The 57671-nt window shown below is 64.8% G+C and carries 30 protein-coding genes (1 of these 30 running past the window's edge); 15 read left to right on the top strand and 15 right to left on the bottom strand.

Features of this window, described 5'->3' with window-relative positions; translation table 11 throughout:
- Both ABXH26_RS18695 and ruvX read left to right on the top strand, forming a co-directional pair.
- Nucleotides 1–852, top strand: the 3' portion of a protein-coding gene (locus ABXH26_RS18695; protein ID WP_353568627.1) for a mannose-1-phosphate guanylyltransferase. Its footprint begins 222 nt before the window's first position; 852 of the gene's 1074 nt are visible here — the last part of the coding sequence; its start codon lies beyond the left edge, outside the window; it ends in the stop codon at nucleotides 850–852.
- An 81-nt stretch (nucleotides 853–933) separates the two neighbouring features.
- A complete protein-coding gene (ruvX, locus tag ABXH26_RS18690; protein WP_353568626.1) occupies nucleotides 934–1359 on the top strand; it encodes a Holliday junction resolvase RuvX in 426 nt (141 codons plus the stop codon).
- A gap of 27 nt (nucleotides 1360–1386) precedes the next feature.
- Here ruvX and ABXH26_RS18685 read toward each other — a convergent pair whose 3' ends face one another.
- The 4 genes from ABXH26_RS18685 to ABXH26_RS18670 all read right to left on the bottom strand — a co-directional run bounded on the left by ABXH26_RS18685 (nucleotide 1387) and on the right by ABXH26_RS18670 (nucleotide 19368).
- A complete protein-coding gene (locus tag ABXH26_RS18685) occupies nucleotides 1387–16671 on the bottom strand; it encodes a choice-of-anchor D domain-containing protein (protein WP_353568637.1) in 15285 nt (5094 codons plus the stop codon).
- A 385-nt stretch (nucleotides 16672–17056) separates the two neighbouring features.
- Nucleotides 17057–17698 carry a hypothetical protein gene (locus tag ABXH26_RS18680; protein WP_353568625.1) on the bottom strand — a complete coding sequence of 214 codons (642 nt, stop codon included), beginning with the start codon at nucleotides 17696–17698 and terminating at the stop codon, nucleotides 17057–17059.
- Between the two features lie 54 nt (nucleotides 17699–17752).
- Entirely contained in the window at nucleotides 17753–18514 is a 762-nt protein-coding gene (locus ABXH26_RS18675) for a helix-turn-helix transcriptional regulator (protein WP_353568624.1), read from the bottom strand.
- Nucleotides 18515–18534: 20 nt separating this feature from the next.
- The gene (locus ABXH26_RS18670; protein ID WP_353568623.1) at nucleotides 18535–19368 is read right to left on the bottom strand and encodes a helix-turn-helix transcriptional regulator; all 834 of its coding nucleotides are present in this window, start codon (nucleotides 19366–19368) and stop codon (nucleotides 18535–18537) included.
- A gap of 186 nt (nucleotides 19369–19554) precedes the next feature.
- Between ABXH26_RS18670 and ABXH26_RS18665 the strand changes: the two genes are divergently transcribed.
- Nucleotides 19555–19707 carry a hypothetical protein gene (locus tag ABXH26_RS18665; RefSeq protein WP_353568622.1) on the top strand — a complete coding sequence of 51 codons (153 nt, stop codon included), beginning with the start codon at nucleotides 19555–19557 and terminating at the stop codon, nucleotides 19705–19707.
- A gap of 238 nt (nucleotides 19708–19945) precedes the next feature.
- Here ABXH26_RS18665 and ABXH26_RS18660 read toward each other — a convergent pair whose 3' ends face one another.
- Entirely contained in the window at nucleotides 19946–23662 is a 3717-nt protein-coding gene (locus tag ABXH26_RS18660; protein ID WP_353568621.1) for a glycoside hydrolase family 2 TIM barrel-domain containing protein, read from the bottom strand.
- Between the two features lie 166 nt (nucleotides 23663–23828).
- Between ABXH26_RS18660 and hflX the strand changes: the two genes are divergently transcribed.
- Complete coding sequence (hflX, locus tag ABXH26_RS18655) at nucleotides 23829–25130, top strand: GTPase HflX (protein WP_353568620.1); 1302 nt, start codon at nucleotides 23829–23831, stop codon at nucleotides 25128–25130.
- 166 nt (nucleotides 25131–25296) lie between these two features.
- Here the strand turns inward: hflX and ABXH26_RS18650 are convergent, their stop codons facing one another.
- Nucleotides 25297–26478 (bottom strand): ISAs1 family transposase, encoded by a 1182-nt coding sequence (locus tag ABXH26_RS18650; RefSeq protein WP_353568619.1) that lies wholly within the window; start codon nucleotides 26476–26478, stop codon nucleotides 25297–25299.
- Between the two features lie 460 nt (nucleotides 26479–26938).
- Here ABXH26_RS18650 and ABXH26_RS18645 point away from each other — a divergent pair, with 460 nt between their 5' ends.
- The 3 genes from ABXH26_RS18645 to ABXH26_RS18635 all read left to right on the top strand — a co-directional run bounded on the left by ABXH26_RS18645 (nucleotide 26939) and on the right by ABXH26_RS18635 (nucleotide 31961).
- Nucleotides 26939–27466 carry a sigma-70 family RNA polymerase sigma factor gene (locus ABXH26_RS18645; RefSeq protein ID WP_353568618.1) on the top strand — a complete coding sequence of 176 codons (528 nt, stop codon included), beginning with the start codon at nucleotides 26939–26941 and terminating at the stop codon, nucleotides 27464–27466.
- Complete coding sequence (locus tag ABXH26_RS18640; protein ID WP_353568617.1) at nucleotides 27463–28935, top strand: FecR domain-containing protein; 1473 nt, start codon at nucleotides 27463–27465, stop codon at nucleotides 28933–28935. The genes ABXH26_RS18645 and ABXH26_RS18640 overlap by 4 nt, the downstream gene beginning before the upstream one ends.
- 80 nt (nucleotides 28936–29015) lie before the next feature.
- The gene (locus ABXH26_RS18635) at nucleotides 29016–31961 is read left to right on the top strand and encodes an autotransporter-associated beta strand repeat-containing protein (protein ID WP_353568616.1); all 2946 of its coding nucleotides are present in this window, start codon (nucleotides 29016–29018) and stop codon (nucleotides 31959–31961) included.
- Between the two features lie 76 nt (nucleotides 31962–32037).
- On the opposite strand, the gene ABXH26_RS18630 is transcribed toward ABXH26_RS18635, so the two are convergent.
- The gene (locus tag ABXH26_RS18630; protein ID WP_353568615.1) at nucleotides 32038–36618 is read right to left on the bottom strand and encodes a CotH kinase family protein; all 4581 of its coding nucleotides are present in this window, start codon (nucleotides 36616–36618) and stop codon (nucleotides 32038–32040) included.
- A gap of 322 nt (nucleotides 36619–36940) precedes the next feature.
- On the opposite strand from ABXH26_RS18630, the gene lpxK reads away from it, so the two are divergent.
- Both lpxK and ABXH26_RS18620 read left to right on the top strand, forming a co-directional pair.
- A complete protein-coding gene (gene lpxK, locus ABXH26_RS18625; protein WP_353568614.1) occupies nucleotides 36941–38152 on the top strand; it encodes a tetraacyldisaccharide 4'-kinase in 1212 nt (403 codons plus the stop codon).
- Between the two features lie 52 nt (nucleotides 38153–38204).
- Nucleotides 38205–38927 carry a Bax inhibitor-1/YccA family protein gene (locus ABXH26_RS18620; RefSeq protein ID WP_353568613.1) on the top strand — a complete coding sequence of 241 codons (723 nt, stop codon included), beginning with the start codon at nucleotides 38205–38207 and terminating at the stop codon, nucleotides 38925–38927.
- Here the strand turns inward: ABXH26_RS18620 and ABXH26_RS18615 are convergent, their stop codons facing one another.
- Together ABXH26_RS18615 and ABXH26_RS18610 are read right to left on the bottom strand one after the other, a co-directional pair.
- Nucleotides 38928–42416, bottom strand: a complete 3489-nt coding sequence (locus tag ABXH26_RS18615; RefSeq protein ID WP_353568612.1) for a PPi-type phosphoenolpyruvate carboxykinase family protein — start codon at nucleotides 42414–42416, stop codon at nucleotides 38928–38930. It lies immediately after the preceding gene.
- 82 nt (nucleotides 42417–42498) lie between these two features.
- A complete protein-coding gene (locus ABXH26_RS18610) occupies nucleotides 42499–43359 on the bottom strand; it encodes a uracil-DNA glycosylase (protein WP_353568611.1) in 861 nt (286 codons plus the stop codon).
- A gap of 117 nt (nucleotides 43360–43476) precedes the next feature.
- Here ABXH26_RS18610 and ABXH26_RS18605 point away from each other — a divergent pair, with 117 nt between their 5' ends.
- On the top strand, nucleotides 43477–44127 hold the full coding sequence (locus ABXH26_RS18605; protein WP_353568610.1) for a hypothetical protein: 651 nt from the start codon (nucleotides 43477–43479) through the stop codon (nucleotides 44125–44127).
- A gap of 159 nt (nucleotides 44128–44286) precedes the next feature.
- Here ABXH26_RS18605 and ABXH26_RS18600 read toward each other — a convergent pair whose 3' ends face one another.
- On the bottom strand, nucleotides 44287–45171 hold the full coding sequence (locus tag ABXH26_RS18600; protein WP_353568609.1) for a tyrosine recombinase: 885 nt from the start codon (nucleotides 45169–45171) through the stop codon (nucleotides 44287–44289).
- A gap of 76 nt (nucleotides 45172–45247) precedes the next feature.
- Here ABXH26_RS18600 and ABXH26_RS18595 point away from each other — a divergent pair, with 76 nt between their 5' ends.
- The 4 genes from ABXH26_RS18595 to ABXH26_RS18580 all read left to right on the top strand — a co-directional run bounded on the left by ABXH26_RS18595 (nucleotide 45248) and on the right by ABXH26_RS18580 (nucleotide 49781).
- A complete protein-coding gene (locus tag ABXH26_RS18595; protein ID WP_353568608.1) occupies nucleotides 45248–46180 on the top strand; it encodes a diacylglycerol/lipid kinase family protein in 933 nt (310 codons plus the stop codon).
- A gap of 9 nt (nucleotides 46181–46189) precedes the next feature.
- Nucleotides 46190–46999: a metallophosphoesterase family protein gene (locus ABXH26_RS18590; protein ID WP_353568607.1), complete on the top strand. Its 810-nt coding sequence runs from the start codon at nucleotides 46190–46192 to the stop codon at nucleotides 46997–46999.
- 570 nt (nucleotides 47000–47569) lie between these two features.
- On the top strand, nucleotides 47570–48451 hold the full coding sequence (locus tag ABXH26_RS18585) for a glycoside hydrolase family 43 protein (RefSeq protein WP_353568606.1): 882 nt from the start codon (nucleotides 47570–47572) through the stop codon (nucleotides 48449–48451).
- 184 nt (nucleotides 48452–48635) lie between these two features.
- Nucleotides 48636–49781 (top strand): hypothetical protein, encoded by a 1146-nt coding sequence (locus ABXH26_RS18580; RefSeq protein WP_353568605.1) that lies wholly within the window; start codon nucleotides 48636–48638, stop codon nucleotides 49779–49781.
- Between the two features lie 29 nt (nucleotides 49782–49810).
- Here ABXH26_RS18580 and ABXH26_RS18575 read toward each other — a convergent pair whose 3' ends face one another.
- The 5 genes from ABXH26_RS18575 to ABXH26_RS18555 all read right to left on the bottom strand — a co-directional run bounded on the left by ABXH26_RS18575 (nucleotide 49811) and on the right by ABXH26_RS18555 (nucleotide 54975).
- Nucleotides 49811–50476 carry a hypothetical protein gene (locus ABXH26_RS18575; protein ID WP_353568604.1) on the bottom strand — a complete coding sequence of 222 codons (666 nt, stop codon included), beginning with the start codon at nucleotides 50474–50476 and terminating at the stop codon, nucleotides 49811–49813.
- 298 nt (nucleotides 50477–50774) lie between these two features.
- The gene (locus tag ABXH26_RS18570; RefSeq protein ID WP_353568603.1) at nucleotides 50775–51572 is read right to left on the bottom strand and encodes a hypothetical protein; all 798 of its coding nucleotides are present in this window, start codon (nucleotides 51570–51572) and stop codon (nucleotides 50775–50777) included.
- Nucleotides 51573–51809: 237 nt separating this feature from the next.
- The gene (locus ABXH26_RS18565) at nucleotides 51810–51953 is read right to left on the bottom strand and encodes a hypothetical protein (protein WP_353568602.1); all 144 of its coding nucleotides are present in this window, start codon (nucleotides 51951–51953) and stop codon (nucleotides 51810–51812) included.
- Nucleotides 51954–52264: 311 nt separating this feature from the next.
- On the bottom strand, nucleotides 52265–53971 hold the full coding sequence (locus ABXH26_RS18560; protein WP_353568601.1) for a GH39 family glycosyl hydrolase: 1707 nt from the start codon (nucleotides 53969–53971) through the stop codon (nucleotides 52265–52267).
- Between the two features lie 74 nt (nucleotides 53972–54045).
- A complete protein-coding gene (locus ABXH26_RS18555; protein WP_353568600.1) occupies nucleotides 54046–54975 on the bottom strand; it encodes a S8 family serine peptidase in 930 nt (309 codons plus the stop codon).
- Nucleotides 54976–55123: 148 nt separating this feature from the next.
- Between ABXH26_RS18555 and ABXH26_RS18550 the strand changes: the two genes are divergently transcribed.
- Nucleotides 55124–57671, top strand: a 2548-nt coding sequence (locus ABXH26_RS18550; RefSeq protein WP_353568599.1) for a LamG-like jellyroll fold domain-containing protein, incomplete at its 3' end; no start/stop codon positions are given.

The raw sequence follows: 57671 nt of genomic DNA, 5'->3' as shown, positions 1-57671 counted from the left end.
CCTGCTGAGAACATTTTCGCCGAGCCCGCCAAGCGCGACACCGCCCCGGCCGTGGCCCTCGGCATCGGCCTCGTCGCCGCGCGCGATCCCAATGCCACCATGCTCGTCCTGCCCGCCGACCAGCTGATCCAAGACACCGCCGCCTACCACGCGGTCATGCGCGATGCCATCGCCACCGCCGAAAAGTCCGACGGCCTGGTCACCATCGGCATCAAGCCCACCTGGCCATGCCCGTCCTACGGCTACATCGAGCGCGGCCAGCGGGCCTCCATCCCCGGCCTGAGCTGCGAGCACCCGCCGGCCGAGGTCGTCCGCTTCCGCGAAAAACCCAGCACCGAGCTGGCCGAAAAGTTCCTCGCCCAAGGCGGCTTCTGCTGGAACGCCGGGATGTTCGTGTGGTCGCTCCCGAACGTGATTCGCGAGCTTTCCACCCACGCGCCGGAACTCGCCCACTTCGTCTCCGAACTGCGCGCCTCGAAGAACCTCGCCGCCACCATCGGGGCCCAGTTTCCGAAGCTCCACCCGATCTCCATCGACTACGCCCTCATGGAAAAGGCGCGCCGCGTCCTCAACATCGAAGCCACCTTCGACTGGGACGACGTCGGCTCCTGGATCTCGGTTGCCAAGTACCTCGACACCGTCGGCAACAACAACCAGACCAACACCGACATCGCCGAAATCGACTCCGAGAACAACATCGTCTTCAACGCCCGCCAAGGCACCAAGATCGCCCTTCTCGGCGTCGATGACCTGATCGTGGTCCAAACCGGCGACGCCCTCCTGATCGCCAACCGCCACCAGGCCGACGCGATCAAAAAGCTCTCCTCCAAGCTCCCACCGGAGCTGCTCTGAAGAAGTAGCGGGTAGCAAGTAGCACGTAGCCAGGGAATCCCCCGCTACTTGCTACTCGCTACTCGCTTCCGGCTACCCGCCATGCACCCCGCCCTCGGACTCGATTACGGTGACGCCCGCATCGGCGTCGCCGCCACCGATCCGCTCGGCATCCTCGCCCATCCGGTCGAGACCATCGAACTTGCTACGACGAATACCGTAGAACGGATCGCGGAAATCTGCTCCGCCCGGGGCGTCGCCACGCTCGTCGTCGGCCTGCCGCTCAACCTCGATGGCGAGGAAGGTCCCGCCGCGGAAAAGGCGCGCGCGTTCGCAGCCAAGATTTCCGCCCGGCTCCCCGACCTGCCGCTGGTGTTCGTTGATGAATCCCACACCACCGTCGATGCCTCCGCCAAACTGCGCGAGGCCGGACGCAACGCCAAGCGCCAGAAGTCGGTGATCGACCAAGCCGCCGCCGTCGAGATCCTCAACCGCTGGCTCGAAACCACCCTTCCGCCACTTCCCTGACCTCTGCTTTCGACGTCAGAAAATGACTCATTCCCCACTGTTTCCAGTGACTCTGACGAACAGCCGGGGCTGAAGCCTGATCGGAAGGCGCGAAAGGTAACTCACCTGGCGCATTCCTCCGCTCACCGACTCGTCCTCAACCTGCCTCAAGTCCACCTTGTCCGAGAAGCTGAGATCGGCAGCCGCATCGACACGAATCGACACGCCCGCCGAATCCTCCGGCTGGAGAACCGTCCACAAGGCAAAATGATCCGAAGGATCAACGTCGCCATCCCCGGTTTTCTGGATCACTTCCTGTCCTCCGATGACGATGGACTGCACCAACAGTGGCCGCTCTCCCTTTCTCGCCGGGTCGAAACCGTAGGCAAAATCGAGCAGATTGGGCAGTCCGTTCTGATTGTAGTCCTCCGAGTATCCCCTGTGTTCCAAGGGCACTCCCTTTTGGGCAAGATAGGCATCCACGACATCGACCGTAAACATCCGTGTGGTTGCGGTGCCCGTTTCATCTGTCACCGTGAGAAGTACATTCGTGACCAGGGCGGGGAGTTGGACGGCAATCACCTCGCCCTCCGCATTCCCTCCCCCGTCCCAGTCCCATTCCCAGGAAACCACAAACCCATCGATGTCGGCGGAGGCACTACCATCCAAGGTGACTTGGCGGGCCCGCGCGTTGGTAACGGTCGCGACGGGTGCGGCCGCCGGGGGCAGGTTCTCGAAGCCCGTCTCCACGATTACGCCGGCGTTTCCGAGCGTCGCGAGACTGTTCAGGTTATCCGGCTCGGTGGTATCAATTCCCAAGCGGGAAACATTCAAGACCGGCGGATTCTGCGAATCAACCATCACCAGCATCGTGGTGCCATCGGTTCGGATCACCGGCAATACGGTTAGATAAGAGGGCGGCTCGCCGCCTGACGGACGCAGGAAATCGATATAGAGGCCTGAAAACGGTCCGAGTCTTTCAATCAAATCCCAAACCGACTCCTTGTCGGTATCCCCCGGACCGGTCGGTCCTTTCGGGGACCTCCGCAGTTTCGCCGAAGGTGATGGACTGGGATTGGGGAAGTTGTTTCCACTGAGATTGAGCACCTTCAGATTGATCGCGTATTCGAGGCCATCGAGGTTGGTCAGGCCAAGATTGCTCAAGTCGAGCTCGATCAAGGTTTCCATGGTGGCAGCCGGGATCGGGCCGCTTGACAGGTTGAGGGTGGCGCGGATGGCGGCTTCGAGGTTGGGGTCGGCGAAGACCACCTCCATCTCGCCGCGCAGCACGACCTGATAGGGGTTCTCGTCCGCATCGTTGCTGGCGATCGAAAGGACGACCGACCGCGGCCCGGTGGTGGTCGGCGAGAAGGCGATGTCAAACGACGCGCTGGTTCCCGGATCGAGCTGGGTGGGAAGGGTGGCACCGGCGAGCGAGAACTCCGTGCTACCACCGGTGAACGAGAGCGCGAGCCCTTGCAGCGGCAGCGTGCCGTTGTTGCGCAGCACGAAGCTGCGGGTCGCGCTGCCGCCCTCGGCGGCGTAGCCGAAGGCGACCGACGAACTCAGGCTGGACAGCAATGTGCCATCGGCCAGTTCGAGGGCGATGTCCGGCCGAGGCGTGGTGTCGGGGGGTGCGCTGGTGCCGGTGAGCGCGACCACGAAGTCCCCTCGGGCCGCATCACTGCTGGTGATGTGAAGCTCCGCGTTGCGTGACCCTTGCGCTGATGGCTGGAAGCCGATGGCCACCGAGGTGACGGCGCCAGGCTCCAATCGGTCAGGGTAGCCGAAAGTCTGGAGCGGGAAGTCGGCAGCATTGCCGCCCAGGATGCTGATCGCCAAATCCCGCAGGACTGCCTCGCCGTTGTTAGAAATGGTCACGTATTGCCGCCCGCCCACCGAACCGGCCGGAGCCAAACCAAAATCGATCGTCGCGGAACCGGAGACAAGAATGCCTTCTGGGCCGCTCACTTCAATCTCCGGATCCTTCGGCCGCGCTCGACGGTTGAAGATATAGGCAGCGCCAGATTCTGAGAGCGAATTATTGTCAACAAATCGACCTCCATCCTCATAAATGCTTCCGAAGGCGATCATTTCCGCGGAAATGGCCACGGAGAACCCGAAATAGTCGTAACGGTTGGCATTGGATGCCTTCACATACGCATCCTCCACCCATTCTCCAGTCGTAGTGAGGGAGAAAACGTATCCTGCGCCAGATCCATCATAGCCAGAAGGCACGTCGTAAGGAGGCAGAGGCGCCCGATTATCAGTGCGAGCACCGACCACGACCGTTTCTCCAGAGATACCCACGGAACAGCCAAACTGATCATAAGGGCTGACCTTCGCCCCAATGAGCTTCGTTTCCTTCTCCCAACCGCCCGACGATCGCTGGAACATATGAGCCGCGCCTATATTGCGGTTGTTGTCCACGTCTCCGACCACGATCCGGTCTCCATCCACCGCCACCGAATAGCCGAAACTGCCGCTCTGTGAATCGCCCTTGAGATAGGCCGACTGAGGCCACCCGCCGAAGGCATTTCGCTCGAAGACGTAGGCGGCTCCGGAATTACCATCGCCATTGTCCGCTCCGTTTCCAGTTGGGAGTCCGTCCTCGCCATGGGCCCCCACGACGAGAATCCCGTCCGATAAACTGATGGAATGGCCGAAGTAGTCACCCGAATCTGGGAACTTCGCCGTTGCAATGGCAGTTTGGGCGAGTCCACCAACGGCGTCCGGAGTGTAAATGAATACCGCTCCTCCGCTGGGTGGAAAATCGAGCGGGTTAGGACTCGGCTGGCTCAAGCCTCCCGAAGTTCCGGATGTTTGCGTTGTTAGTATCGACTGTCGTTCTGCACCCACAGCAATCGTTTCCGATGAAACTGCGACAGAACATCCGAAAAAAGCTCCTGATTGAGGATTCGGTGCTTTGAGGCGGGCGGCCTGCGTCCACTGACCGCTATCGTTCCGCCGAAACACGTAGGCGCCCCCGGAAGAAGAAACGACATCGGAATCGTAGGGCGTTCCAACCACCAATGTTTCGCCATCGATCGCGACCGAATAGCCAAAAGATGGAGACGGAACTGGTCCTGAGGCCTTGAGATAATGGGTTTGTTGCCAGCCGTCCGCTTGGGTTCGTTCAAAGACATAAACCGCGCCGGAGTTGCTCCCCGAGTTACTTTCGGGGTCGGTTCCGCTGCCGTCTTCGAAAGGAGCGCCCACCACCAAAGTGTCGTCGGAAATAGCGACCGAGTAGCCGAAATTGTCCCCTGAATCCGCGTTCAACGCCTTCAGGTAGGCGACCTGCTCGACATTGACCGGATAGCGGCCGACGGCGGACACGGTGAAGGTGAAGGGATGCTCGTCGGCATCGTTGCTGGAAACTGCGACGGTGCCGGTGAATTCCCCTTCGGCAGTGGCCGAGTAGCGGACTTCAAAGGAGCCCGTCAGGCCCGGGGCGAGGGAGGCAGGCAGGCCAGCATCATTGACCGAGAACCCCGCATCGGAGCCCACGCCGATTACCACGCCCAAGTCACGGAGCGGAGCAGTGCCCTCGTTGGTGACCTGGAAACTGCGGACAATCGTTGTCCCTTCAATGATTGCCATCCCGAAATCGACATGGGAAGCGCCGGCCGCCAGCTCGCCACTCGGACCACTGATCCGGATTTCCGGCGCCACGCCGGCACCCCTGAGATCGAGGACAAAGGGATTCTCGTCTCCATCGTTGCTGGCGATTCGGAGCTGGGCGGAACGATCACCGATGGCACTCGGGTGAAACGTCACCTCGAAATCCAGGGATTCACCGACCGGCACCGTCGAAGGTAGTATCGTGTCACCGAAACTGAAGTCCGAAGCCTGACTGCCCGTCAGCCAAAGCGCGATGCCTTCCAAGGGCAGACTACCCTCGTTGCGCAGCGTCAGGCTGATCGTCGCACCCGTGCCTCCAACCTGTGCGTCCCCAAAGGCCACGCTGTCTCCCGATACCAGCCCGCTGCCTTCCTGCTCGATGGCGATTTCCGGAGCTTGGCCGCGACCGTTGAGAACCACGAAGAAAGGGCTGCGCGCATCATCATCACTCGTGATTGAGAGAATCGCACTCCTTGGTCCGGTGGCTCCGGCGCTGAACCTCAAGGTCAGCGGTGCCGACGCTCCCGGCTCCAGCGAGGCCGGAAACGCTCCCGCAGGAGAGAAGTCACCCGCCGAGACCGACGCATCAAGATTTCTCAAGGTTTCCGTCCCGGTATTGGTAACGGTGATGGACAGTTCATGGAAGGGTCCGCCCACCGGTTGTGCACCGAAGTCCACGGTTGCCGCACCATACTCCAAGGCCTCGCCGGACGGTCCACTCAGGGCGATGTGAGGAGCTATTCCGATGCCCCTCAGCGCAATGAGGAACGGGCTTTCATCCGCATCATTGCTCTCGATGCGCAGCACCGCCTCTCGCAGCCCCTCGGCCTGGGAAGCGAAAGAGACCGTGAATCCCGTCGATCCCCCCGGCGCGATCGTGGTGGGAGGACTGGCTGAAACGGCGAAATCAGGTGCTCCATCGATGGAGACGGAGAGCCCGCCCAGAACATCACTCCCGATGTTGCTGATCGAAATGCTGCGCTCCACGCCGTCCGCGGCCAATCGCTTCGACCCGAAATCGAGGACCGCATTGCCGAGAACGAGTTCCGCGCCGTCGTAGGAAACCTGGATTTCCGGCGCGATACCGGTGGCATGAAGGTCGAGCAAGAACGGGTTTTCGTCGTCATCGTCGCTGGTGATCCTCAGAACCGCGGATCGCACGCCAGTGACTGACGGGGCGCAGGTGACGGTGAAGGCGGTGGTGGCTCCGGGTGCGAGGGATGCCTCAAGGGTCGGCGTTTGCAGGGAGAAATCGTCAGCAGCTGAGCCTTCAAGGCTGGCGGAGATACCGTCCAAGGATGCCGTGCCGTCGTTGCGGATGATGATGGCGTGCGGGAAGGAGGAGCCGCCAAGCGCAATGCTGCCGAAGTTGACTGTCGATACTCCCGACTCGAACGGGGCCCCGAACTCGGGCAGCACGGTGATTTCCGGTGCCACGCCCACGAGGACGAAGCCGATTGCAAACGGGTTCTCATCGCGATCGTCGCTGGTGACGGTGAGGGTCGCGCCCAGCCCTCCGACGGTGGTGGCGGTGAAGGCGAGCGTGAAGTCGGCCGATCCGCCCGGGTCGATGGATGTAGGAAAGGGATCGCCACCGATGGTGAGATTGCCGGCACCGATTCCGGAAAGGGCCAACGAAAGACCGCTGAGCACGACGTTGCCCTCGTTGTGAACAGTGAAGGTGACGGGCGGCACGGTTTCGCCAACAAGCGTGGGGGCAAACGGTGTGATCGTCGAGCCGGACCGGAGGTCGCTCGTACCGGAAAGGGTGATCGCGATTTCCGGATCCTCGCCGGTGCCCCCGAGGGCGATCACGAACGGGTTGCGGTCGACGTCATCGCTGGTGAGGGCCAACGAGGCCGATCGCGCTCCGGAGGAAGTGGGAAGGAAAGTGACGGTCAGCGCGGTCGACGCTCCCGGGGCAAGCGAGGCCGGAAGGGTGGCGGGGCTGAGTTGGAAATCGCCAGCGTGGGTGCCGCCGAACTGCGCCGCAAGATCGAGCAGCGGTGCGGTGCCGGTATTTGAAAGGGTGAGATCGAGGGAAAGCCCCGCCGCGTCAACGCGGACCGGGCCGAAGTCGAGGCTGGCGTTTCCGAATTCCAGCCCGCCACCGCCATCCAAGCTGACGGCGATCACCGGTGCGGTGCCTTCGCCGTTGAGCGCGATGGTGAATGGATTCTCATCCGCGTCGTCGCTGGCGATCTCCAGCACCGCGGCGCGCGGACCGGCAGCGGAGGGATAGAAGGTCACCGCGATGTCCGCCGAGGCACCTGGCGCGAGGGTCGTTGGCAGAGCCGCGGTACCCGCAGGGAAATCGCCGGCATTCGCCCCAACGATTGCAGCCGAGAGATTCGCGAGCGGGTGAGCGCCGGTGTTGGCGACCGTCAACATCATCGTGCCGCCCGCGGTGCCGCTGCGGACCGGGCCGAAGTCGAGCAACGCGGTGCCGGAGACAAGGTCGGAGCCGGATTCGAAAACGACGATCTCCGGTGCCTGGCCGGAGCCGGTGAGCGAGATGGCGAATGGGTTTTCATCCGAATCGTTGCTGGAGATATCGAGCGTGGCCGTGCGGGCGGCGGCGACGGTGGGAGTAAAGGTCACCGTGAACGACGACGAGGCACCGGGTGCGAGGGAAGCCGCGAGGCCGGTGACATCGAGAGAGAAATCCGCAGCGTCCATCCCGCCGAGGGTCGCCGAGATGCCAGCCAAAGGGGCCGTACCGTCGTTGCGGATCACGATGGTGCGCGGGGACGACGAGAATCCGAGCGGGATGCCGCCGAGCTGGAAATCGGACACCGGGGACACCAGGCCGGTACCGGCCGGTGACTCGACGGCAATCTCGGGTGCCAGCCCCTCGCCCGACAAGGAGACGACGAACGGGTTTTCGTCCGCATCGTCACTGGCGATGCGCAGTTCCGCCTGGCGCATGCCGGCCGCCCCGGGCCCGAACGAAACAGTGAAGGTGGCGGACTCTTCAGGTGCCAGCGAAGCCGGCAACGGTGTGCCTCCGAGCGTGAAGTCGGCGGCCATCTCCCCGGTGACCGAGGCCGCGATGTTTTCCAGCGGAACATTGCCGGTATTGGTGACGGTGAACGACTCGGTCGATCCTGGCTCTCCGACCAACACCCCTTGGAACATGACGCCCGAGGCGCCACTGAACAAGGCCGTCGCGGGATCATGCGTCACCGCGATTTCGGGGGCCGCACCCAGAACCGACAGCGCGATGATGAACGGCGATTGATCCACGTCGTCGCTCGGAATTTCCACCGTGGCGAGCCGGTTGCCGATGGCGTGGGGAGATGCGGTCACGACCAATGACGTGGACGCGCCGGGCACCAGCGAGGTGGCCTGGGAGGAGCTATCGAGCGAAAACTCACCGACATTCGCTCCCGCGAGGGTCGGCGTCCCGACGGCCAAAGGAGCGGTGCCGGTGTTGGTGAGGGTGATTGTTTCTCCAGCCGAAGACGCACCAACCCTGACCGCCCCAAGATCGATCGCCGCTGCGCCGAAGGCGAGATCGCCCGCGGTGGCGGAGTGCACGCCGATCACTGGCGCGGTGCCCTCGCCAGTGAGCGCGATGACAAACGGATTCTCATCGGCGTCGTCACTGGCGATGTGGAGCTCGGCCGTACTCATTCCGGCGGCTGTGGGCGCGAATCCGACAACCACCGATGCCGACCCGCCCGGTTCGAGCGTGGCCGGGAGGCCGCTATCTTCGTAAGGATAGTCGGCGGCATGGTCTCCCACGACCGACACCGAAAGATTGCCGAGCGGGTATTCACCGGTGTTCGAGATGATCAAAGCGAACCCCGTGCCTTCCGTACCGCTGCGGATTTTTCCGAAGTCGAGCGAGGCGGTCCCGGATTCGAGATCGACGCCGGATTCGGAAACGGAGACCTCCGGGGCTTGGCCGGAGCCGGTCAGAGGCACGAGGAATGGGTTTTCATCAGAGTCATTGCTGGAGACGGACAATGTCGCGCTGCGGGAAGCTGCGAGGGTGGGACTGAACGTGAGTGCGAGCGAGGTGGATTCACCGGGTGCCAGTGACCCCGGCAGGGCCGAGGTGTCGGCGACGAAATCCACGGCATCGGCCCCGAGGACTTCCGCTGAGATTCCGAGCAGCGGGGCGCTGCCGACATTGCGGATCACCACGGTCCGGGGCGAGGACGAGAAACCGAGGGGGACTCCGCCAAACGGGACGCTGGGGCCACCGGATTCGAGCGCTTCGCCGGTGCCGGTTTCGAGCGCGATCTCGGGAGCCAATCCGGTGCCGGCAAGAACCAACACGAACGGGTTCTCATCCGAGTCGTTGCTGGCGATGTGCAACTCGGCTCGCCGGGCTCCTGCCGCCTGGGGCAGGAAAGTGACGCTGAACCCCGCGAAGTCCCCTGCGGGCAACGACGGTGGGAAAGATGCGGCGTCGAGAATGAAGTCGCCCGGCGCTTCGCCCTCGAGCATGACGGCGAGGTTCTGCAGCGGTACGTTTCCGATGTTGGTGACGGTGAAGGTTTCGGTGGAGCCCGTTTCACCGACGAGGGAACCTTGGAAGCTTACATCGGACACGCCGTTCAAGAGATTCGCGCCGGAATCGCGGGCGACCGCGATTTCGGGAGCTTCGCCTCGTCCTGTGAAACCGATGATGAAAGGCGACCGAACGCCGTCGTCGCTTGAAAGGCTCAGCGTGGCCAAGCGGGTGCCGATTGCCGCGGGGGAAAACGCGATCCCGATGGTGGTTGAAGCACCCGGGGCGAGATCGACTTGGAACGATCCGAGATCCAGTGCGAACTCGTCCGCTTGGCCACCGCTCAGAGAGGCCGCCAGGATTTCCAGCGGCGCGGTTCCGGCATTGGTGACGGTGATCGTTTCACCGGTGGACATTGAACCAACCGCCGTCCCGCCGAGATCGATCGTGGCGGCGCCAAACACGAGGTTGCCTGCGGTGGTCGACTGCACGGCGATCACTGGAGCCGTGCCTTCGCCCGTGAGGGCGATGACGAACGGGTTCTCGTCGGCATCGTCGTTGGCGATGTTCAGGGTGGCCGAGCGGATTCCGGGGGCCGTCGGAGTGAACGACATCGTGATGTTCGCCGAGGCACCCGGTGCAAGGGTTGCCGGGAGGTCGCTGGCATTGAGCAGGAAATCCCCGGCATGTTCGCCCACAACCGCCACCGAGAGGTTGGCCAGCGGATACCCGCCGGTGTTGGAGACGGTCAGGGTGCGCGTTCCGCCCACCGTGCCGGTGCGGGCCGCACCGAAGTCGAGCCGGGCGGTGCCGGAGACAAGATCGCTTCCGGATTCGGACACAGCGACTTCGGGTGCCTGGCCGGAACCTGCGAGGGAAACCACGAATGGGTTTTCGTCCGCGTCATTGCTGGCGATGGACAAGGTGGCGGAGCGCCCGGTGGCGACAGAAGGCGTGAACACAACGCCGATAGCTGCCGAATTCCCTGGCAGGAGAGTTTCCTGGAAACTTGCCAGATCGAGCTGGAAATCCGCCGCGTCCGGGCCTGCGATGGAGGCAACAAGATGGGTCAATGGGGCGGTTCCCGCGTTCCGGACGACCACCGTGCGCGGCGCCGACGAGATGCCCAGCGGGATCCCGCCAAGGTCAATTCCCGACTGGGAGGAAACGAGCGCCGTCCCGGAGGGCGACTCGACCTCGATCTCGGGGGAGATGGCGGAGCCTACGAGGGTGACGACGAAGGGGTTTTCATCCGAGTCGTCGCTCAGAATCCAAAGCTCCGCTTGTCGTTCACCCAGCGCGGCAGGAAGGAAGGTGACATCGAAGCCGGCGGACATCCCCGGTTCGAGCGACGGAGGAAGCGCGGAGGTTTCAAGGAGGTAGTCGCCCGCCGCGGCACCCTTCATTTCGCAGCCGAGGCCGGACAGGGTGGCGCTGCCGGTATTGGTGACGACGAACGACTTGGTCTCCCCCTGGTTTCCTAACAAGACCGCGCCGAAGCCGAGCAGGTTCGCTCCGTTCTGCAGCTCGCCCGCCCCGTCCTCGAGGACACCGATTTCCGGCTCCACTCCGACGCCTGCGACTCGCACGAGAAATGGCGACTCATCCGGGTCATCGCTGGTCACGATGAGCTCGGCGGTCCTCGATCCGCCCGCGGACGGCAAGAATGAGATCGTGAATGGATGACTGTCGCCAGGGGCAATGGTTGCCGGCACCCATGACGCCTCCAGTGGAAAATCGCCCGCTTCTCCGCCAACCATCGCGAGGCTCACACCATGGAGTGGCGACGTTCCGATGTTCGCGATGAGGAAGGACTTGGCAACCGCCGGACTGCCCGGTCTGAGTTCACCGAACGAGAGCGCGGGACCTTCCGAGGCGAGATCGATGTCCGGGGCGAGGGTGATGGCGATGTCGGGGGCGAGTCCCTCGGCGGTCACTTCGATGAGAAACGGGTTTTCATCGGCATCGTTGCTGGTCACGCGAATGACCGCATCGCGAGTCCCCGCCGAAGTAGGGACGAATGTAAGGTCGAAGGTATTGGTCTCTCCGGGGGCGAGCGCCTGCGACCAGGCGTCCGAGGAGACCGAGAAGTCCGCGGGGTGGGATCCGGTGGTCTGGATGGAGAGGGCGCTCAGGATTCCCGTCCCTGCGTTTGTCACGGTGAAACGAAGGGGCGCTCCGGCCATTCCCACCACTGCGTCCCCGAGATCCGTTGGCGCGCCGCCGCTGGTGAGGAACCCCTCCTCGGTGAAGATCTCAATTTCGGGGGAAAGCCCGGCTGCCGAGATCGGGATCGCGAAGGGACTCTCGTCGTCATCGTCGCTGGTGATGTGGAGGACGACGGATTTGGAGCCTTCGGAAACCGGCGCGAACGTGATGACGATTTCCGCGGACGCGCCCGGTGCGAGCACCACGGGAAATCCCGTTTCCTCGAGAAACATTTCCGCCGTATCCGGTCCCGTGAGGGAGACGGAGAGGCCGCTGAGATCCATCGATCCATCGTTGTGCACGGTCACCGCCAGCGAGGTGGGGGCGCCGAGGTTCACTCCACCGAAGTCGAGGCCGGGGCCTTCGAAGGCGACCTCCTGTCCGTCGGAATCGGTCACGCGGATTTCCGGAGCCACACCATTTCCCGTGAGCTGTAGGACGAACGGATTCTCATCCGCATCGCTGCTGAAGATCTCCAGAGTGGCGGCGCGCGGACCGGTGGCGGAAGGGGAAAAGGAAACACCGAACCCGGATGACGCGCCGGGGGCGATCGTGGCGGGAACTCCCGTCGCTTCGAGGATGAAGTCGCCCGCATGGGCACCGGAAAGCTGTACCGAAACCGCTTCAAGAGGCGCGTCTCCGGTGTTCGTGACGGTGAAGCCATCCGCGGCGGACGATTGTCCCGTACGCACGGAACCAAAGCTGATCGTGCTATTCGTTTCCAACGCTGGCCCTGCGGCTTCTGATAGTGAAATTTCGGGCACGGCACCCGTTCCGATAAGCACGACGTCGAAGGGGCTCTTGTCGGCCACGCTGCTGATGACATGAAGTACGGACTGACGGCTCCCGGCTGTGGAGGGAGTAAAGATGATGGAGAAGGACGCCTCCGCGCCGGGCCCAAGGGTGGCGGGGAAACCGAGGTTGTTCAGTTGATGATCGCCGGGGCCGGTGAGGGACAGTTCCAACGCTTCCAGTGGATGGCTGCCGGGGTTTTTCACCGTGAAAACCACCGGTCCGCCGGTCGTTTCGAGAGGAACAGGACCGAAATCGACCACCGAGATGCCTGGGGTGAGGACTCCGTCCGCGGTGGTGCTCACCTCGAGGTCCGGCGCGACCCCCACGCCTGTCAAAGGGATCAGGAATGGCGGGGCCGAGGCTTCCGCCGCGGTGATCCGCAGGGTCGCCGTTCTCACGCCGGTCGCGGTGGTGGTGAGACTTACCTCGAACGAAGTGTTTTCCCCCGCTGCCAGGGAGGTCGCAGCGGGCGGGCTAACGACGAAATTGTCCGCGTCAGGACCTTCGACCCCGACCGTCAAACCACTGAGCGCGGCAGTGCCGTCATTGGTCACCACGAAGCTCATCGGCGGGTTCGCCGTATCGACCAATCCCTGCCCGAAGTCCACCACAGTGGCTCCGGATTCCAACGGCGGACCGGGGGGAACACTGACGCTGATCCGCGGTGCATCGCCGGTGCCTGCGAGCGCGATCACGAACGGATTCTCATCGGCGTCATTGCTAGCCACGCGAAGTTCCGCGGTGCGCAGCCCTGCCGCAGCAGGTGAAAACCGGACCCTAACAATGGCGGACGCCCCCGGGGCGAGGATGGACGGAAGACCGGTCGCGTCGGCGGCGAAGTCTCCCGGATCAGTTCCCGCCACGGAAGCGGTGAGTCTGCTCAAAGGTTCCAGCCCCACGTTTTCCACCACAAAGGAGATCTCGGTGAACGAAGCGGAACCCGCCGGAAGACTGCCGAAATCGACCGCCGGGCCGCCGGATCCAAGGCTCGTGCCGGGCGGTGACTGCACATCGATCTCCGGAGCCGCGCCGGTTCCCGTGAGAAACGCGGTGAACAGGGGCCGGCTGTTGTCGTCGGTAGTCAGGCTGAACGACGAACTTCGCACGCCTCCGTCCTGAGGCACGAAACGGATGGAGAATGCGCCGGATTGCCCGGGCGGCAGAACGGCGGGCAGGGAATTCGTGACGAGAACGAAATCGTCGTTCTCCGCAAGCGTGAGGAGATCGATGGTGAGACCGGTGGTTCCTTCATTAGAAACGGTGAACGTTTTCGCCGCGGACGGCGAGCCTACCGAAATCTCTCCGAAGTCATACGAGCCGAATTCAGGCAAGTCTTGCCCAGTGGGATCTCGCAGCACCAACAGAGGTGCGACCCCAACTCCGTCGAACTGCACCACCCACGGGTTTTCATCGAGGTCATTGGTCGCGAGCGTCAGCGATCCATGTTGTATCCCGGTCGCCGACGGGGAAAAGGTGATTGAGATGACCGCGGAGCCTCCCGGAGCGATCGCGTGGGGCAGGACGGGCTTTTGGATCGAATACCCCGGACCAAGAGTGCCCAGATCCGCGTTGAGGAGGATGAGTTCGCTTGTTCCCGGGTTGGTGATCGTGAAGTCCTTCGTCACCGGTTCGCCGGGAAACTGGACCGATCCCACGCGCGCCTCTCCAAAGTCGAGGAACGCGCCGTTCTCGACCGTCATCCCCGAAATGTCGTGAACCTCCAACTCGGGATTGATGGTGGATGCCGTCAGAGCGATCTGATAGGGACTTTCGTCCGGATCGTTGCTCACGATTTCGAGCGTGGCGGAGTGGGTGCCCACCGTGTTGGGCGAGAAGGAAACGTAGAAATCGGCAGATCCGCCCGGCTCGATGGTGTCTGGAGCCCCCGGAGCCATGATCGTGAATTCCGTGGCATTCGCTCCGCTGATCTCCACCTGCACGCCGGTCAAGGGCGCGCCTCCTTGGCTTTCCACCGTGAACATGCGGTTCGTCGGCGGGGCACCGAGATAGGCATCTCCAAAGTCTACCGTGGAGGTCCCGGAAGGAAGGGAGACGCCCGGCGGGCTGGCGACATCAATTTCCACGGATGTTCCGGTCCCTTGAAGACCGATCTGAAACCATGAGCCTCCGAAACCCGCGTCGCTGGTGATCAGAAGATCCGCCTGGGAAGATCCGGTCGCCGACGGTTGGAAGCGGATCGGAAGCCCCGCGGATCCCCCCGGCTCGAGGGTGGCGGGAAATCCATCGAGGTCGATCGTGAAGTCGTCCGGGTTGGCTCCGTTGAGGAATACTCCCCAGAACGTCAGGGTGACATTGCCGTCGTTGTGGACGGTGAGGGTTTCCGCAGCGGAGGTTCCCCCCGCCGGTTGCGGTCCGAAGTCGAGGCGGCTGAAGCCGGAGGACAGGGAATCGCCGGTGGAATTGGTAACGGAAATAGCGGGTTCGCCGCTCTGGGCATAGACGGCGATGTAGAACGGATCCGCGACCGGATCATTGCTGGCGATAAGGATCTCCCCGGAGAAACTCCCGGTGGAGGTGGAATAGAACTGCACCTCGAAGTCCGCGGAATCACCAGGGGCCAGCACCGTTGGAAGACCACTCGTATCGAGATTGAACTGATTAGAACTGGAGGGAGACAGGCTGATGTTCAGGTCGGCGAGCGTGGCATTCCCCGCGTTGGTTATCGTGAACACTCGAGAAGCGGTGTTGCCCCCGGCCCGCGTGGTCCCAAGGTCGACATAACCATAATGCTCCACGGGTTCATCGTCGGGGGAAACCGTTACAGCGACCTCGGGAGCAACCAACTCCGTCGGCAGGGAGAAGGTGTAGGCCGCGCCCGCGTCCGTGAGGGAGTTGTCGGCGGGGTTTCCGTTCACGCCGGCTGCCGCACTGTCCTCCCGCCATGCACCTACGATGCCAATGCCATCGGAGACGGCGACGGAAATCCCGAAGTTGTCGCCGAAAGTGGAGTTCGCCGAGTTGTCCGCCGATTTCAGGTAGGATTGTTGCAACCAGGTTCCATCGGTCAGACGGAGAAACGAATAGGCAGCCCCGGCGTTGATCTTGTCGTTGTTGGTTTCATCTCCATCCACCACGGTACTGTTGCCATCCTCAAAATGAGCACCAACGATCGCGAGATTCCCGGAAAGCGAAACTGAGATTCCGAATTGGTCGTTGCCCGCGGCGTTGGACGCCTTGAGATAGGTGTGTTGGGACCATGTGCCCCCTGAGTCGCGCTCGAACAGATAGGCCGCACCTGACGCACCCACGCTGTTGTTGGTTTCGTCACCGTTAATTCCCGTGGACCAGCTTGATTCCAGAGGAGCGCCGACGATGAGGCCGGTCCCGGAGATCGAAACCGAATATCCGAACCAATCGCCCGCGTCAGGGTTCGACGCTTTCAGGTAGGCGTCCGCCGTCCATGTTCCAGGCATGGATTCGTGAAACACATAGACCGCACCGGAGTCAGTCTTGCCATTCAAGGTTCCATCGGGGTTGACACCGGCGGACGTGCCGTCCTCGGAATTCGCCCCGACGGCGGCCAGCGTGCTGTCGATCGCGACCGCTGATCCGAATCGATCGCCCTCGCCGGGATTCGACGCCTTGAGGTAGGCTACTTGTGACCAGTTTCCCGCACTGTCCCGCTCGAACAGATAGGCGGCTCCCGCTTGGGGAAGGGAATTGTCCGAGTCGTCGCCACCAACACCTGAAGATCCCCCAGATTCAAGGGGTGCACCGACGAGGACCTTGTTTCCGGAAATGGCGACCGACCATCCGAACATGTCGCCTGCCTCACCATTTGACGCTTTCAGGTAAGCCTCCTGACTCCAGTTACCGCCGCCGTCTCGAACGAATACATAGGCAGCACCCGAGGACTCGGCGGCGTTCGAAGTCTCGTCGCCGTCAATGGATCGGGACGCACTATCTTCAAGATAAGCGCCAACCACGGCGAGGTCGCCGGAGATCGCCACGGAGCAGCCAAAACGGTCGTCGGCGTCGACATGGTTCGGCTTCAGATACGCCTGAGAGGACCAGGCCCCTCCGGCATCCCTCAGGTAGATGTAGGCGGCACCGGCGTTGAACGCGGAATCATCAGCGGGATCGAGGAAGGCGCTTGCTTCGAGATACGCACCAACAATCGCCGAATCGCCAGAAACAGCCACCGAGTATCCAAAAGAGTCATTGGCCCCAGGAGATACGGACTTCACATACGATTCGCGAACAACATCCGCCTGCAGGTGCATTACCGCACCAATCGACGACATCAGAAAAAACGCTTTCGACAAACGAACGTCTGTTCTCATCGATTTCATGGCCAATACGGATAAATACACCTTGGACTTAGGTTTCACAGGAACCCCCTTTTGTATACGATTACCAACCAGCAATGGCACGTGCTTTTTTTTCAGGCACTCCGTCAGATTTTACTTCTGCGTCAACCGGCGACGCAACCCGGATGCCCCCAGAGGAACAAAGAAAATATAGGAGAACGAAGGATCATGATTGAGCGCTTAAGGAGAGTCGTTTTCTTCGACTCATTTGGCTCTGCAACCCCATGCCTTCCTCTCTGCCTCTGCGGAAAGTCGGCCCGCGTCCTCCAGATGCGCAAACCTGCCGGAGAGCCAGTTTTCATCTCATCATTCGGCGATTTCGCACAAGACACGATCCCACAACAAAAAAGCCACCCAATGCAGGGCAAGTGGGTTCCGGGACGGTTCCGTAGTAGGACCAAAGCGGGTTAATCTCACCCTGAGAAACATTGAACACCTCCACGTCATTTACAAGTGGGGAGGTGGAAACCCCCAGCCTTACGCTGAGCAATGATTCATTTACTTGCATTCCGGTTAGTCCATTCTCCGCATGATTCACATAGGTGAGCAGCAAGAAATCCTGATACGGAGCGGCAAATGCCCCACTCAGTTGGATCGTGGTCACCAGCCCGTCGGTCATCGCAACGGACGCTGTAATATTGGATGAATCAAAAAAATTGCTACCCACGTCTATCCCGGTGGCATCCACCACCTGCCGGTTAATGGTGTAGAAGTTGATCCCAAGGGAATCTCCAGAAACGATCCCTGAGTACGCTCCTCCGTGGTCATCGAACTGAAATGACCAATCACCCGTGAACTCCTCCACACCTTGAAAAGCCGGGTGAGAGGGATCGAACATCACACTGAAGCCTCCGAAAGCTCGGACGACGGCACTATTTGCCCGCTCGGCTATCAAAAAAACAATGGCGATCGAGCATGCTGCTGAAGCAATGGTCTTCATGGTGCCCATCCGGACAGAAATCGCCCTTTCCGTCATCCCCCCAAAACCGGGGTTTCAGGAATCGGAAAGCTTTGAAAATCCAAAGCGCTTCATCAGCACGGCATGGGAGTTCACTCCGAGCGTCCGGTAGAGGTCTCGGATGTAGCCATGCACCGTGTTCAGGCTGAGATCGAGGTGGGCGGCGATCCGCTTCCGATCCATCCCGTCAAGCAGGAGGTTGAGCACCATCCGCTGGCGCGGGGCCAGGTGAGGCACCTCGGCACCGCGGTCCACCGGCCAACCGATCTCATGGAGCCAGCGCACTTCCGAGAGCATGATATGGGCGATCGTTTTTTCCCTCAGCTCGAAGGGGGCATCGCCCACTCGGCGATAAACGGCGATCAGGCTCAGCGATTGTTCGTCCAGCACCCGGCCACTCAGCACGATGGGGCCGATGTCAGCCCGTTGCCACAGTTCGCCCACCCGGCCCGCACTTGAACGGTCATCGGGATCGATTTCCCGGCGCGTCATGGTCAGGAGGCGGTTTTCTTCGCCGGCCATCAACGCTTCGTAGAACGGCCAGGCTACCGCCGAGGCTTCGCGATCCTCCAAGCCTTCGAGGTAGCGGGCGAACCTGTCGTCATCAAAACCGTGATGGAGGAAATTCACGCAGGTCTGGCCTCCTCCTTCCCGGAATCCGCATCCCAAGGTCCAGACCCAGGAATCTGCCCGCACCAAATCGCAGATGCCGGCCATGAGAAAACGTTTCTTTTCCTCATGTCCGCCGGGAATAGCGACGGTATTGGCGAGCAGCCGGACCATTGCACGGGCATCCACTTCTTCAATCTGCGATGGAGTCATGGCTCTTGGTCGTGAAACCCGCCTGCTGGCGGTTCATCTCCTGCGCCGAGCCCGAAATGTCGCATCAGCCCGGCGTGAGAGTTCACCTTGAAGTGTCGGTAGATATCCCGAACATGCCCATGAACCGTGTTGAGCGATAAGCCGAGGTCGCAGGCGATCTCTTTGCGAGAATTCCCTTGGGCCAGAAGCTGAAGAATCTCTCTCTGGCGTTTAGGCAGGCCGGCCAAGGTCCGCCCGCTCTCGCTTCCCCAGCCTTCTTCGTGGAGCCAAGGAACCTCGGTTAGCACGATGTGGGCGAGACACGAATCGCGGGCACTGAACACCTGCCTTCCGGCGGTGCGGTAGAGGCCGATCCCGCTGAAACCACCCTTTCGCAGAGGCCACGCGGTCAGCATGAAGGAGCCGAGCCCTGCACGCCTCCATTTCCCATCCACACAGGCGTCGTAGTCGGGAATGTGATCCGGAAGGATTTCGCCGTCTCTGCGAGTCAGAGGAGTGCCCCTTTCAATTGCCTCCACAACGTATGACCCAAGAACCTCCTGAGCACGCGGATGTTCCAAGGCCTCGACGTAGTGAACGAACTGGGCCTCGGAAATGCCGCCGTGGAGCATGGCCACCTGCATTGGGGCCCGTCCGAGTTCCATGTGCACCAGAGACCAAGCCCACGCATCCGCGTCCACCAACGCGCACAAACCGTCCATCACCCTGCGCCTTTTGCCGCCCAGATCGTCATTCATGCCAACGACTTCCCCCAATAGCGAAACCAGGTTGCGGACATCGGCTTCATCCACAAACTCAGAGGAGTCCGAAAGGCAGCGAGGGGCATTCATGATCAACGGTCGTTATCGGGGGGCAGAGAAAAACGATGACCTGACACTACATTTTGTGGGCAACGATCGCGTCACGGTCAAGTCCGCTGCCGATCGATTTCGGCGGCCCCATGCCGCGAGCGCCTGTGGAGCCAACTGGTCTTCAGCGGATGGCCTCCGGTCCCTCTTCATCAACACCGCTGGCAGTTGCCGGCCACCACCACGTCGTCAAAAACCTGCCCGCGCGATCTTCCCGACCTTCCGCAGGTGTTCGTTGATGAATTCCACACCACGGCCGATGCCGCCGCCGTCGAGATCCTCAACCGCTGGCTCGAAACCACCCTTCCGCCACTTCCGTGACCCCACGCGATCGCGTCTCCAGCGATCGCGTGATGGTTAAAAATGCGGAACCGTTTCATTCTCCCACCGTCAGCCGCGCGAGCGGGGCGCCCGAAGGGGGAAAACGGACGACGGTCCGGCCGGAGGGAAGAACACCGCGCGACTCAGTTTCAAAGAACACAGTTACGGGAAAACAGGCGGCCCACAGTTTCCGGGGGGAAACGGTGGGCCGCCTTTTTTTTTCCGCCGTTTCAACCCTTCACGGAGCCACGATCGGAGTCACCTCCGCGGCGCTGGCCCATGGGCCCTGATAGACATCCGTCACCACCAGCCGCAGCCGACGAAGCTCCACCGGTCTCTTGAAATCGATCGTCTGGCCGCCGCTGCGATCCTCGAGGCGGCCTTTCGACAGGGTCTTCCACGATCCCGCGGCCTTCTTGCCCTCGATGCGGTAGCCGCGAATGCGCCCGTTGCGGCCGTCCTGACGAGCCACCACCTCGATGCCGGAGACCTTCTGCGTGTCCCCGAGGTCGATCTCCAGCTCGTGCGGCGGCTCGGGTCCGCGGTCCTTCCACTCGGTGTGCCAGTTGGTGTTCAGATCGCCGTCGATCGCGTTCTTCGCCTCGCCTTCGTCGCGCTGCACGCTGGAGGCGTGGGCCGACCACTTGGAGCGATCCACCCAGCGGGAAAACTCCCGCACCACCGGCGTGCCGGGGATTTCCCCAGCCGTCGAAGCGGGGATGGAAAGCACCCGTCCCGCCGCCCACTTCGAGGAAACGGCCACGGCTTTTCCATGCTCGTCCACGACTCTGCCCTTGCCGTCGAGGCGGAGGTCGCCCTCGCCGTTCCGCGTCGGGATCGCCACCGGTCCCACCGGAAAATCCGCCCTCAGCGTGGCCGGATCCCCGTTCGCCGGCAGCGGCCGGAAAGCCATGGTCAGCCGCCACGGCCCGCCTTTCACGCGGTAGCGATCCAGCGTGGCCGGCCCGCAGGAAGCACCGCCGAGGCCGGTCTGGGCGGCATCCAGCGTGAGCACCGTGGCATCGATGGTTTTCAGCTCGGTCGGATGCCGGGCCGAGGAAAGTTCCTCATCGGTGAGGTTCATCGCCGAGAACCCGAACGGCTCGCCGCTCCACACCAGCAGACCGCCGGCCTTTCCTTTCAGCGCGACCCAGTCGGTATCCTCACGGTTGCCCATGAACTGCGGCCTCACGTAGGGTTCGAAGAACTCGTTGACCGGTTTTTCGTAGCGCCCGATTGCGCTGCCCGACTTGCGGTCGGGATAGTTTTCCCACGGTCCCCTGCCCTGCCATTCCACCTGCGAAAGCGCGGGATCGAGGAACATCCGCAGCCCGGCGCGCGGCAGCACCAGGTCCGGCTCGGACGGCACGAGCACGGCATCGAGCAGCACCGTGCCGTCGGCCGAAAAGGTGTAGGTCATCGAGGTGTCGCACCAGAAGCCGGCCCCGCCGACCGCCTTGGCGAGCACGCTCACCTGCACCGCCGGCTTTTCGCGCACCTGCACCACCACGTCCTCGAGCTTCAGGTCGCGCAGTCCGGCCCGCTCCCACTCGCCGGAGACCCATTTGTCGTTGTCGCCGGGCGCGCGGAACAGGTTCACCTGCGGGCCACGGCCGTCCTTGAGCACTTCCCGCCCGCCGTATTTCAGCGAAACGAGCCGCCCCGCCGCCTTGTCGAAGCGCGCCTCGAAGTCCGCGCCGCTCAAGCTCACCGAGTCGTCCGTTTCCGCCACGCGGGTCCCCTCGGCCAGCTGGCCGGCCGTCAGCGGGGTCGCTCCCAGCTCGAACTGCCGCCACGCCACCACGTGCCCCTTCGGCGCCCAGGGCGTCTCCTTTTTCAGCACCAGCATCACCGACATCAGGTAGCGCGTGCCCGGCTCGTGTCCGGCCTCGATGCCGTCCGGGATGGCGACCTCCACCGTTTCCCACGGCTTCATTTCCGGACACGGCACGGTGGTGCGGGCGACCTCGCGGCCGTTCGCCTCCAGCGTGAACACCAGCTCGTGCAGCTGGCCAGGTGAAGTGTGGAACAGCTCGTTGCGGAAGGTCAGCCTGCCGTCCTGATAGACGAACTCCGCCGGCTGATAGCTCGACTTCACCTGCCAGGTCTTGGCGTTCGGCGTGTGGTCGGGCTGGACGATGCCGTTGCAGCAGAAGTTGCCGTCATTCGGCCGGTCGCCGAAGTCGCCGCCGTAGGCGAAAAACCAGTCCCGCCCGTCGGGCGAGACCTGACCGGGAGCGGCCTGCTTTTTCAGCCCCTGATCGACCCAGTCCCAGATGCAGCCGCCGATGAGCCGCTTGTGCGTCTCGAAGGCCTCCACATACTCGTCCAGGTTGCCCGTCGCGTTGCCCATCGAGTGCGCGTATTCGCACAAAAAGACCGGCCTTGATGACTTCTCCGAGCCGGTCTGGTTGAGGAAATCGACCGAGGGATACATGTGCGAGTTCATGTCATCGTGCTTCGCCGGATCCGGGAAACCCTCGTAGTGGATCGGGTGGGTCGGATCGAGCTTGCGCAGCGCGTCGGCCGCGACCTCGAAGTTCCGGCCGTTGCCCGCCTCGTTCCCCAGCGACCAGAAGGCCACCGCGGCGTGGTTCTTGTCGCGCTGATACATGTCCAGCACCCGCTCCACGTGAGCCTCCCGCCAGTTCTTCTGCCGGCTCAGCGATTCGTCGCCGTAGCCGTAGCCGTGGGTCTCGATGTTCGCCTCGGCCACCAGCAGGATGCCGTATTGGTCGCACAGCTCGAGCCAGCGCGGATGGTTCGGGTAGTGGCTGGTGCGGACGCTGTTGATGTTGAAGCGCTTCATCAGCTTCACCTCGTCCTCCATCTGCTGGTCGGTCACGTAGCGGCCGGTCTCCGGGTTGTGCTCGTGCCGATCGACGCCCTTGAAGATGAACGGCCGTCCATTGACCAGGAACTCGCCCTCGTCGCTGAAGCCGAGCTGGTGGAAGCCCACCCGGTGGCGTTGCGCGGACAGCGTCTTGCCCGCGCCGTCGGTGGTGGAAATGACGAGCGTGTAGAGGTTCGGCGTTTCCCCGGTCCACAACAGCGGGTCCTCCAGGCGTCCGCCGATCGTGCCGGAGCCGGACGACGCGCCGCTCCACACCACCTTGCCGGCCGGATCGACCAGCTCGGCCTTCGCCGTCACCCCGCGGGCCGGCTTTTTCCCCGGCGTGGCATAGTCGACCTCCAGCCGGATGTCCGCCGCCGAGAAGTCGTCGGAAAGATCATACTTGAAGGCATAGTCGCGCAGCCAGGTCGGCGGCGTCGCGTAGAGCATCACATCGCGGAAAATCCCCGACAACCGCCAGAAATCCTGGTCCTCCATGTAGGAGCCGTCGCTCCAGCGATAGACCTCCACCGCCAGCGTGTTCGTGCCCGGGCGCAAGTACGGCGTCAGTCGGAATTCCGCCGGCAGGTAGCTGTCCTGCGAGTAGCCGACCTTTTCGCCGTTGACCCACAGATAGAAGGCCGACTCGACCCCGCCGAAGTGGATGAACACCTCGCCGCCCTTCCAGGTTTCCGGCACGGTGAAGTCGCGGCGGTAGGAGCCGACCTCGTTGCGGTTCTCGTAGGCCGTCCAGTCGCGGGGCGGTTCGTCCGTCACCCTCGGGGCATCCCTTTTGAACGGATAGGTGATGTTGGTGTAGATCGGCACGCCGAAACCCTGCGTCTGCCAGTTGCCCGGCACCTTGATGGTTTTCCACGAGGAAACGTTGAAGGTCGGCTTCTCGAAGCCCTCCGCCCGATCCTCCGGCCGCTTCGCGAAATGGAAGGCCCACTCGCCGTTGAGCGACTGCACCCGCGACGACTCGCGCCAGTCCTTGGTCAGCGCTTCGTCGCGACTCGCGAAGGGCAGCGAGAACACCCGGGCCGGCTCCTTGTCGATCGCCCGGACCTGCTCGTTTTCCCAATCGGGTGCCGCCTGCGCCACCATGCAGCCCCAAATCATCCATCCCGCGATCCGGAATCCTCTCGTCAATGTGCTCGGCTCTCTCACGTTTCTGCCCCAGCATACGCACCCGCCCGCCGGAACATTCCACCCCCGAAGCGGTAGGAATACGGCCGAGCCTTGCCGCTTGCTAGCAGCCACCGCCTGCTCTACCTCCCCACCACCGATGTTCGAGGTCCGCGAAAAGCCCCAGATGGTCGAGCGCGCGCTGCTGGTGCGCCTGTATTTCGACCCCCGCGAAGCCGATGAGTCCGAGGCCCTGCTCGAAGAGCTCGGCGAACTCGTCAACACCCTCGGCATCGGCATCGCCGACAAGGTCCTCGCCAAGTCGCGCTCGATGCACCGGAAATTCCTCTGCGGCACCGGCAAGGCCGCCGAAATCGTCGAGCTGGCCAAGGCCCACGAGTGCGATTGCATCGTCTTCGACAACCAGCTCGCCCCCTCCCAGCAGCGCGAGTGGGAACGCGCCGCCGACCTGTGCGTGATCGACCGCGAAGAGGTCATCCTCGATATCTTCGCCAAGCGCGCGCAAACGAAAGAGGCCCGGCTCCAGGTCGAGCTCGCCCGCATGCAATACGCCTTGCCGCGCATGGCCCGGATGTGGGGCCACCTCGACCGCGAAGGCGGCGGCGGCTCCGGCGGCTCGGCCGCCGCGCGGGGCATGGGCGAAAAGCAGATCGAGGTCGACCGCCGGATCGCCCGCACCCGCATCGACCGCGCCCAGCGCGAGCTGGAGCTCGTCCGCAAGCAACGCGCCACCCAGCGCGCCGCCCGCGAAAAGTTCGAGACGCCGCACGCCGCCATCGTCGGCTACACCAACGCCGGCAAGTCCACCCTCCTCAACCACCTCTCCGGCGCCGACGTGATGGCCAAGGACATGCTCTTCGCCACCCTCGACACCACCACCCGCAGCATCGAGCTGCCCGACGGCCAGCCGCTCCTGCTCACCGACACCGTCGGTTTCGTCCGGAACCTCCCCCACCGACTCGTCGAGGCCTTCAAGGCCACCCTCGAGGAAGCCGTGCTCGCCGATTTCCTGATCCACGTGCTCGACGCCTCCGCGCCCGAGGTCGAGCGCTTCCACGACACCACCCTCGAGGTTCTCGCCGAGCTCGGGGCCGGGGAAAAAACCACCGTCACCGTGTTGAACAAGATCGACCGGGTGGACGATCCCGATCAACTCGCGCTCCTCGACCGGCTCTACCCCGATGCCATCCGCGCCTCCGCGCTGTCCGGGGAAAACATGGACGCCATCCTGACCGCCTGCTCGGCGGTCCTCGCCGACCGCGTCCGCCGCCAGCGCTACCGCATCCCCCAGGCCCGCGCCGACCTCATCGGCCTCCTCCACCGCGACGCCAAGATCCTTTCCACCGACTACGAAGGCAACGACATCCTCGTCCACGCCGTCGTCCCCGACGCCATCGCCGGCCGGCTGGAGGACTTCATCGCCGCCCCGATCGCAGGGTGAGGAGCGGTTGGGGACGGCGGGCATGGACCGCCGGGCAGGGCGACGGAAGCGGGGTTGTGGGGAGAGCTGCTTCGAGTTCCTTGCAGCCGGGTTTTCGTGGAAAGCGCCGGTTTGGCCTCGAACTGGCTCGCGTGAGGAAAAGCGCTCCACCCTCCTGCCAGGGCCCCTACATTAGGGAGAGGAGTTTTTCGAGGTAGGTCTCGTCACTGGCTGCGCGCAGTTCGCGTTTCGGCAGGCTCTTGGGCTTCTTGCCTTCCTGAGGCATGCGATTGTGGGCGTTGAGAGCGATGCGGCGCAGGGTTGAGAGGTTGGCGGCAGCGTGGCGGTCGCGGGGCTGGTTGTGGTCCTCGCGGCAGATCGCGTCGAGCACCCAGTGGCAGCGGTTCTCGATGCCCCAGTGGCCCCGGATGTAGCCGAGCATTTCTGCCGCGCGGGTCTCTCCGAGACTGCTGATGTGATAGCTCGTCTCGCTGCGGGTCTTGCCGCCGCCGAGTGTCGTGTGGCGGTGGACCATGACCACGCTGGCCAGTCCGGGCCATTCGCCGCGCACCGTTTGGTCCATCCAGGAGAGATCGTGGCAGACGAGGATGGAGCGGGTCTCGCTACGGTCATGGCCGCTCTCATCGGTGCGCGCCGCGCTCCAGCGCTCCTTGTCGAGCTTCTTGTCGGAAAGCTGCCGCAGGGCGAAGTCGAACTGGTCGCGCAGTTCGTCGTGAAGCCGTCTTTGGTTGGCTTTCACGCAGAGGATGTAGTCGCCGCCACCCTCGACGATCTGTCCGGCGATGGCGCGCTGGGTACCCATGGCGTCGAGCGTGACGACCATCCCCTTGAGGTTGAGCATGGCCAGCAGTTCGGGAATCGCGGTGATCTCGTTGCTTTTGTCGCCGACGAAGGCCTGGGCAAGGGTGACCCCGGACTCGCAGGCCCAGGCGCTCACGGCGTGGACGTGGGAGAGCTCGCCACTGCGGCTGCCACGCAGAGCCTTGCCATCGATGGCGATCTGCCCGGCGGTGATCTCGAAGCCGGCCTGCCGGAGGTGCTCGGCGATGCAACCGGCGAACGCGGCGGGATCGATGGACTGGAAGATGCGCGAGAAGGTGTTGGCGCAAGGGATGCCGTGGGGCAGCTTGAGCCACTTGCGCAGCCACTTCTCGCGCAGCTCGCAGAACTCCTCCATCAGTTCGTAGCTGCGCACGCCGCAGAGCAGCGCGGCGAGGGCCATGAAGAGGATCTCACCGAAGTGGTGGCGAGTGTTGCCGCCGTTGCGCGGGTCGGTGATCGTCGCGAAGGTTTCGAAGCCTTCGGGAAAGCCTTGGGAGTAGTCGGTCTTGTTTGGATTGCGAGGCATCCGGCCAGCGTGATGCCACCAAATATGGTGTACCAGCCTTTTATGCCACTCTCCCTTGAGAGTCCCCTAATGTAGGAGCCCTGACCCTCCTGCCCGGCGGTCGATGCCCGCCGCCCCTTGCGAGTTGCGTCGGGTCTCTGGAAGCGGTTTTTCGAGAAGAGAGGCTCACGGGGGCGGCGGGCATGGACCGCCGGGCTGGGTGGTGGAAGCAGGGTGTGGGGAGAGCTGCTTCGAGTTCCCTGCAGCCGGGTTTTTCGTGGGAAGCGCCGGTTTGGCCTCGAACTGGCTCGCGTGGGGAAAAGCGCTCCACCCTCCTGCCCGGCGGTCGATGCCCGCCGCCCCTTGCGACTTGCTTCAAGAAGAAGTTTCGCCGGCGACGCGGCGCGGGTTTTCCCTAGGTTCCAGGGTTTGCACTAAACCTCGGCGACGGGCCGGGTGTAGGTGGCTGCAAACCCAACCCATGCCCGACACCGATCCAACGCTCGACGAATTCGTCGAGCAACTGACCCGCCACCAGATGGACCTCATCTATTTCATCCGTACCCTGACCGGCGACGTCCATGCCGCGATGGATATCCGGCAGGCGGTGAACATGGTGCTGTGGAAGAAGCGCTCGAAGTTCCAGCCGGGCACCAATTTCCGCGGCTGGGCGTTCCGGATCGCCCAGTTCGAGGTGAAAAAGTACCTGCGCTCGCAGCGCCGCTCGCGGGTGATCGCCTTCGATGACAAGCTGCTCGAGCTTTACACCGAGGAGTTCGAGGCGGTGGCCGACCAGCTGCCCGAGCGCCGCCGCGCGCTGTCCCACTGCATCACCAAGCTCACGCCGAAGGATCTGGAGCTGCTGCGGCACCGCTACTGGACGAGCGAGTCGCTGGACGTGCTCGCCGCCGCCACCAACCGCAGCGTGGGCACGCTGAAGGCCCGGCTTCACCAGATCCGATCGTCGCTGCGCCTCTGCATCGAACGGCAACTCTCCTCCGCCCCATGAAAGGCCGCGACGAAACCGAGCAACTGATCCACGAACTGGTCGATGGCTCGATCGAGCCGGAGGACTTCGCCCGGCTTCAGGAAATCCTGCGGACGGACCGGGAGGCCCGGCAGAAGTACTACGCGCTGACCTGCACCGACCAGCTGCTGTGCGAGCGCTTCGAGTCCTCGGAGCTGGCCTTTGCCCGCCACGCCTCGCGCCACCGGTGGTCGGAGAAACGGCAGCACGGCCACCCTTGGGCGTGGTCGCTCTCCGTGGCGGCGCTGGTCATGCTGGTGGGGTTCCTGGCGCTGTTCCTGATCAGCTCCCCCACGCCGCCGGTGCCGCTCACCGTTTCCCCCGACGCGAGCTTCCTGATCGATGGCCACCGCCCGGCGGAGCTGGAGTGGAAAATCTCCGAGCGGCTCGATGCGCAGAGCGGCGTGGTCGCCGCCCGCATCAATGCCTCGACCACCCTGTGCCTGGAAAGCCCGGCCTCGGTGATCCTGCTCGACGACCAGGGCAGCTTCGAGCTGCTCAACGGTCGCGCCTGGGTGGAAACGCAGGGCTCGGCACCGGACTTCCTGACCAAGCTGCGGGGGGCCACGATCCGCCACCTGGGCACCCGTTTCGGCGTCCTCGCCGACCAGGACAAGGTCGGCGAGGTCCACGTGGAGGAGGGCAAGGTCTCGCTCGAGCGGCCGAACGAAGCGCCGGTGATCCTCGTCGATGGCGAGGCATCCCGCTGGTCGTTCCAGCGGCCGCCGCATCCGGTGGAATGCAATGCCGCCGGCTTCCAGCACTCGCTGCCATCGGAATCGATCCTGTTTCTCGATGACTTCAACGAGCCCGCCGGCACGCTGCTGCGGAGCAAGGAGCCGGATGTGGGCAACTACTGGCTGCCGCTGAAGGAGAAGACCCCGACCCGCGTCGGCGGCGGCTTGCTCGACACCTCGGGCGGCTACCGCCATCTCAGCGCGTCTTTCCGCACCCGCCACTTCGGCGATGGCCGCCATCTTTTCCTGGTGACGGTGACCACCACCCCGCCGTCCCGGCTTTCCGACAAGACCAGCCGCCTGGGTGGTTCCGAGGGCATCCGGCTGTGGGACGATTCCGGCTCGTCGCTTTGCTCGCTGGTCGCCCTGGCGAAAGACGGGCATCGCTGGCGTTTGCGCGACGAGGTGACGGGCAAGGAGTCCGGATCGCTGGACCTTTCCGCGCTCGAGGCGCACCAACTCACCCTCTGCTTCGAGCCGGACAGCGGCCGCCTTTCGCTCTACGAGGGCGCGACGGCCCAAGGCAAGCAGCTCGCCCGCATTCCGTGCAAAGCGGCAAACTACCCGGTCTCGCTGACCGTCGACAACGACGATGGCGGTGACCTCGCGCTGACCCGGCTGAAGGTCACCAGCGTGAGCTACCCGAGGAGAAAGGATTCCGCCTCCGATGCTAATTCTTCGGGTGCCAATGACATGGAGCATGAAGGCGACTGAGGGCCTCCCAACCCGGGGGAGCCATCGTCGTCCTTCCCCGCCCAGGGGAAGGACCTCTTCCAAACCCAACCTCAAACCCCATGAACCCACTGCACCGACCCCAAGTCGTCGGCGCCAGGACCATGCTCCTGGCAGCCTCCTCGCTCACCGTCATCGCCGCCCGTTCGGCCGACTTCCAGTATTACCGTTTCACCCCGACGCACCTGCGGGATGACGCGGCCGCCAACAGCATCCAGATGTCCGAGCTCGGCTTCATGGATGCCATCGGCGACCTGGACCTCACCGGGGTCACGATCACCAACCCCGGCGGCCGCAGCCCGGCGGCAGAACCGCCCGCCAGCCTGATCGACGGCTCCATCGACAGCAAATGGCTGGACTTCAACAAGGCGCCGGTGGTGATCGACTTCGGCACCCCGACCACGGTGACCGGCTACTTCCTGGCCACCGCCAACGATGCCCCGGAGCGCGACCCGCTGCGCTGGAAGCTGGAAGGCAGTGCCGACGGCATGACCTGGATCTTGCTCGATGAAATGACGAGCGACGCCGCGGTGCCAACCGAGCGCAAGACCTACACGGCGGACTTCCTGCTACCCGTCACGCCGGACTCGTCCGCCACTGCATGGACCGGCGTCGTCAACGCCAGCTGGAACACCACCGACGCGAACTGGCTGCACGACACCGCGACGCCCTGGGTCAACGCCAACTTCTGGAGCGCGGTGTTTCCAAGCGGAGCCCCGACCGCGGTGACCTTGACCGAGCCGGTGTCCGCCCGCGCCCTCGACTTCCAGGCCCCCGGCTACACGATCGCCGGGGACACGCTCACGCTGTCGGGCATCCCGCGCATCCACACGCCGGAAGACGCCACCATTTCCTCGATCCTGGCCGGCACCTCCGGGATGCGGAAGACCGGCGGCGGCACGCTGACCCTGACCGGCGACAGCGCGTACAGCAGCTTCACCTCGATCAGCAGCGGCACGCTCAAATACGCCGGCGCCGCCACCAAGTCGACGCTCGGTGGGCTGGAGGTCGGCATCGTCGACTCCACCGCCGTCCTCGATCTTTCCTCTTCGGAAAGCATATCCTTCAGCGGCAGCACGGGGGTCGGAAACGGCGCGAACGCCACGGGGGTGATCCGGCAGCGCAGCGGCACCACGGTCTTCGGCGATGGCGGTGGCATCAACTATCTCACCATCGCCAATGGCACCGATGCCTTCGGAGCGCTTGAAATCTCCGGCGGCAGCATCTCGTCCGCCATCGATTCCGGCATCCGCATCGGCTGGAACAACGCCGGCACGCTGGTCCAGACCGGTGGCAGCCTCACCGCCAACCGCTGGTTCGCGATCGGCGGGCCGGACGCCACCGGCGTGGCCAGCTTCCTCGGCGGCACCACCACCATCGCCTCCAGCTGGCGCCTGATCGCCGGCGACCAGACCGGGGCCTTCGGCGTCATCAACCTCGGCACGATGGCGGGAGGCGACGCCACGCTGGTCGGTCTGCGCCCCAATCCGGAGGACGGCTCGATCCTCATCGGAGTCGGCGAAGCGACCGGCTATTTCAACCTCAACAGCGGCGTGGCCGAGCTCAGCGGCTCGATCTACAGCGGTCCGGGTTTTTCCCAGCTGAATGCCAACGGAGGAACGGTGCGGGCGGCGCTCGAAGGCGTCGATCTCATCAAGGCGGGCCTTTTGACCGTGATGCAGCGCGGCGGAATGACGGTCGATACCAACGGCTTCAACGCCTCCCTTTCGGCCGACCTCGTCCAGCCCTTCGGGACCGGCATTTACCTCACGGACGGCAACCTCGCCGTGCCCTCCGGCGGCTCCGGCCATGTGGCCGCGCCGCTGGTGGGGATCGAGTCGGACAGCCTGCTCGGCCACGGCGCGATGGCCGTGGCCAACCTGACCGACGGCGTGGTCACCAGCATCACGCTCACCGCGCCCGGCGAAGATTACGAGGTGGGCGATACGCTCACCATCTCCTTCGTCGGCGGGGGTGCCGACACCCCGGCGGCGGAATTCGAACACGTGCTGACGGCGGCGGACCTCGACGATTCCTCGCAGGGCGATCTCGTGAAAACCGGTGCCGGCACGCTCACGCTCAGCGGCACCTCCGACTACATCGGCGCGACGCTGGTGAACGAAGGCACCCTGGCCGCCAACGGCGTGCTCGGCACGACCTCCCTCGAAGTGGCCGCCGGAGCGACGCTCACCGGCGCGCTGGACACGGAGGGTCCGGTGACGATCCACGGCGCCTTCGCCCCGGGCGACGGCGTGGGCACGGCCACAGGCACCGATGGCTTGACGCTCCACCCCGGCTCCACCTTCGCCGTGGAAATCGCCGACTGGACGGGCGTCGCCGGGACGGGCTTCGACACGGCGAGCTTCGACTCGCTGGCGATCGCCGCCACCTCCGGTGAAAAGCTGACCATCGAGGTCGACGGCACCGGCATCGCGAACTTCAGCGAGAGTGCGGCGTCGTTCGTGATCGCCTCCGCCAGCTCGGCTCCGACCGGCCTGACGACCGACAACTGGCAGGTGACCGCCAGCAATTTCCCCGGCACCGGCAGCTGGTCGCTGGAGGTCAGCGGAAACGATCTGGTGCTCAGCTACGAAGCCGGCGTGGGCGGCTACAGCACCTGGGTGGCGGAGTATCCCGGACTTTCCGACGCCACGCCGGAAGGTGATCCGGACATGGACGGCCTGGTCAACCTGCTGGAGTACGTGCTGGATGGCGACCCGACCAGCGGCACCCAGGACCACCTGCCGACCGGCGAGATCCAGGGCACCGACTTCGTGTTCAGCTTCGTCCGCCGGACCGACTCGAAGTCCGACACCACGCAGGTCTTCGAATACGGCAGCGATCTCGTGAGCTGGACCGGGGTGCCGATCCCGGCCACCTCGTCGGGGCAGGTCACGATTGTTCCGGACGCCCCGGCCGCCGGCCAGGAGACCGTGACGGTGACCGTCCCTACCTCGAGCGCTGCCGGCGGCAAGCTGTTTGGCCGGCTGACGGCTGCTCGTCCCTGATCGATTTTTCTCGTGGGTTGGATGCCGCGTGGGAAGGGGTTCCCGCGCGGCATTTTTTCATCCCGATGTCTGCCCTTCAGAGGCTGCCGCTCACCAGCACCCGCGCGAAGCGGCGTCCGGCCGGGGCCGGCGTGGGATCCCGGTAGGTCACCGTTTCCGTTCCGTCCGGATTCACACCGGTGGCCACCAGCACACCACCCGTCGACCACGCGCCGAGCGATGAGCTGAACTGCGGCTGCGAGCTGTAGCCCGGCACCGAAGGATCGCGGGTGAAGGTGAGGGTCAGGTAGACGTCGGTTTCTCCGCCGACCTCGATTTCCTCCAGCGCCGCGGCCGGCAGGAGACCCGGCGAAGCGATCAGCGGGTCGCCGCCGAAGACCAGCTCCACCGAGTTCACCAGGCCATCGCCATCGGGGTCCGCGGCCGGGCCGGACACCGCCGGGTCCGCCAGCTGAGTCTCGCTGAAATGGGAGGCCGCCCACGTTTCGAACACCCCCTGACCGGTGCCGGGCGTGCCGTTCGAATCTGCGCTGGAACGCCAGTTGGTAGCGACCGCGTGGTCCGGCGAGGTGAAGGGCGAGATAAGCTCGAGCGAAGGACCGTCGCCATCCGGCTCGACCGGCCACGGCGCCTTGTCATCGTATTCGAAGTCGCGAATCGGCGAGCCATCGGCGGCGGTGACGATGATGCGTTCGCCGCCGTTGGAGAGATTCGAGCCGCCGTCGGCGGCATTCGGGTCGCCCCAGGCTCCGGCGATCGGCAGGCCGCTGCCATACCGCAGCTCGGCCGCGGTCCGGTTGCGGACGACGAGCACGCAGCCGCCCGGCGGCAGCAGCGTGATCTCGGCGCCCGTGAAGTCGAAGTCGAAGCAGTCACTGATCACCACGCCGGACAGGTCGATGGTATCGTTGGAGATGTTCTGCAGCTCGAGGAACTCGAAATCGCCGTCGTCGAGATATCCGGCCGACTCTTCCTCCGGAGTCGGATTGGTCGGATGATACATGATTTCGGAAACGACGAGGTTCGCCGCCGTGGCGGGCTTGCCGACGACATAAGTGGCGTTCACCGGTCCGCTCCACTGACCCTCGAAGAGCGAGCGCGCGATCACGCGGGTGGTGTCGTCGATCACCAGATCGCCGGAGCCGGTCGCCGTGTAGGTGGCCGTCATTTCCGCGGAGAGCAGCATGTCCGAGCTGCTGCTGCCGGTGTTGGTGCTGTTGGCCGTGCCGTCGTTCAGCGCGTGGATGGCGAGCAGGTTTGGTCCGTCCACCAGCAGGTTGGAATAGGCCGACAGGTCGAAGTCGATCAGGTTCACCGCCTGCGAGTCGGAATGGGTGTCCGGCGCGGCGCTGTTCCAGCCCAGCGAGGCCGGCGCGTTCACCGTCAGCACGCGGGTTCCGTTGAGGTAGGCCACGAAACCATCGTCGTAGCGCACCCGCAGGGTCAGCGAGTCATAGCCGGAGCCGGGCAGCGAAACCTCGAACGGCACCCGCACATAGACGCTGGTCGGCGCCCCGCCGGAGCCGTTGTGAACGATCGTGGAAAGATACGATTGGTAACCGGATCCGGTTTCGTAGCCGACGCCGAAGTTGCCGGTGATCCAGCCCGTGGCATCGAAGCCGGGGACCGTCCAAGCGGTCGTGCCGGGCGAGCCGGAGGTCGGCCGCAGGACCTCCACCTGGCCGCTGGCCTCATCGAACAGCACCGTTTCAACCGCGCCACCATCGATCGAAACCGCCGCCGGGTTCACCGCACCGCCTGGAAGGCGTGGATCGCTGCCATCCAGCGTGTACCAGAGCGTGCCACCGACCGGCTGGGCCGTGACGACGGTCCCAGCCGCGACCTGGCCGCCGGGGGAAATCACCGGCGGCGCCACGAACTGCGAGTCAATCCACGCCGCACGCTGGAACATCCAGTTTTTCAGGTGGTCGATCTCCCCGTCGTAGCCGCCGAGCGTCGTCAGATCGCCGCCATTCGGAGCCACGTTCGGCCACCGCTGGGCATTGCGAACCTGCGATTCCTCCAGCTCCGCGGCCATCTGGTCGACTCGAGCCTGCATGGCCGCATCGGCGAACGGACCGCGGCGAAGTTCCTGCCAGCGGTCGATCCATTCCTGCATGAAGTCCGGATCCTCGAAGAGCCGGCCCCAGTAATCGTATCCGAAAAACTCCGCCCGCTCGGGTTTCGGATCCCATCCTTGCGGCGATTCCGCCCGATCGTCGCCATCGGGGCCCATCGAGCGATCGAAGTCCCACAGCGGACCGAAGGCGAGTTTTCCCAGCCGGGGCTTGTAAAGATAGGTGCTCAGCCGCAGCCCGTCCGGATCCTTGCTGAAGGTCACCATCAGGTGGTGGTCGATCGTGGGCGCGGTGTCCAGCCAGGCACGATAGCCGGTTTCCGGGTCGGTGAAGTTCGATCCGTAAAGCGCCGCCTCCATGTCATCGATATATCCCCTGATGTAACTCGACTGCTCGGGGGTGATGTTCTGCTCTTTCGGATAGACGTGATTGAAAAACGGCTGGGGATTCGCGTTCGGGGGATCGAAGGGGTGACCGAGCGCGCTGCGGAAACCCTGGTCCTCCGGGTCCGGGCGGTCGATGCTGAGGATGTAGCCGCCGGTGACTTCCGGCGCGGCATTGTCGGACGCTGCGAGGCGATCGATGTCGACCCGGTCGCCGTCGCGGCTGATCCTTTCCATCAGGACATAGACGCCCTGGTAGTCGCCCGCGGTGACCGGTCCGCCGTCGGTGTTCAGGTAAACCTCGCAGAACCGGGTGCGCGGAGCCCAATCGCCGATGTCGTTGCTGAGCCCGAAGAGGAAGGCGTTCCGGATCAGGGAGCGATCATAGTAGTAGGGCGCATAGAGCACCCATTCGTCGTGCTCGGAGAGGCCGAGAAGCCGCACCTTCTTTTCCTCCTCGCTGCCGTCCTGCCAGAACTCGACCCGGTAGTTGCCCTTGGGATTGTTGAGGGTGGATGACCCGCGGCGCTTGATGCCGCAGCGGTGGGAATCGGTCGGCAGCGAGTCCAGCGAGGTTCGGCCGGTCACCGGATCCGGTTCGAACAAGGACAGCTGCGCGGGCTGCAGCGTCTGGTCCGAGGGCACGGCCCCCGCGTTGAAATTCTCCACCACCACCACGGGGAGGTCGGAACTGAAGCTGCCCAGCGAGCCATCCAACTGGACGAACGTCTCCGCCGCCACCTCGCCGGGGGCGTGGCCGGCCTCGAAGGTCCGGGCTTTCACCATGGTCGTCGCCGTGATCGGGATCGGACCGGTGTAGAGCGTCGATCCCGCGTCGGGATTCTGCCCATCGGTCGTGTAGCGGATTTCCGCCAGAGGTGCCGCGGTGGCCAGCTCGACCTGGGTCGAAGTCGTGAAGGTTCCCGGCGGCGTGATGAATTCCACCAAGGCTCCGGGGGCTCCCGGCAAGGTGTCGTTGGCCGCCCCGGGCGTCGGGATCGTGAAGTAGTCCAGACCTCCTCCGTTCTCCGGCGGCACCACCCCGTAGGACACATCCTCGAACATTTCGGGAAACGCCGGCTCGAAAGCCTGCACCACGCCGCCTTCCGAATCGGTCAGCGCCAGGTATTCGCCGGACTTCGAGAGCTGGAAGTCCGTGTGATACTCCGCGCCGGCGACCGCGCGGTTTTTTCCCGAGGCAAAGACCACGAGATACTCGTCCGGATCGATGGTGCTACCGGCAGGAAACAGCCAGACGGTCGCCAGCGTCTCGTCATCGGTCAGGCCATAGCCCTCCAGCGGCACCGCGAAGGGATTCGGGTTGTGAAGCTCGATCCAGTCGGAGGGTTCCCTGTCTTCATCCAGCACGCCGCCATCCTCGGTGGCATCGGCGACGAATTCATGGATCACCACGTCTTCCACCGGCTGCCCCACGTAGACCGTCAGCTGCCTGGTGGTCGTCCCCGCCGCGTTTTCCGCCGTGACCGAGTAGTTCGTGGTTCCGGCCGGCGACACCTCGAGCGCGCCCGAGTCCGAGGAGGCGATGATCACAATGCCGCGGGTGACCTCGACGTGGGTGGCGCCGGTCACGTCCCAGGTCAGCGTCGCGGTTCCGTTGGAAGGGACATTGACCGCCTTGTCGGAGACCGCGCCACCTCCGGAAACGGAGAACTCCACCTCGGGCTTGTCCGGCAGGGCGTTGAACTCCCACTGGTGGGTGAAATAACGGGCGGTCGACACGTCCTGGTTCTCGCCGCCGCGGTCATCGAGCAAGGTCCAGTTGCTGCCGTTGTTGCTGCCCTCGAAGGTCCAGCGCACCGGATCGCGGCCGGTGGCATCGTTGGCCGTGGTGAAGCCGTAGTGGTCGATCTCGACGGGCTCGAAGAAGTCGAAGACCAAGGGGGCGCGGTTAAAATCGAGCCACTTGGTCGAGGGGTCGTCGTCGACCAGGTTGTAGGGCCCCTCGCCGTCAGGATTGTCGCCTCCCGGATTGGTGATCCACGGGAACTCCGCCACCTCACCCGTTTCCGTGTAAAAATGGAAATCGCCGAGCTGGACGGAATTGTTGAAGCCGGTGCGGACCCGCTCCGTGGAAAAACGGTAATAACGGTAGAATACCCCGGCGTGGACCATCGGAAGGCCGGCCCAGCACCCCGCCATCAGGAGCGCGAAGATTTTCAAGAAACGGGAGGTCATGAGCTATAGTCGGAAACCGCTCCGGGTTACAGTTTGTTGCAGCCAAGAATGGCTACCGGTTCCCAGGATTCGAGGAGAATGTGACGGAAACGACAGACGCCTCGCAGGAGAACGACGCAAGCCAACTCCACGAATGCTTTCCCGCGCGATTTCGTCGTGTTCGCCACGACTCATGCCCCTCCTCAAACTGCCACCGGTTCCGACGCCCCGGCCGCTGGCGGGCCACCCGGGATGGCGGAACCGGGGCTTTCCCCGCCGGCGCGTCCGTTTTCTTTCCTTGGCGCTCCCCGCCCGATGGCGGTGAATCAGCGCCACCGGATCCATGAAGGAATTCCTCGCCGAGCTCGAACGCTGGGGCGCCGACGTCATCTTCGGCCGCGCCCGGGGTTTCCGTGCGGGAATGACCCGGCTGGCGATGACCGCCCTTTCCCTGCTGATGCGGGGGGCGGTCGCCACGCGCCTGATGATCTTCCGCAGGCGCTGGAAACAGCAGGCCCACCTCGGAACGCAGGTCATCTCGATCGGCAACATCACCGTCGGCGGCACCGGCAAGACGCCGGTCACGGAAATGCTCGCCAGGACCCTGCGCGAGCGCGGCCGGAAGGTGGCCATTCTTTCCCGCGGCTACAAAAGCCGGAAGCTGAAGGAAGCCCAGAAATGGAAGGACGCCGCGGGTGTGCCGATCGATGAGGAGGACATGCCCAAGGTCGTATCGGATGGCGGCGCGCTGCTGCTCGATTCCAAGTACGCCGGCGACGAACCGTTCATGCTGGCTCGCAATCTCGATGGCGTCTCGGTCGTGGTGGACAAGGACCGCGTCAAGGGCGGCCGCTTCGCCGTCAAGCACCTCGGCGCCGATACCCTGGTGCTCGACGACGGCCTGCAATACCTCCGGCTCGCCCACGGCAACGACATCGTCCTCATCGACCGCACCGCGCCCTACGGCACCGGCCATCTTTTGCCGCGAGGCACCCTGCGCGAGCCGCCGGCCAACCTGATCCGCGCCTCCTACATCCTGCTCACCAAGTGCGACGGCACCCCGAACGACTCGCTGATCGAGGAGATCCGCCGCCACAACCGCCACGCGCCCATCATCCAGTGCACCCACGGCCCGCGCTACCTCGAGGAGCTCTTCACCGGCAAGCGCGAGGAACTGCCCTATCTGCAGGACAAATGGGTGGCCGCCATTTCGGGAATCGCCGTGCCCGAGAGCTTCGAGCGCAGCCTGGAAAAACTCGGCGCCCACGTCGAAATCCGCCGCCACTTCCCCGACCACTACCGTTTCACCCGCAAGGAAATCGATGCCTTCATGACCCGCTGCGTGGAGCGCGACATGGAAATGATCGTCACCACCGAAAAGGACGCCGTTCGTTTCCCGCGGCCGACCGATCCCGCCGTGCCGATCTGGTTCCTGCGCATCGAGGTCGACATCCTCGAGGGCCACGACGAGTGGGACGAAATGATCGAGCGCATCTGCCACCCCCACGCCCCCGGCGATCCGGTCCTGCGCTATCGCGAAGCCTACGCCAGCTGAAGCTGGACGAGCGAGGGCTTTCCGCCTTGTCGCGGGGTGGAGTTCGGGCGACATGTCCCCCATGGAAACCTTCAATCCCTATCAGGTCGGCTCGGTCTCGCAGCAGCCGGCCGAGACCCGTGCCGACTTCGTGCGCAAGACCTACTGGCACCTCGCCATGGCGCTCGGCGCGTTCGCCTTGCTCGAGGCGGTGCTGCTCCAGAGCGGACTTGGAACGGCCGCGCTGCAGCTGGTGAGTTCCGGTCGCTTCACCTGGCTGATGGTGCTGGGTGGCTTCATGGTCGTCGGCTGGCTGGCCAGCCGCCTCGCCTACAGCGGGGCCAGCCCGGCGATGCAGTATCTCGGTCTGGGACTCTACGTCGTGGCCGAGGCCGTGATTTTCCTGCCCATCATGGCGCTGGCCATCGCGATCACCGGCGGTCCGGCGATTCTCGGTCAGGCTGCGGTGCTGACCGGTGCGCTGGTGCTCGGACTGACCACGGTTGCTTTCACCACCCGCAAGGACTTCAGTTTCCTCGGCGGCATTCTCAAAATCGGCGGCTTCATCGCGCTGGGACTGATCGCCGCCTCCTTCTTCCTGCCGATCTCGCTCGGCATGTGGTTCTCGGTGGCCATGGTCGTCTTCGCCGGCGGCGCGGTGCTTTACGACACCAGCAACATCCTCCACCGCTACCAACCCGGCCAGCACGTCGCCGCCGCGCTGTCGCTCTTCGCCAGCATCGCGCTGCTGCTTTGGTACGTGCTGCGGATCCTGATGTCGTTCAACCGGAACTGATCACACCAGCGCCGGATCCAGCCCCAGCGAGCCCATGTAGCGCCGGGCGCCGGAGCTTTCGAGGTCGGCGAGCTGCGCCTTGGCGTGATCGAGCTTCGCTTCCATCGCCTCGCGCTCGGCGGCCTGCAGCCGGCTGCGGCGGGTGAGGAAATCGGAGAGGTCGGAGACGTGCCGTCGCCACAGCTGGTTGGCCACCGTGGCCCGCGCCTGGAGACGGGCGAGATACCAGTCGCTCCCGATCATCGCCTCGCGTGAAAACAAGCCCCGCACCGCCGGATCGTTCGCGGTTTTCCCCTCCCAAGTGCCTTCCGCCATGATCGTGAGCAGCGCCTTGAGCGGCGGGATCGCGAGCTCGATCGAGCCGTCCTTGAAATAGTTCGCCGCCACCCGCTGGTGGGCCTCGGCGATGTGCTCGATGCCGTCGGCGAACTCGGCGAGGCTCTGCAGCTCGGGCCGCAGCATGTCGACCGGGAACACGGCCGCGGGGTTGTTCAGCACCCGGCCGAAGAAGCGCGAGACGAATTCACCGGTGATCCGCCAGCCGAGCCGGCTGCCGGGAATACTACGCCCTTCGTACTGGAAATCCCGGACCTGCTCGAGGCAGCCGTGCTCGATGAGCCACTCCGGCTCGCGCTCGTGAACGTGCATGCGGCTCCACACCTCCGGCACGACCAGGCTGATGTCGTGGTCGACGCGGTATTTCCGCCCGATGTGGCCGGCCGCACTGCTGAAGCCGTGGCCGCGGGTCAGCAGCATCGAGATGAGCGCGTTGTTGAGGTCGTGGATCGGCAGCAGGCAATTGAACGGGCCCTTGGTCAGCGCGCCTTCGGAGCCCGCGCCGGTGGTGGAAGGCGACTTGCCGGTGAGGCTGGCGGTGAAGTCCATGAACAGCTCCGGCAGCTCCTGGTAGTGGAGCGGCCCGAACACCGCCAGCGGCCGGATTCCCGCCTCCGGATCGGCCGGGTTGTTGCGGCGGCCGGTGAGGACGGAGTGCGCGGGATTGAGCACCGGCTGCTCGGGCTCGAGCCGGCGGTAGAGCCGCGCGCCGAGCTCTCCGAGATACTCTTTTCTCGGATGATCGAGGTCGGGCCGGTTCTGCAGGTAGCGCGGGTTCTTGGTCGGCCTGCCATCGACGATCCGCGGATTGGCCGTGCACACGAACCAGTCCGGTGCCTCCCCGGCGGCCACCTCGCGGATCATGTCCTGCGCCGGCACGGTGAACTGGCCGAAGCGGATGGCGTCATCGAGCATCTCCTTCGCCTCGGCGCGCGGCAGCGGCTCGTAGTTGGAAAAGAACATCCCCTTTTTGGCGAAGTCCGCCTCGGTGTTGCGGTCGTAGCCGCGGATCACCGCATCGTCCGGGCGCTGGAAAAGCCGGTACTCGCAGTTGGCCACGAACTTGTAGCCCGGCTCGGTCAGTTTCGGGTGAAGCCCGGTCAGCCTTTCCGCGGCCACCACCACCGAGGCGGTGATGTCGTCCTCGCGCTGCAGCTTCACGGCGGGCGCGAAGTCCTTGCGCAGGCCGAAGATCCGCCAGGCGCCGCCCTCGGAAAAGCCGACCCGCAGGTAGCGCGTGTAGAGCTTCTGGTTGCGGAACTTCAACTGCATGCCGGGCTGGCCATCGATCATGTCGACGCTGAAGCGCGACTTCCAGTCATCGCCCCACTCCGGCCGGTAGCGGCGCTTGAGGATGAGCAGGAGGTCGCGCACCGGCTTGGGGATGGATTCGAGCCAGCGATTGTAGGAGCCGGTGAAAAGGTGGCCCGGGGTCATCATCCGCACCACCGAGCCGAAGGAGCGGGTGGGATCGAGGATCGGCCGGCTCGGGTGCTGCGGCTGGCGCGGGGTGTGGAAGCGGGCGGTGAAAAACTCCTGCCCCATGTCGAGGATCTCCTGCACCCGCAGCAGCGCCTCGTCGAAGTTCGGGACGTTGACTGGGCCGGTGAGCATGGCGTCGGCGAGCGACTTGGAGATTTCCGACTTGCCGCCGCCGGACACGGTGCAGGGCTTGTGGCAGAAGGTGCCCTCGGCCTGGGTGCCGACGAGCCGCCAGCGCTGGCCTTTGACGCTCTGGTTCATCTCGACCTTGTAGCCGGAGGGCATGACGTAGGTTTCCCCGGCGTGCATTTTCCGCTCGGCGGGCCGCCCATCGTCCCGCGTCCAGCTGATGCGCTGCGCGCGCAGGTCGAGCTGCGCGGTTTCCGGCAGGTAGATGATGTCCCGCCAGACCTTGTCGATGCCGTAGCCCTCCGGCATGACTTCCATGCGGCCACCGTTGCGCTGCACGACCTCCTGCCAGGTGTGGTTGACCAGCGAGCCGAGCTGCTCGACGGAGAAATCCTCGCCGTGGTCGAAGGACGGGAAGGCCAGGGCCCCGCCGGCGTGCTCCTCCTCGCACAGGCCGAAGAGGTTCGCGGCGAAGCTGATCTGGGTTTTGACCTCCTTTTTACAGTAACCGTAGTAGCTGTCGGCGATGAGCGTGACGCAGGTGCCGGAGGCGTCGCGGCAGGCGATCTTGAAGGCCCTGCCGTCGTTGTAGAGCTCGTCCTCGCTTTCCCAGCACATGCCGTCGGCCTTCTGGCGCTCGCTGGCTTCGAAGACGTGCGGCAGGCCGAGGTCCTTCTTTTTCAGCGTGACCAGATGCGGGGCGAGGATCACGCAGCCGGTGTGGCCGGTCCAGCCGCCGGCATCGAGGCGGGCGTCGTTTTCCGGCAGGGACGGATCGCCGGCATTGCCGAAGATGCTTTCGACGAAGTCGAGGTTGCTGACCAGCGCGCCGGGGGCGAAAAAGCGGATCTCCATGGTGCGCTGGCGGACCACGCCGGCGACCTCCGGGCAGACGATCGGCCGCAGCAGCAGGCTGACGAAGGTGTGGGCGCGCGCCTGCTCCTCACGGGTCGCGGTGTAGGGCAGGCGCAGGTATTCGTCGGGCGGGTTGAGCGCGGCCTTGAGCAGGCCGGCGAAGGCGCGGCGCGGCACGCCTTTCTTGTCGGCGGGAATCGGCAGGCCGTCCTCGACCACGTGGAAGACGCCCTCGGTCGTGCGGCGGTCCTTGGCGGGGTTGTGGCAGACGCCCTGGTGGACGCGGTACGAGGACAGGATGTCGGACTCGAGCTGATCGGCATCGGCCGGCACCGAGAACACGCGGGCGAGTCCGTGGCGCTCGAGGGTCAGCGCGGAACCGGGAACGAGCGGCTCATTTTCCTCGAACCAGCCGTCGAGGTTCCCGGCAAGATAGCGTTTCAGGAAATCGTGAATGGCCTGATCGACCGGGCACAGCGGTTCGCCGAAGATGCGGAGTTTCTCCTCGAAGTTCGCCAGCAGCGAGCGACCGAGGGTGAGCAGCGGCGAATCGCCGGCCAGTTCCGGCACCTCGAAGCCGCGGGAGGCGAGCTTGACGTTGGCGAGCTCTTCGAGGCGACCGGTCGCGGCCTCGGCTTCCGTGGGTGAGGAAAAATATCCGATCGTTTCCTGAAGCGTGCGCTGCATGGGAAGGTCCTAAGCAGGATCGACGCCGAAGGCTGTAGGACATCCCGTCATGAAACCGTGACGTTTCCGCCGCGGAATCCGCTCACTTCGGCAGGAAAAACCCGCGCTGCTTGTCGGACACGGGCAGGCCGAGTTTTTCCATGACCGCCAGCATGTCCTCCCAGATCTTGCGCTTGTCTCGAAGGGCGGCGGTGCCGTGGAGAAGGTAGGCCGGGTGGTAGCTGACGCGGGTCGGGATGCCGTCGAATTCGTGCCACTGCTCGCGCATTTTCGCCACGGCACCGGTCAGGCCGAGCAGCCCCTCGGCGGCGGTCGCGCCGAGGGCGACGATGCATTTCGGCCGGACGATCCTCACCTCCTCTTTCACGAAAGGCAGGCAGGCGGCCATCTCGTCGGCGGTCGGCTTGCGGTTGTTGGTCGTCTGCCGCTCCATCGCGGGGCGGAACTTGACGATGTTCGAAATATAGACCGCCTCGCGCGAGAGGCCCATGGCCCTGAGGATCTCGTTGAGCTTCTGGCCGGCGGGTCCCACGAAGGGCTCCTGCTCGCGCTCCTCCTGGTAGCCGGGGGCCTCGCCGACCAGCATCAGCTCGGCCTCGGGATTGCCCACGGAAAAGACCATCGTCTCCCGCAGGGACCCGAGCGCCCTCGCCGCGGGCCAGCCGGCGGCCTGGGCCTTGAGCGCGGCGATCCGCTCCGCGGGCGATCCCGCCTCGGGGGCCACCACCACCGCCGCCGGGGCCGGCTTTTGCGCCACAGCGGGCGTTTCATCCGGCTCGTCGAGGTTCACGGAAGCGGCCGCTGCGGGCGCAGGGCCTTGTTTTTTCCTGCGATGAAGCTCCCGCAGGGCCTCGCGCGCTTCCTCGTCGAGATAAACGCTCGAAACACCGCGGGTCTCCTCGGACTTGAGGAAATCGATCAAAACATCCACAGGGCGGCTCACCCGGCGACGCTAACGGGACGAAACCCGGCTGGCAACCCGCCACCCGGTTGCGGGAAATCCGCTGAATACATTTTCCCGAAAACCCGTATCATCTGCGGCAACCGAGCGCCTCCCGCCATGAAAGCCATCCTTCTCACCCTCTTCGCCATCGCCAGCATCGCGCGGGCGGAGGTCGATATCGACATCGGATCCTTCGGCGAAAGCCTCGGCGGATGGGCCGAAAACACGGTGTCCTACTCCCTGTCGGGCGCCAATTACCGGACCTACAAGCCGGAGATCAGCCCCACGCCCGACGGTGGCATTTTTGTTTCCGTGCGCATTGATCACCGCCGCGGCTGGCTGGCCAACGACGACCACGCGGTGCTTGAAATCACGTTTCACAAGGATGGCACCGTGGCCAACGCCCGCTCCACCCTCGCCGTGCAGGGTCGCACGATTTCCAGCGACCTGATCCGCAGCACCGCCACCGCCGGGGCCGAGGTGAGCGGAGTCGGCGGCGCGGTGAAAATCGGGACCGATCTGGTCGCCGACCTTTCCTCGAAGCTGCTGCGGGAAAAGATCGTCGAGGCCGGCCGCGTGGCCTTTCCCTCGGCGGTGCAGCACAATTACAACCTGCTCTACCAAGCCGTTCGCATCCGCGAGGAAAAGCCGCCGGTCGAGGGCGGTGCCGGCGATACCGGCAGCCCGGAGCCGGTCACCAAGAAGCCCGAGCCGGAAAAGGACGCCAAGCCGGTGGAGATCAAGCCCTACGGATCGGAGAAGAAGTAGGAGCGCCGATTATGAAATCGGCATCGCCTGTTCTGCGGGCGGGCATGTTCGGAGTAGATCGCTGCCGGGCTGCTTATCGAGAAATCTTCAGGCCCGAAAGGCGAGGCAGGCCGATTTCATAATCGGCGCTCCCGTTTCGGCGCTCCAGCTTCGGCGCTGCTAGCCCCGCGGGTGAAACCGCTTGTGCACCGATTTCAGCCGCGCGCCGTCCACATGCGTGTAGATCTGGGTCGTGGAAATGTCGGCGTGCCCGAGGAGCTCCTGGATCACCCGCAGGTCCGCGCCGCCTTCCAGCAGGTGGGTGGCGAACGAATGCCGCAACAGGTGCGGATAGACCTTGAGGTCGATCCCCGCCGCTGCGGCCCGTTGTTTCACGATCTGCCGCACTCGGTCCGGCGACAGCGGCCCGCCGCGCACGCTGAGGAACACCTCCGAGCCGGTCCGGCGCTTCACCAGCTCCTTGCGGGCGGTGGAAAGATAAGCCTCCAGAGCCTCCCGCGCCTTGCCGCCTACCGGGACGACGCGGGTCTTGTTGCCCTTGCCGGTGACACGCAGGAAACTTTCCCCGGCATCGTACTGCTCCAGCCGTAGTTGGCACAGCTCGCTGAGCCGCAGGCCGGAGGAGTAGAAAAGTTCGAGGATCGCTCGGTCGCGGCGGCCGAGCGTTCCCGCGGGATCGATGGATTCCAGCAGCCGCTCGACCACCACCCGGTTCATCGTTTCCGGCAGATGCTGCTCGGGCCTCGGGGAAATCAAGGGCTCGGCGGGATCCATCGGCAGTTTCCCGGTCGCCGCGAGCCAGCGGAAGAAGACCTTCAGATGCACCGAGGTGATCCGCAGCGAAGAGGCCGCCAACCCGTCCGCCTTGCGCTGGCCGAGGAAGGCGGACAGCTCGTCGGTGCCGATGTCCTCCAGCGGCAGGCGCTTGCGCTCCATCCACGCCGTCAGCGCGTCGAGCGTCTGGCGGACGGAGAGCTGGTAGGCATCCGACAGCCCGCGCTCGGTCGCGAGGTAGAGGATGAAGCCGTCGATCTGCCGTTCCACCCGCTCAAGATCCGTCAACCCCCGCGCGCCGGCAACCTCCGGTTGCGAAATCCGCCGCCCGCCCCACTTTCTGCTAGTGTCCGCGCCGCCTCCTGTCCGCCGTTTCGAAGTCGTCCTCAACCGCGAGTCCGGGACGCTCAAGGACCTCTGGCATGACGGCCTGCCGGACGATCTGGTCGCCGCTTTCGCCGAAGGCGGGGTCGAGGCCCGGATCCGCGCGGCGGTGGCGAGCGAGCTCGACGCCACGCTCGACCAGGCCGTTTCCACCCGGCCCGACGCGTTGATCGTCGGCGGCGGGGACGGCACCGTCTCCCACGCCGCCAGCCGGTTGCTCGGCGCCGAGGTGCCGATGGGCATCCTTCCCTGCGGCACCTTCAACCTGGCCGCCCGCGACCTGGGCGTGCCGCTCGATCCTTTCGACGCCGCCCGCGCACTGGCCACGGCCGAGCCGCGCGCCATCGACGTCCTCGCCGCCAACGGCCGCACCGCGTTGTGCAACCTGATGCTCGGCTTTTATCCGACCATGGCCCGCCGGCAGGAGGAATTCCACGGTCGCGCGTGGTGGGTGAAGTCCGCCCGTATCCTGCGCGACCTGCGCGAGGCCTTTTACCGCACGCCGCCGCTGCTGCTGAAGTTCGAGTCGCCGGAGCACGGGGCGATTCACCGCGTCACCCGCTTCGCCGCCTTCGTGCCCGGCGAATACGAGGACGTCCTCTCGGTCATCCCGACGCGCACGCACATGGATGCGGGAAAGATCGGCATCTACGTCTCGAAGCACAAAACCGTCGGCGCGCTCGCCCGCGGCATGGCGGCCTACGTGTTCGGACTCATGAAACAGGAGCCCGAGCTTGAACAGCTGCACGCCACGAAGCTCACGCTTACCTCGCAACAGCGCGACCGCCTGCCGGCCTCGATCGATGGCGAAATCCTCGACATTTCCCTGCCGCTCCATCTCGATCTGAAGCCGCGCGCGCTGCGGGTGCTCTGCCCGTCCGCTTCGAACGACTGATCTTTCACCTTGGCCTTCTTCATCCAGATTTCCGACCTCCACTTCGGCGCCGAAGTGCCCGCCGCCGTCGATGCCCTGCTCGAAACGATCGCCCGCACCCGCCCGACCGCGGTGCTCTGCTGCGGCGACTACACCATGCGCGCCCGCCGGTTCGAGTGGCGCGCCGCCCGGGATTTCCTGGAACAAATCACCGTCCCGGTGCTCTCCATCCCTGGCAACCACGACATCCCGGCCGCCAACCATCCGCTCGATCGGATCTTCCATCCATTTCGCCGCTACAAGCGCTTCATTGCCGACGACATGGAGCCGCACGCCAGCTTTGGCGGGCTCGAGGTGGCCGGCCTCAACACCGCCCGCGCCTGGGGCGTTTGGCCGACCTTCGACTGGTCGCACGGCGCGGTCAGCGTGGCCCAGTGCGCGGCGTTGCCGTTCAAGTTCACCTCGCATGGAGGCCTGCGGGCGGTGATGATCCACCACCCGCTGCGCGGCGAATCCGGCCAAACGCGGAAGCTGCTGCGAAAGAACGGCCTGCTGCTCGCCTCGATGGCCACCGCCAAGATCGACCTGCTGCTGGCCGGGCATTTCCATCGCTCGTATATCGATGTGATGCCGCTGCCGATTGGCGAGGGCAACGTGGTGCTGTCGCACGTCTCGACGGCGTGCTCCCGCCGCACCAAGGGCGAGCCGATGGGCTTCCACGGCATTGAAACCGGCGAGGACGAAGTGACGATCACCCGATACTGCTTCAACGAAGCGCAGTATGAGATCGCCTCGACCCATCGTTTCCACCGCGAGGGTAACGTGTGGTCGAAGGGTTGAAAAGGGGGCCGGCGGGCATCGACCGCCGGGCTGGTTGGTTGAGCGCTTTTCCCACCCGAGATACTTCGAGGCCGGACCGGCGCTTCCCGTGAAAAATCGAGCTGCAAGGAACGCGAACCGACTCCCCCCCAACCCCGCTTCCGCCCCCCTGCCCGGCGGTCAATGCCCGCCGCCCCGAGCCTCACTTTTCGAAAAACGGCTTCCAGAGACGCGATGCAACTCGCAGGGGGCGGCGGGCATCGACCGCCGGGCTGGGGGGTTGAGCGCTTTTCCCACCCGAGATACTTCGAGGCCGGACCGGCGCTTCCCGTGAAAAACCGAGCTGCAAGGAACTCGAACCGCCTCTCCCCCCAACCCTGCTTCCCTCGCCCAGCCCGGCGGTCAATGCCCGCCGCCCCGAGCCTCACTTTTCGAAAAACGGCTTTCAGGGACGCGAAGCAACTCGTTGGGGGGGCGGCGGGCATCGACCGCCGGGCCGGGTGGTTGAGCGCTTTTCCCACGCGAGATACTTCGAGGCCGGACCGGCGCTTCCCGCGGACAATCGAGCTCCGCGGCGGCAATTCCGCGCAAGTGGGCGATCTCTACCACTGGAAGAACGAGGGCACCGCGCTGGCCGTCGATGAACGGCGCGGCAGCGAGATCACCAAGGGCTGCATCATCGAACGTCCGAAGGTCATCCACAACGCCCGCACCAAGACCTTCGTGATGTGGTTTCACCTCGAGCACCGCGGCGCGGGCTACGGTACCGCCCGCTGCGCCGTGGCCACCTCCAGATCGATCACCGGACCTTATCGTTTCATCGAAAGCCACCGCCCGAACCACGGCGAGTGGCCGCAGAACTACGCCCGCAGGAAAACCGACGACCGGTGGATCGACTACCTCAAGCGCGACCGCCGGCGCGGCCAGATGTCGCGCGACATGACCGTCTTCGTCGATGACGACCAGAAGGCCTATCTCATCTCCTCGGCCGAGGAGAACTACACCCTCAACATCTCGCTGCTCACCGACGACTATCTCGATTTCACCGGCAAGTTCTGGCGTATCTTCCCCGGCGGCCACAATGAGGCACCGGCGATCTGCAAGCACGACGGCAGATACTGGCTGATCACTTCCGGCTGCACCGGCTGGGACCCGAACGAGGCCCGCTCCTTCGTCGCCGACTCGATGGAAGGCCCGTGGAAGGCGCTCGGCAACCCCTGCACCGGACCGAACGGGGCCGGCGGCATGGGCCCGGAAAAAACCTGGGGCGGCCAGAGCACCTTCATCCTGCCCATCCATGGAAAGCCCGGGCAATTCATCGCCATGTTCGATGTCTGGCGGCCCAAGGATCCCATCGACGGCCGCTACCTCTGGCTGCCGGTGGATTTCGAGGACGAGCGCATCAAAATCGTCCGGCCGAAGACCTGGACGCTGGGCGATCTCGACCTGCTGTCGGAGGCGGGATCCGATTGAGGGAAGGCACCCGGCGCGCCGGGCCCAGGCCGGAATCTCATGGCATGAATGAGCGCGGACACGATCTTGCTGGCCCCACCGCGCATGCCCCTCCTTACTGGTCGCCTCTTGGTTTCGGGAAGGCCCCGGCCCATGCACTCCCTGAAGCCAGGCCGACGGACGGCCGCCCTCTCACCGCTCGTTCATGAAGCCCCATCTGTTCCTCGCCAGCCTATCCATCCTGCCCGCCTTTGGCGGCGAGATCCTCGTTCCTGAAACCACGGGGGGAAATTGGCAGTGGTCGATCTCCGCCGGCCCTTCCTACCGCCACGTCGGCTCGCTGGAAATCCACTCCGGCTCTCGCAGCTCCGCCTTTCCGCTACCCTCCCTGGTCGGCTCGGACGTCCTCAGCGTGCCTCCCATCGGCGACCTCACCGACAGCTCGGACCGCACCTATGACGACGGCTATGTGCGGCAGGACGCCGGCACTGCCGCTGACGGCTCCACCTGGAACTGGGGCTATGACCATCCCGGTCAAATCCAAGGCGACCAGCTGGTCTTTTCCGCCACCGGCGCCCGGAGCATCCGCAGCGACCTCCGCACCGCCCCGGCCTTCGGTCCCTCCCGCCGCGACAGCCTGCGCGGGATCGCTCCGCACCTGCAGCTCGATGGCGTCAGCCCGAGGGAAATCGGCGGCTTCCGTCTCGGTCTGAGCGCCGGCTTCGATTTCACGCAGGTCGATCAGTCCACCACCTTTTCGAACTTCGCCGTGACCCAGACCCGGGATGACTACCGGATCGACTTCACGGATGCCTACGACCTGAACGGCGTGATTCCGCCGCTCGCCCCTTATGCCGGCAGCTACGGCGGCCCGGGACCGCTGATTCACAACCTGCCGTCCCACCGCATCAGCACCGAAACGCTGATCAACTCCGAATCGGCGCTCGTCACCAACCGGGTGAGTTCCGCGATCGACATCGACGTCTTCTCCCTGACCCTCGGTCCCACGCTCAGCCGCCGCCAGGGTCCCTTCGACTACAGCGTTCAAGCCGGCGTGATCCTCAACGTCTACCACTGGCAGGCCCGCCAGGGCGAGCAGCTCAACGCCACCACTTCCGCCAGCACCGCGACTCTGGCCCGCTGGAACGAAAGCGACTCCGGCACCAAGTTCCGCCCCGGCGTCTTCGCCCAAGGCGACATGGCCTACCGGATCAGCGAGGATGTCTCCATCGGCGCCTACCTCCGCCTCGACCTCGCCACCGAGTTCCGGGCCCAGGCCGGGCCGACCGTTTACCGGGTCGCTCCCACCGGCCTCTCCACCGGCCTCATGCTCCGCTACCAGCTGCCCTGAAAAAACACCCGGCCCGCGGGGAGACGGGCTCAGCCCCGGCTCGACCGCGCGATCGCCTTCTCGACGATGGGCTGGAGCTTCATCAGCACGGGGTCCATCTTGCCACCGATCCATTCGCGGAGGCGGAACCAGTCCGAGTCGATCGCCTGATCGGGATCCTCGATCGCGGCCGGGTTGGCCTGCGCTTGGCCGAACTTCACGTAAACGCCGATCAGCGGCCGCTTCGAGTGGTTCGGAGTCTTGAAATCGCTCACGTAGCCGTCCTCGGTCCGAATCTCGATGTGGCCGTGACCCGCCCCGCCATACACCAGCACCGAGCCCACCGGGGCCTCCTCGGGATCGGTGATGTCGTCCAGCAGGATGAAGCCGAAGTCATTGACCAGCACCGCGCCGGCATATTTTGCGGAAACGCCATCCGGGTAGCTGTCGACCGCATCCGCCGCCAACAACGCGCGCTTCACATAGCGCCAGCAATAGCGGGTCGCGTGCGGTTCCGCGTTGTGCTTGGCCACCCGCACCGCCTCCAGCAGCTGCGGGCTGATGCCGAAAGTGCCGTCTTTCCCGGCCGCTTCCCGAACCGGAGCCGGCAGCGTGGAGGGAGCCTGAGGTTCGGCGGGCTTGGAGAGAAACAGGGCGAGCGCAGGGGCGAGCTTCGTCACCAGCGAACCGCACGGGAAAAGGGCTGAGGTCAACATGGGTCGTTCGTTCTCAGGGAATCGGATTTCCGGAAGTCCATCGCGCCAAGCCGCCAAGGCAGCCCGGCGCGACGCGGCGAAGTGACAAAGCCCGGCCCGTACGTCAAAAAAAAGAATCGGACGGAATTCCGGTCGGACGCCTCCCAGGCTCTCCACCCACCGGCGGCAAACCCGTCCTCCCTCCATCGATCCCAGTGGGGCTCCCTGCCCGGATCGGACCGGAAAATGGCCTCCATGACCCGCAAAGAGCCAGCGGGAATGTCCCGCCGGCTCTCCAACACACACGTTTCATCAAAGCTCAGCGAAATCTCCGCCGGCGCGCCAGCAGCAAGCCAACGGAAAGACTGGAAAGCAGGAGCAGGTGGGGCTCGGGAACGATCGCGGTGGTTTCAAACCGATCGAGCGTTCCGCCCGTGTCGGTCACCCCGAAGAAGGGATAGACCTCGCTATCCGCGGCCAGCGTGGCGTGGTCGAAAGTCGAGCTCGCCGAGATCAGCGGTGCCACGGGATTGCCCGCCCCGTCGACCGACGAGATCGTCGCCGTGGCGGTGTAGCTGATGCCCCCGTTGAAACTCACGTCGAGCCCGACCTGATACCAGGTGTTCAGGCCCAGGGTTCCCGAGGTCTCGTCATGATTGATGAGACCGCCGTCCTGCTCGGTGGACTGCACGTTGATGCCGGCATTTCCGCCAGCGGCGAAAAGCGAGTAGATGGTGCCCATCAGCTGGCTGTTCGACACGGCATCCTGGGCCGCCGCAGGCACGGCCCCGGTCATGAACACGTCCGGCGACTCCGCCACACCGATGATGAACTGGGAGGCGTTCGAGCTTCCCGGATTCCACAGGACGTGGGTGCTCCACGAGCTCAAGTCTCCGGCGAAGCTCTGCGAAAGGGTGAAAGCATGGGTCCGCGTCGCCGTGGCGTTGACCACCCCGCCCGAGCCATCGAAACCCGCCCCCGAAACGATCGTCGAGGTGCCGGCCGTGCCGCCCGCCACGTTGAAGTTCGTGCTCAGGTCATCCGACGAGTCGAAACCAATGCTGACGAGGGCGGAAGCGGGCAGGGAGAGCGAAAGCGCGGCCAGAAAAAATCTCATGGTTGGAGGGCGTGGCGGGTAAGGTCCGGGTCGGAACTCGCGTGATGAGTCGTCGCCACCCGATCCTCGATCGGAGAAAACCTCCGCCGATTTCAATCCACGCAATGATGCGGAGGGATTCCTCCATTCTTGGGGATGCAAACTCCTCGTCCGAAGCCGCCCGGATCCCACGGCGGCGAGGCCAGCCAGTCAGCTGCGAAGCCTAGGCCGGCCCCCTTCCTTGCCTTGCCAATTCCCTCATCCCGCCTCCTCAAGCCGCTTCGAGGTCGTTTCGTAGCCCGCTTCTTCAAGCTCGCGATGGTCCAGCACGATGTCCACATCGACGCTGCCAGGATGGCGATCAAGCGGGTCGTCCGGTTCATCGAGCGAAAGAAACGGCACCCAGCCTCCGCCGAGAACGATGCGAGGCAGGCGGAAGCACTTCGGTCCGAAGAGCTCGTCGAGCGCTCCGCAAGCTTTCCGAAGATGCTCTTCCGATCCGCCAGCGTGAAGCAATTCAACTGCCGGTGCTCGTGGGTGGAAGGCTTGAAGGAGTGGAGATACCGCCTGAACGAAGGCCAATCCGGCGGGTGGAAGCTGGCGATGAGATCAAACGCGCCGGCTGAAGCCAGCGCTCCGATGGGAAACTCGAAGCGACGGGTCTCATCAAACGATCGCCAGGGGTGGCGGAGCATGGCAGGGCGCGTGGCCCGCTACTCGGTCTTCTCCACGGTCAGGCTTTTCAGCAGATACTGGCTGTAGGTCGGGCCGTCGGACTCGAGGCGGAAGTTGTAGCCCCAGTAGTTGACGAAGCACGGGTCATCGAGGCGCCATTCGATGGTGTGCCACTCGTCCTGTTCCGGGATGGTCTTCCAGTCGCCGGCGGTCTTGAAGCCTCCGGGCGACTCGTAAACCAGCTTGAAGCCGGCATTCACCGACGGATCCTTGCGGCGGACCACGGCCGTGATTTTCAGCGGCACTCGGTCGTAGGAGAGAAACGACGGGTCCACCATGAACAGGTTCCCGCCGGGTGCGTCACCGGCCCGGGCCGATCCGCCATAGGCAACGATGGCCGCCGAAACCTCGCTGCCTGCCCGGCTGTGCAGCCCGCGCTCGGGGGGATCGAGGGTGACGTCGATCATCACGCTACGGGAGTCATCGTAGTTTCCGGGATCGCCGGGCCACGGCGGCAGCGACTTCGAGACCGGGGTGGCTCCGGCAAAGGATTCGTCGGGCAGCCCGCGGACGAAAACCGGAGTGGCATCGAAGGTCCAGCTCGTGCCCTTGCCGGACCGGCCGGTGGTGGCGTTCAGGAAATCGAGATCCCTGCCCGGGAGTTCCAGCTGCTCGGTGGTCTTGCGGGGCGTCCAGGCGACGAGCACGCTGCCGTTTTCGGTGTCGAACCCGAAGCCGAGCGATCGTTTTCCCACCGGCATCCAGCCGCGGGGCTTCGGGTCCTGGCCCAGCACCTCGATCATGCGGCGGTAAGCATGAAATGCCGGGCGCGGCTTGCCCTCGGCATCGAGCAGTCCCATCGGCCCGCTGTCGCCATCGCGGCCCTCGAACCACTGGACATTTGCGACGCCGCCGGTGATGGCCAGGACATAGGCCTTCACCAGGGCGTCCGCCTGGGCGCGGTCACCATGGTGGCCGGCATCGACGCCGAGTTCGGTGAACATCACGGGCACGTCCTTTTTCGCCGGGTCCACCTCGGCCAGCATCTTGCGCAGGCTCGGGACGAGGTTGAGAAACACCGGCTCCATGCCGGTGTCCGCCACGATCCCGTCGAGCACCTCGTAGGGATGAAGCGAGATCCAGTCGAAATGGTCCTTCGCCCCGGCGAGGATCACCTGCCGCAGGTAGGACAGGTGCGCCGACTTGGCGGTGAGGCCGACGCGACAGTCCGGGTCGGCCTTTTTCGCGGCGTCGTAGGCGGCGACCACCACCCTGGCGTAGTCCTCCGCTGTCTGGTCGGGGCCGGTGAAGTTCGGCGGCTCGTTCCAGACCTCGTAGTTCGTGATGCGGCCGCGGAAATGATCGACCAGCCGGTAGACATACTCCGACCAGCCGTCGAGGTCGCGGGAGGGCAGGTGGCCGCCCGGCACCTGGTCGTTCCACGCCGGGCTGCCGAGCAACAGCGCGCCGGTCGCGAACCCGCGGTCGTGCAGGTATTCCCACTGGGCATCAACGTTTTCCCAGCTCCACCTCCCCCGCTCCGGCTCGACCGCGCCCCACGTGCTCATGAGGCTGCGGTGGTAGCGGATGCCGATCTCCTCGATCGGGGGAACCCAGCGCTGGTAGTCCTCGACCGCGCGGCCGTTGACGTGGCACGAGCCGATGCCGAAAGGCGTTTGCTGGGACAAGGCCACCGCGCCGGACAAGGCCCAGCCGGCCGTGGCGAAGAAGAAGGCGCGGTTCATCCCAGCGGATACGCCGGGAGGAGCCCTTGATCTTCCAGCGACCCATCACCCCAATCGTCTTTCCCTCCGCGGGTCTATTCCCCGGTCTTCTCCGCCGCGCGTTTCAGGAAACGGCCGGATGCGGTGGTCTGGAGCAGGCTGGGGTGCCGGTCCGCGGCCTCTTCGACCCGCGTTTTGATCGCCTCCAGATCTTCATCCGGATGCGCGGTGGCCTCATGAAAAAGCCGGGCCGCCACCACTGCGGCCGCCTGAGAGCTGCCGCTCAGCTCCTTCCGTTCGCCGTGGGGCCACAGGGACTCGATGCGGGTCCCGGCGGCGGCCAGCCACACGGTCGAGGCACCGAAGTTCGAACGGGCGGCCAGCAGGCCGCGGTCGTTGGTCGCGGCCACCACGAGGCAGTTCGGGTGATCGAGGTTCGCCGGCAGGCTCCGCTCATCGCCGTCCAGGCCGTCGAGATCCTCGCCCCGGCTGCCGGCCGACGCCACGATCCACACCCCCTCGTCCATCAAGCCCTTGAGCGCATCCGCGACCGCCTGAAACTCGCCCGCTTCGCAGTCCTTCGGGTAGAGGTTGAACGCACACAGCACCACCCTCACCCGCAATCCTCGCTTCCTCAGGTCGCGGATCCGCTCGATGGCCCTCAGCAGGTCCGGAGCGGCCAGCTTGTCGCTACCCGCCTTCAGCATCACCAGCGAACGGGCCGGCGATTCCTCCCAGGCCAGCTGCTCGTCCCACAGGATGCCGCACAGGTGGGTGCCGTGGCCGTTGGTATCACCCATCGCTGCGGGGGACCCGGTGACGTCCTCGATGAGGACTGCGGGAGGGGCTTTTTCCTCAGCCTGCAACTCATTTCGCTTTCCCAAAATAAAGGCCTCGTGAAGAGGCGCGCCTTTTTGCGCGAATTCCGATGGGCAGATTCCCGTATCAATCACCACCAAAGCGGGTGATTTCTCGTATGCCTCCGCAGCCCGGGAAATGCCGGTCGGAGAGAGGATTGCGACCATTCCCAGGCAGTTCCGAAAAAGGCGGAAAAATGCCCGCGAGCTGGGTTCGGACCGGCCACCGCGGACGGGGTGCTCTCCAGATTCCACTTGGGACACCGAAAGCCGCCGAGGTATGCCTAAAGTCAACTTCTTTCGCTTCCCACCGATCATGAGAGCCCAAGTCCCGAAGGCATTCATCGGTCTCTGTTTGCTACCGATCCTCGGCCGGTTGCAAGCGCAGACCTTCCTTGAATTTGTCGAGTCGCCCGCCAGCAGCGGACTCTTCGTCGACGATTTCTCCGGCAACTACATCGCCACCGGCTCCTCCAACGGCATCCAGCGCGTCTTCAACGCCGTGTCGGGCGATCGCTTGACGGTCCGCGTGGAAACCGAGCGCCAAACCGGCGCATCCCCGATCATCAGCCTGGCCGATGCCGGAGGGTCGAACCTTGTCACCGTCACCGGCGACTCGCGCGGGCGGGCCCTGCTGCAGAACTTCGCGATCACCTCGCCCGGCGTCTATTCGCTGAACTTCTACTCGAACAGCGCCCCCTCGGCCTTCGAGGCCCAGGTGCTCTTGAGCCGGGGTTTCCAGCAGGAAACGGAGGCCAACGATCTGGCCGCGACCGCCGACAGCTATCCCGCCGCGGCCACCGGCGGCAGCTTCACCTTGAACGCCGCGGGCATCCTCGATGGCAGCCCGGACTGGATCGATCTCGGCACGCTGGCCAGCGGGGCGAACGTCAACTTCTCCCTCCAGGCCCCATCCACCTCGACGCTCGACCTTTCCGGCCTGCAGCTCGCCCTGTGGCGCGATGGCGACGCCTCGGCCCAGACCGTGGTGACCGGTGCCTCGCTGAGCCACGCCGTCAGCGCGGCCGGCCGCTACCGGGTGGAGGTGGCGATCCCCGGCCCCGCCGGCCAGCACCTGCGCTTCACCGGCGATGGCGATCACGTCAATCTCGGCAGCCCGTCGGCCCTCCAGATCGCCGGCAGTCAAACGATCGAGTTCTGGATCCGTCCGGACCGGCTCGGCGTGCGGCAGAACCCCTTCGAAAAGGCCTACGGTGGCGAGGGCACCATGACCATCGAGAACGGCGGGGACATCAACTACTACTATGGCACGAACGGCGGAAACGGCTCGAACTACCAGCAGGTGAACTCCTCCGCCGCCCTCAGGGTCGGCGAATGGGCCCACGTGGCCGTGGTCCGGGACTTTGACGTCTCGCCGCAAAAGATCCGCTGGTATTTCAATGGCCGGCTGACGGCCGAGACGGATGCGTCCTACGTCCCCGGTGTGGCCGGGACGCGGGATTTCGTCATCGGCACCGGCTACGCCGGCAGCTTCGCCGGCTCGATCGATGAATTCCGTGTTTGGAACGTCGCCCGCTCCGAGGCCGAGCTGCTGGCCGGCATGAGCACCGCGCCGGCGCCGGGCACGCCGGGTTTGGTCGCCGAGTATTCGTTCGAGGAAGGCTCGGGCGATGCCGTCACGGACGGCTCCGGCAACGGGGTCGACGGCACCATTTCCGGCACCCTCGCCCGCGAAGGCGGCGGCGGTGATCTCGCCCGCTACTCCAGCCAAGGGCTGCGGGGCACGTGGTTCGTCGAAGCCGTGGTGGGCGATACCACCGCGCCGGCGGTTGCCACCGGCGACCTGATCCCCTTCACCGGCTACCTTTTCGACGGCACCACCGCGGCCCCGGCCGACATGACCGCCCAGCGTGGAAACAACGGCAGCGAACACCTCTACACCGTCGTGGGATCGACCTCCGGCACGCTCAAGGGCACCGGTCTCTACACCGACGATTCCTCGATCGCCCGCGCCGCCGTCCATGCCGGCCTCCTGCTCCCCGGCGAGCGCGGGGCAGTGAAGGTGACGGTGCAACCAGGCTCCGAAAGTTACGTTTCCTCGACCAACCACGGCACCAGCTCCAGCTACTCCGGTGCCTTCCCCGGCAGCTTCACCCTGGAGCGCTATGAACCGGCGTCGCCCTTCACGCTGGATGCCATCTACAACCGCTTGTGGATCCGCTTTTCCGAGGAAATCAATCCCGCCACCCTGACCGCGGCAGCAAGCCTGCACGCCCCGGGCATCGATGGCATTCCGGGCAATGCTGATGACGTGGCGGTCCCCCTCGTGCTGGACTCCATCGAGGACGACCATCGTTATGTCTTCAGCTTCGGCGGTCGCATCCTGACTGCGGGGACCCATCGACTGACGATCGCGGCGAGCGTCGCCGACCGCGCGGGCAACACCATGGCCGCGCCCTACACGCAGGACTTCGACATCGTCGATCCAGGCTTCACCACCGAAGACGGCGACAACGACAGCTTCGCCAGCGCGGACTCGCTTTCGCTCGCGCCGGACCTGGGGGCCTTCGACAGTTCGTTCGTCAATTCCGGCATCAGCCAGAGCTCCGCGGGCGCCGACCCGCGGGACATCGTCAGCGCGGACTTCGACAAGGACGGGCTGCTCGATGCCGCCGTCGGCTACGCCGGCGCCGATCAGGTCAGCGTTTTCCCGGGAAATGGCGACGGCTCCTTCGGCACGCCGGTCTCCTTCCCCGCCGGCGGCGATGTCTGGGGGGTGGCCCTCATCGATTTCGACAAGGACGGCCTGACCGACATCGTCGCCGCCGCCCGCAGCGTGGACGGCATCGTTTTACTGCAAAACACCTCCACGCCCGGCAGCCTGTCCTTCACCCGGCTCACCG

The sequence above is a fragment of the Haloferula sargassicola genome, from assembly GCF_040362925.1.
GTDB classification, from domain to species: Bacteria; Verrucomicrobiota; Verrucomicrobiia; order Verrucomicrobiales; family Akkermansiaceae; genus Haloferula; species Haloferula sargassicola.
Note: the sequence above shows the minus strand (reverse complement) of the source record. Positions and strands in the feature narration are given on the sequence as shown.

What these genes read in the sequence shown, in the direction of transcription:
- ABXH26_RS18650 (WP_353568619.1), bottom strand. Translation starts at nt 26,478, where the DNA reads ATGCCTCGCAATCCAAACAAGACCGACTACTCCCAAGGCTTTCCCGAA.
- ABXH26_RS18620 (WP_353568613.1), top strand. Translation starts at nt 38,205, where the DNA reads ATGTCCCCCATGGAAACCTTCAATCCCTATCAGGTCGGCTCGGTCTCG.
- ABXH26_RS18575 (WP_353568604.1), bottom strand. Translation starts at nt 50,476, where the DNA reads ATGTTGACCTCAGCCCTTTTCCCGTGCGGTTCGCTGGTGACGAAGCTC.
- ABXH26_RS18555 (WP_353568600.1), bottom strand. Translation starts at nt 54,975, where the DNA reads ATGGTCGCAATCCTCTCTCCGACCGGCATTTCCCGGGCTGCGGAGGCA.
- ABXH26_RS18570 (WP_353568603.1), bottom strand. Translation starts at nt 51,572, where the DNA reads ATGAGATTTTTTCTGGCCGCGCTTTCGCTCTCCCTGCCCGCTTCCGCC.
- ruvX (WP_353568626.1), top strand. Translation starts at nt 934, where the DNA reads ATGCACCCCGCCCTCGGACTCGATTACGGTGACGCCCGCATCGGCGTC.
- ABXH26_RS18605 (WP_353568610.1), top strand. Translation starts at nt 43,477, where the DNA reads ATGAAAGCCATCCTTCTCACCCTCTTCGCCATCGCCAGCATCGCGCGG.
- ABXH26_RS18560 (WP_353568601.1), bottom strand. Translation starts at nt 53,971, where the DNA reads ATGAACCGCGCCTTCTTCTTCGCCACGGCCGGCTGGGCCTTGTCCGGC.
- ABXH26_RS18660 (WP_353568621.1), bottom strand. Translation starts at nt 23,662, where the DNA reads ATGATTTGGGGCTGCATGGTGGCGCAGGCGGCACCCGATTGGGAAAAC.
- ABXH26_RS18635 (WP_353568616.1), top strand. Translation starts at nt 29,016, where the DNA reads ATGAACCCACTGCACCGACCCCAAGTCGTCGGCGCCAGGACCATGCTC.
- ABXH26_RS18615 (WP_353568612.1), bottom strand. Translation starts at nt 42,416, where the DNA reads ATGCAGCGCACGCTTCAGGAAACGATCGGATATTTTTCCTCACCCACG.
- ABXH26_RS18630 (WP_353568615.1), bottom strand. Translation starts at nt 36,618, where the DNA reads ATGACCTCCCGTTTCTTGAAAATCTTCGCGCTCCTGATGGCGGGGTGC.
- ABXH26_RS18670 (WP_353568623.1), bottom strand. Translation starts at nt 19,368, where the DNA reads ATGAATGCCCCTCGCTGCCTTTCGGACTCCTCTGAGTTTGTGGATGAA.
- ABXH26_RS18640 (WP_353568617.1), top strand. Translation starts at nt 27,463, where the DNA reads ATGAAAGGCCGCGACGAAACCGAGCAACTGATCCACGAACTGGTCGAT.
- ABXH26_RS18680 (WP_353568625.1), bottom strand. Translation starts at nt 17,698, where the DNA reads ATGAAGACCATTGCTTCAGCAGCATGCTCGATCGCCATTGTTTTTTTG.
- ABXH26_RS18685 (WP_353568637.1), bottom strand. Translation starts at nt 16,671, where the DNA reads ATGCACCTGCAGGCGGATGTTGTTCGCGAATCGTATGTGAAGTCCGTA.
- ABXH26_RS18580 (WP_353568605.1), top strand. Translation starts at nt 48,636, where the DNA reads ATGAAGCCCCATCTGTTCCTCGCCAGCCTATCCATCCTGCCCGCCTTT.
- lpxK (WP_353568614.1), top strand. Translation starts at nt 36,941, where the DNA reads ATGAAGGAATTCCTCGCCGAGCTCGAACGCTGGGGCGCCGACGTCATC.
- hflX (WP_353568620.1), top strand. Translation starts at nt 23,829, where the DNA reads ATGTTCGAGGTCCGCGAAAAGCCCCAGATGGTCGAGCGCGCGCTGCTG.
- ABXH26_RS18645 (WP_353568618.1), top strand. Translation starts at nt 26,939, where the DNA reads ATGCCCGACACCGATCCAACGCTCGACGAATTCGTCGAGCAACTGACC.